The sequence below is a fragment of the Spirochaeta lutea genome, from assembly GCF_000758165.1.
Classification (GTDB): Bacteria; Spirochaetota; Spirochaetia; order DSM-27196; family Salinispiraceae; genus Spirochaeta_D; species Spirochaeta_D lutea.
Genome location: NZ_JNUP01000065.1, coordinates 138,702 through 196,215 on the forward strand (window position 1 = coordinate 138,702; position 57,514 = coordinate 196,215).

At 55.5% G+C, this 57,514-nt stretch carries 52 protein-coding genes and 1 tRNA gene (2 of these 53 only partly in view); 22 read left to right on the top strand and 31 right to left on the bottom strand.

The annotated features are described in order from the left end of the window. The 12 genes from DC28_RS09730 to DC28_RS09785 all read right to left on the bottom strand — a co-directional run. Window positions 1–256, bottom strand: the start of a protein-coding gene (locus DC28_RS09730) for a response regulator (RefSeq protein ID WP_037548045.1). It extends 365 nt beyond the left edge of the window; the window shows 256 of its 621 coding nt (coding positions 1–256); it begins with the start codon at window positions 254–256; the stop codon falls past the left edge of the window. A gap of 61 nt (window positions 257–317) precedes the next feature. Beyond that, a complete protein-coding gene (locus tag DC28_RS09735; RefSeq protein WP_162180220.1) occupies window positions 318–1,022 on the bottom strand; it encodes a regulatory protein RecX in 705 nt (234 codons plus the stop codon). Continuing rightward, the gene (gene rpsI / locus DC28_RS09740) at window positions 961–1,353 is read right to left on the bottom strand and encodes a 30S ribosomal protein S9 (protein ID WP_037548047.1); all 393 of its coding nucleotides are present in this window, start codon (window positions 1,351–1,353) and stop codon (window positions 961–963) included. Before rpsI ends, DC28_RS09735 begins: the two co-directional genes overlap by 62 nt. A 15-nt stretch (window positions 1,354–1,368) precedes the next feature. Beyond that, complete coding sequence (gene rplM / locus DC28_RS09745) at window positions 1,369–1,797, bottom strand: 50S ribosomal protein L13 (RefSeq protein ID WP_037548048.1); 429 nt, start codon at window positions 1,795–1,797, stop codon at window positions 1,369–1,371. Window positions 1,798–2,015: 218 nt separating this feature from the next. Then, on the bottom strand, window positions 2,016–2,255 hold the full coding sequence (locus tag DC28_RS09750; protein WP_037548049.1) for a hypothetical protein: 240 nt from the start codon (window positions 2,253–2,255) through the stop codon (window positions 2,016–2,018). A gap of 132 nt (window positions 2,256–2,387) precedes the next feature. Then, a complete protein-coding gene (locus tag DC28_RS09755; RefSeq protein WP_037548050.1) occupies window positions 2,388–2,678 on the bottom strand; it encodes a hypothetical protein in 291 nt (96 codons plus the stop codon). Continuing rightward, the gene (locus tag DC28_RS09760) at window positions 2,675–3,541 is read right to left on the bottom strand and encodes a hypothetical protein (RefSeq protein ID WP_037548051.1); all 867 of its coding nucleotides are present in this window, start codon (window positions 3,539–3,541) and stop codon (window positions 2,675–2,677) included. The genes DC28_RS09755 and DC28_RS09760 overlap by 4 nt, the downstream gene beginning before the upstream one ends. Further along, a complete protein-coding gene (locus tag DC28_RS09765) occupies window positions 3,538–5,706 on the bottom strand; it encodes an ATP-dependent helicase (protein WP_052078729.1) in 2,169 nt (722 codons plus the stop codon). The genes DC28_RS09760 and DC28_RS09765 overlap by 4 nt, the downstream gene beginning before the upstream one ends. Window positions 5,707–5,723: 17 nt before the next feature. Further along, window positions 5,724–6,068, bottom strand: a complete 345-nt coding sequence (locus DC28_RS09770) for a histidine triad nucleotide-binding protein (RefSeq protein WP_037548052.1) — start codon at window positions 6,066–6,068, stop codon at window positions 5,724–5,726. A gap of 9 nt (window positions 6,069–6,077) precedes the next feature. Then, window positions 6,078–7,454, bottom strand: coding sequence for a 30S ribosomal protein S12 methylthiotransferase RimO (gene rimO, locus DC28_RS09775; protein WP_037548053.1), 1,377 nt, complete (start codon window positions 7,452–7,454; stop codon window positions 6,078–6,080). Between the two features lie 7 nt (window positions 7,455–7,461). Continuing rightward, entirely contained in the window at window positions 7,462–8,616 is a 1,155-nt protein-coding gene (locus tag DC28_RS09780; protein ID WP_037548054.1) for a helix-turn-helix domain-containing protein, read from the bottom strand. Window positions 8,617–8,643: 27 nt separating this feature from the next. Continuing rightward, window positions 8,644–9,348: a LolA family protein gene (locus tag DC28_RS09785; RefSeq protein WP_156104649.1), complete on the bottom strand. Its 705-nt coding sequence runs from the start codon at window positions 9,346–9,348 to the stop codon at window positions 8,644–8,646. Window positions 9,349–9,454: 106 nt separating this feature from the next. Here DC28_RS09785 and pyrH point away from each other — a divergent pair, with 106 nt between their 5' ends. After that, window positions 9,455–10,150 (top strand): UMP kinase, encoded by a 696-nt coding sequence (pyrH, locus tag DC28_RS09790; RefSeq protein WP_037548056.1) that lies wholly within the window; start codon window positions 9,455–9,457, stop codon window positions 10,148–10,150. A gap of 29 nt (window positions 10,151–10,179) precedes the next feature. Here the strand turns inward: pyrH and DC28_RS09795 are convergent, their stop codons facing one another. Together DC28_RS09795 and DC28_RS09800 are read right to left on the bottom strand one after the other, a co-directional pair. Further along, complete coding sequence (locus DC28_RS09795; RefSeq protein WP_156104650.1) at window positions 10,180–11,838, bottom strand: hypothetical protein; 1,659 nt, start codon at window positions 11,836–11,838, stop codon at window positions 10,180–10,182. A gap of 66 nt (window positions 11,839–11,904) precedes the next feature. Further along, on the bottom strand, window positions 11,905–12,219 hold the full coding sequence (locus DC28_RS09800) for a hypothetical protein (protein WP_052078730.1): 315 nt from the start codon (window positions 12,217–12,219) through the stop codon (window positions 11,905–11,907). A gap of 138 nt (window positions 12,220–12,357) precedes the next feature. Between DC28_RS09800 and DC28_RS09805 the strand changes: the two genes are divergently transcribed. The 5 genes from DC28_RS09805 to DC28_RS09825 all read left to right on the top strand — a co-directional run bounded on the left by DC28_RS09805 (window position 12,358) and on the right by DC28_RS09825 (window position 18,852). Next, a tRNA-Leu gene (locus DC28_RS09805) sits at window positions 12,358–12,441 on the top strand. 474 nt (window positions 12,442–12,915) lie between these two features. Further along, window positions 12,916–13,569 carry a TetR/AcrR family transcriptional regulator gene (locus DC28_RS09810; RefSeq protein WP_037548058.1) on the top strand — a complete coding sequence of 218 codons (654 nt, stop codon included), beginning with the start codon at window positions 12,916–12,918 and terminating at the stop codon, window positions 13,567–13,569. Window positions 13,570–13,635: 66 nt separating this feature from the next. Next, window positions 13,636–15,186 carry an MATE family efflux transporter gene (locus DC28_RS09815; protein WP_081942117.1) on the top strand — a complete coding sequence of 517 codons (1,551 nt, stop codon included), beginning with the start codon at window positions 13,636–13,638 and terminating at the stop codon, window positions 15,184–15,186. Between the two features lie 122 nt (window positions 15,187–15,308). After that, window positions 15,309–17,390: an alpha-glucosidase gene (locus tag DC28_RS09820; RefSeq protein WP_052078731.1), complete on the top strand. Its 2,082-nt coding sequence runs from the start codon at window positions 15,309–15,311 to the stop codon at window positions 17,388–17,390. Window positions 17,391–17,565: 175 nt separating this feature from the next. After that, complete coding sequence (locus tag DC28_RS09825; protein WP_037548059.1) at window positions 17,566–18,852, top strand: arginine deiminase family protein; 1,287 nt, start codon at window positions 17,566–17,568, stop codon at window positions 18,850–18,852. 63 nt (window positions 18,853–18,915) lie between these two features. Here DC28_RS09825 and DC28_RS09830 read toward each other — a convergent pair whose 3' ends face one another. From DC28_RS09830 to eno, 6 genes are all read right to left on the bottom strand, one after another. After that, window positions 18,916–19,506, bottom strand: a complete 591-nt coding sequence (locus tag DC28_RS09830; protein ID WP_037548060.1) for a 2'-5' RNA ligase family protein — start codon at window positions 19,504–19,506, stop codon at window positions 18,916–18,918. 165 nt (window positions 19,507–19,671) lie between these two features. Further along, on the bottom strand, window positions 19,672–20,997 hold the full coding sequence (locus tag DC28_RS09835; protein WP_037548061.1) for an alpha-amylase family glycosyl hydrolase: 1,326 nt from the start codon (window positions 20,995–20,997) through the stop codon (window positions 19,672–19,674). A 25-nt stretch (window positions 20,998–21,022) separates the two neighbouring features. After that, complete coding sequence (malQ, locus tag DC28_RS09840; RefSeq protein WP_037548062.1) at window positions 21,023–22,549, bottom strand: 4-alpha-glucanotransferase; 1,527 nt, start codon at window positions 22,547–22,549, stop codon at window positions 21,023–21,025. 392 nt (window positions 22,550–22,941) lie between these two features. Beyond that, the gene (locus DC28_RS09845; protein ID WP_037548063.1) at window positions 22,942–23,559 is read right to left on the bottom strand and encodes a hypothetical protein; all 618 of its coding nucleotides are present in this window, start codon (window positions 23,557–23,559) and stop codon (window positions 22,942–22,944) included. Window positions 23,560–23,661: 102 nt separating this feature from the next. Continuing rightward, complete coding sequence (locus DC28_RS09850) at window positions 23,662–24,984, bottom strand: pyridoxal phosphate-dependent aminotransferase (protein WP_037548064.1); 1,323 nt, start codon at window positions 24,982–24,984, stop codon at window positions 23,662–23,664. A gap of 232 nt (window positions 24,985–25,216) precedes the next feature. Next, window positions 25,217–26,512 (bottom strand): phosphopyruvate hydratase, encoded by a 1,296-nt coding sequence (eno, locus tag DC28_RS09855; RefSeq protein ID WP_037548065.1) that lies wholly within the window; start codon window positions 26,510–26,512, stop codon window positions 25,217–25,219. Window positions 26,513–26,728: 216 nt separating this feature from the next. On the opposite strand from eno, the gene DC28_RS09865 reads away from it, so the two are divergent. Further along, window positions 26,729–28,489, top strand: coding sequence for an aminoacyl--tRNA ligase-related protein (locus tag DC28_RS09865; RefSeq protein WP_052078732.1), 1,761 nt, complete (start codon window positions 26,729–26,731; stop codon window positions 28,487–28,489). After that, window positions 28,458–29,417: a GNAT family N-acetyltransferase gene (locus tag DC28_RS16445; RefSeq protein WP_156104651.1), complete on the top strand. Its 960-nt coding sequence runs from the start codon at window positions 28,458–28,460 to the stop codon at window positions 29,415–29,417. Before DC28_RS09865 ends, DC28_RS16445 begins: the two co-directional genes overlap by 32 nt. 74 nt (window positions 29,418–29,491) lie before the next feature. Here DC28_RS16445 and DC28_RS09875 read toward each other — a convergent pair whose 3' ends face one another. The 3 genes from DC28_RS09875 to DC28_RS09885 form a co-directional block, all read right to left on the bottom strand. Then, window positions 29,492–30,427, bottom strand: a complete 936-nt coding sequence (locus tag DC28_RS09875; protein ID WP_037548067.1) for a lysophospholipid acyltransferase family protein — start codon at window positions 30,425–30,427, stop codon at window positions 29,492–29,494. Between the two features lie 78 nt (window positions 30,428–30,505). Beyond that, a complete protein-coding gene (locus tag DC28_RS09880) occupies window positions 30,506–31,147 on the bottom strand; it encodes a pyrimidine 5'-nucleotidase (RefSeq protein WP_037548370.1) in 642 nt (213 codons plus the stop codon). 4 nt (window positions 31,148–31,151) lie between these two features. Next, on the bottom strand, window positions 31,152–32,012 hold the full coding sequence (locus DC28_RS09885) for a hypothetical protein (RefSeq protein ID WP_037548068.1): 861 nt from the start codon (window positions 32,010–32,012) through the stop codon (window positions 31,152–31,154). A 90-nt stretch (window positions 32,013–32,102) separates the two neighbouring features. Here DC28_RS09885 and flcA point away from each other — a divergent pair, with 90 nt between their 5' ends. Then, window positions 32,103–35,984, top strand: coding sequence for a periplasmic flagellar collar protein FlcA (flcA, locus tag DC28_RS09890; RefSeq protein WP_037548069.1), 3,882 nt, complete (start codon window positions 32,103–32,105; stop codon window positions 35,982–35,984). An 88-nt stretch (window positions 35,985–36,072) separates the two neighbouring features. On the opposite strand, the gene DC28_RS09895 is transcribed toward flcA, so the two are convergent. Continuing rightward, the gene (locus DC28_RS09895; RefSeq protein ID WP_037548070.1) at window positions 36,073–37,179 is read right to left on the bottom strand and encodes an aminotransferase class IV; all 1,107 of its coding nucleotides are present in this window, start codon (window positions 37,177–37,179) and stop codon (window positions 36,073–36,075) included. A 299-nt stretch (window positions 37,180–37,478) separates the two neighbouring features. Between DC28_RS09895 and DC28_RS09900 the strand changes: the two genes are divergently transcribed. The 9 genes from DC28_RS09900 to trxA all read left to right on the top strand — a co-directional run bounded on the left by DC28_RS09900 (window position 37,479) and on the right by trxA (window position 47,306). Beyond that, entirely contained in the window at window positions 37,479–38,624 is a 1,146-nt protein-coding gene (locus DC28_RS09900; RefSeq protein ID WP_037548071.1) for a hypothetical protein, read from the top strand. Between the two features lie 108 nt (window positions 38,625–38,732). Beyond that, a complete protein-coding gene (locus DC28_RS09905) occupies window positions 38,733–39,413 on the top strand; it encodes a hypothetical protein (RefSeq protein WP_037548072.1) in 681 nt (226 codons plus the stop codon). 112 nt (window positions 39,414–39,525) lie between these two features. Then, the gene (locus DC28_RS09910) at window positions 39,526–39,978 is read left to right on the top strand and encodes a single-stranded DNA-binding protein (protein WP_037548073.1); all 453 of its coding nucleotides are present in this window, start codon (window positions 39,526–39,528) and stop codon (window positions 39,976–39,978) included. Between the two features lie 397 nt (window positions 39,979–40,375). Then, window positions 40,376–41,824 carry a chorismate-binding protein gene (locus DC28_RS09915; RefSeq protein WP_052078735.1) on the top strand — a complete coding sequence of 483 codons (1,449 nt, stop codon included), beginning with the start codon at window positions 40,376–40,378 and terminating at the stop codon, window positions 41,822–41,824. Beyond that, window positions 41,821–43,488 carry a bifunctional anthranilate synthase component II/anthranilate phosphoribosyltransferase gene (locus DC28_RS09920; protein WP_037548074.1) on the top strand — a complete coding sequence of 556 codons (1,668 nt, stop codon included), beginning with the start codon at window positions 41,821–41,823 and terminating at the stop codon, window positions 43,486–43,488. The genes DC28_RS09915 and DC28_RS09920 overlap by 4 nt, the downstream gene beginning before the upstream one ends. Further along, complete coding sequence (gene trpF, locus DC28_RS09925) at window positions 43,485–44,957, top strand: bifunctional indole-3-glycerol phosphate synthase/phosphoribosylanthranilate isomerase (protein WP_037548075.1); 1,473 nt, start codon at window positions 43,485–43,487, stop codon at window positions 44,955–44,957. The genes DC28_RS09920 and trpF overlap by 4 nt, the downstream gene beginning before the upstream one ends. After that, window positions 44,941–46,194: a tryptophan synthase subunit beta gene (trpB, locus tag DC28_RS09930; protein WP_037548076.1), complete on the top strand. Its 1,254-nt coding sequence runs from the start codon at window positions 44,941–44,943 to the stop codon at window positions 46,192–46,194. The genes trpF and trpB overlap by 17 nt, the downstream gene beginning before the upstream one ends. Beyond that, window positions 46,191–46,928 (top strand): tryptophan synthase subunit alpha, encoded by a 738-nt coding sequence (trpA, locus tag DC28_RS09935; protein ID WP_037548077.1) that lies wholly within the window; start codon window positions 46,191–46,193, stop codon window positions 46,926–46,928. The genes trpB and trpA overlap by 4 nt, the downstream gene beginning before the upstream one ends. 54 nt (window positions 46,929–46,982) lie before the next feature. Beyond that, window positions 46,983–47,306, top strand: a complete 324-nt coding sequence (trxA, locus tag DC28_RS09940; protein WP_037548374.1) for a thioredoxin — start codon at window positions 46,983–46,985, stop codon at window positions 47,304–47,306. Window positions 47,307–47,373: 67 nt separating this feature from the next. Here the strand turns inward: trxA and DC28_RS09945 are convergent, their stop codons facing one another. After that, window positions 47,374–48,465: a hypothetical protein gene (locus DC28_RS09945; RefSeq protein ID WP_037548078.1), complete on the bottom strand. Its 1,092-nt coding sequence runs from the start codon at window positions 48,463–48,465 to the stop codon at window positions 47,374–47,376. A 61-nt stretch (window positions 48,466–48,526) separates the two neighbouring features. Here DC28_RS09945 and DC28_RS09950 point away from each other — a divergent pair, with 61 nt between their 5' ends. Continuing rightward, on the top strand, window positions 48,527–49,066 hold the full coding sequence (locus DC28_RS09950; protein ID WP_156104652.1) for a hypothetical protein: 540 nt from the start codon (window positions 48,527–48,529) through the stop codon (window positions 49,064–49,066). A 102-nt stretch (window positions 49,067–49,168) separates the two neighbouring features. Then, a complete protein-coding gene (locus tag DC28_RS09955) occupies window positions 49,169–50,467 on the top strand; it encodes a vWA domain-containing protein (protein ID WP_238565803.1) in 1,299 nt (432 codons plus the stop codon). A 7-nt stretch (window positions 50,468–50,474) separates the two neighbouring features. Here DC28_RS09955 and DC28_RS09960 read toward each other — a convergent pair whose 3' ends face one another. Both DC28_RS09960 and DC28_RS09965 read right to left on the bottom strand, forming a co-directional pair. Then, window positions 50,475–50,915, bottom strand: a complete 441-nt coding sequence (locus DC28_RS09960) for an outer membrane protein assembly factor BamD (protein ID WP_156104653.1) — start codon at window positions 50,913–50,915, stop codon at window positions 50,475–50,477. Window positions 50,916–50,980: 65 nt separating this feature from the next. Then, entirely contained in the window at window positions 50,981–51,295 is a 315-nt protein-coding gene (locus DC28_RS09965) for a hypothetical protein (RefSeq protein ID WP_037548081.1), read from the bottom strand. 128 nt (window positions 51,296–51,423) lie between these two features. Between DC28_RS09965 and DC28_RS09970 the strand changes: the two genes are divergently transcribed. Further along, window positions 51,424–52,209 carry a DUF554 domain-containing protein gene (locus tag DC28_RS09970; protein WP_037548082.1) on the top strand — a complete coding sequence of 262 codons (786 nt, stop codon included), beginning with the start codon at window positions 51,424–51,426 and terminating at the stop codon, window positions 52,207–52,209. A gap of 201 nt (window positions 52,210–52,410) precedes the next feature. On the opposite strand, the gene DC28_RS09975 is transcribed toward DC28_RS09970, so the two are convergent. Then, window positions 52,411–53,754 (bottom strand): homoserine dehydrogenase, encoded by a 1,344-nt coding sequence (locus DC28_RS09975; RefSeq protein WP_037548083.1) that lies wholly within the window; start codon window positions 53,752–53,754, stop codon window positions 52,411–52,413. Between the two features lie 203 nt (window positions 53,755–53,957). Here DC28_RS09975 and DC28_RS09980 point away from each other — a divergent pair, with 203 nt between their 5' ends. Further along, window positions 53,958–55,097, top strand: coding sequence for a FecR family protein (locus DC28_RS09980; RefSeq protein ID WP_162180221.1), 1,140 nt, complete (start codon window positions 53,958–53,960; stop codon window positions 55,095–55,097). Between the two features lie 23 nt (window positions 55,098–55,120). Here the strand turns inward: DC28_RS09980 and DC28_RS09985 are convergent, their stop codons facing one another. The 3 genes in view from DC28_RS09985 to DC28_RS09995 are tightly spaced (at most 18 nt apart) and all read right to left on the bottom strand, a layout consistent with a single transcriptional unit that may run on beyond the window. After that, complete coding sequence (locus tag DC28_RS09985) at window positions 55,121–55,801, bottom strand: chemotaxis protein CheD (RefSeq protein ID WP_156104654.1); 681 nt, start codon at window positions 55,799–55,801, stop codon at window positions 55,121–55,123. A gap of 18 nt (window positions 55,802–55,819) precedes the next feature. Further along, window positions 55,820–56,683 (bottom strand): CheR family methyltransferase, encoded by an 864-nt coding sequence (locus DC28_RS09990; RefSeq protein WP_052078737.1) that lies wholly within the window; start codon window positions 56,681–56,683, stop codon window positions 55,820–55,822. Window positions 56,684–56,697: 14 nt separating this feature from the next. Then, window positions 56,698–57,514: the 3' end of a methyl-accepting chemotaxis protein gene (locus DC28_RS09995; RefSeq protein WP_037548085.1), read on the bottom strand. 971 nt of this gene lie beyond the right edge of the window; the window shows 817 of its 1,788 coding nt (coding positions 972–1,788); the start codon falls outside the window, past its right edge — the gene reads right to left on this strand; the stop codon is at window positions 56,698–56,700.

A 57,514-nucleotide genomic window follows, 5' to 3' on the forward strand; every position in this document is an offset into this window, starting at 1 on the left:
CATCAACGATCAGGACTGTATCAATGGAGAGCTTGTCCTCAAGAAATTTGTGTAACTCATCAGGCATCCTCATTCCACGTTCGGTAAGGAAGCTGATAAGGTCCTCGGAGTAGACCCGGTACTGACCACCCGGGGTCTGAAATGCCTGCAAGTAGCCATTTTTAATCCAATTAATTGCAGTTTGGTTGACCACACCGCAAATATTGGCTACTTCGAGAGCAGAGAAAATACGAATCTTTTTGTCTGTTCTTGCCATAGTCCCTATCCTTTCTTAATATCCTACCTACATACTAATAAAAAATTGTCTAATTTGTCAATCAAAATTTTAAGTGAATTGGCAATCCTGTTATTTTTTCGATCTCCCGTGCACTTCGCCGAATAACGGCCATGGAGAATCCCCGGGAAAGAAGCTTTTTCGGTAATTTTTCGCCATCTACATTTCTAGCTGATAGCTGTTTGGCGGCATCAAGGCATAAGCGGTATTCTAAATCGGGTTCTTCTTCGAACATGGCCGTTATGATGCTGCGGGCCGTGGCCTTGTCCACGCCCCGTTGCACGAGGCCCATGGTTAGGAGGGTTGTCGATTCGGGATGTTTCCGCAGGCGACCGCGTATCCAATCCTCAGAATACCGACTGTGGCTGATGATCTTTTGATCTACAGCACGATTCAGAGCATGATCCCTGGATTCTCGGGAAAAGCCCTTTTTAATAAGACGGAGCTCAAGTTCCTTTCGGGTATACTCCCTGCGGGCTAAGAGATCAAGGATCTTCTGATAGGCTAGGTGTTCTTCGCTCCGGGTTTGAAGGGATTGAACCGTCTCAGCCTCGAGCACTACCCCTGGGCGAAGGCCGTATTCCCGGGCAAGAGCGGGTGGGCATAAAAAAGAGGAACCCTCCACGACCTCCACACGGAGGGCGGGAACGGTTCCTCTTGTTTTATGAATCGAACGGATAACCAGATTATCGCTTGGAGAACTGGAACCGCCGTCTTGCACCGCGTTGTCCGTACTTTTTCCGTTCAACCATACGGGGATCCCGGGTCATGAACCCGTTAGCCCGCAGACTGCTGAGGTTTGTTTCATCATAGGCAACCAAAGCTCTTGAAAGCCCGTGCCGTACCGCTTCAGCCTGACCTGCTTTACCGCCGCCCCGTACCGTTACTACGATATCGAACTTCGTAAGGGTATCGGTAACATTCAGGGGTTGGTTTACCACGAAAAGCATCTCGGGGCTATCAAAATACTGGTCAGCGGCTTTTCCGTTAACCGTAATAGCGCCCGATCCCTGACGAAGGTAAACCCGGGCAACAGATGTTTTTCTTCTGCCAATTGCATTTGAAAGATTCTTAACCACGTTTTACTCCTGGTCCTAAATTTCGAGTGGAAGGGGCTGCTGAGCAGTATGCGGATGATTAGGTCCTGCATACACCTTAAGATTCTTGAAGAGCTTTCTTCCAAGACGATTCTTAGGCAGCATACCGCGAATAGCCCTTTCAAGGGGGAAGGTTGGTTTCTTAGCCAACATATCCTTGAGAGGCGTAGTGGTGAGACCGCCGGGATATCCACTGTGTCGGTAGTATTTCTTTGCTGAAAGCTTATCTCCGCTTACAACAACCTTTTCTGCGTTTACAATTACCACATAATCACCGCACTCCTGGTGGGGGGTGTAGTATGGCTTATTTTTGCCCCGGAGAACAAACGCCACCTCGGAAGCAATTCTTCCCAGCGTTTTTCCTTCCGCATCGACGATGTACCACTTCCGGTCAAAGTCTTTAGGCTTAACAAATATCGTTTCCATGTAATGCGCCCTTTAAATAATATTCATGTTTCATGATCAGACATCCCCAATGGGATGCTCCGAACCTCTTTTTGATACTTCGGAGGTATGAGGTGCTAACCGAGGATACACCGGGGAAAGGAGTGGGCCACTCGGAAATTCCTCATGATCCCCAACAAATCAGGAGCAGTGATTAGTCGGGGATGCCGAAATATCGGAACAGTAGGGGCTGCCGGCCTCTACTGTTCTTCAGACTGAGCAGCATCTTCCTTCGCTTCCTCAGCCTCTTCTTTTTTAGCTTCAATTCGGTCCTTAATATCCGCAATCCCGATAAACACGGCGATCAAACCGATGAAAAGTGCAAATACTGGCACACCGCCCTTCAGGAAATTGAGGATTTCATCCCACCATGCGAGGGGAGGGAAAGCAGAAAATACTGCAAATCCTATAAAGACAATTCCTACAATCAATGCGACCATTTCATCCTCCAGTTAGTGTACAGGTTGTATCATGAAAGCGGAAAACCGCTGAAAAGTCAAGGGACTCTAGGGAGTCAGCGGTAAAAGTAATCCTGCCTCATTTGCTCATGCCCCAGGGAATCCCAGCGACTTTTACCTCCGTCTCCGGGCGGCGATGAAAAAGCCGATGAAGAAGAACAGAAAGGGGAGGCTTTTTAGAACCCCCTCAGCGATGAGCCTGGGGGTTCCCTGGAGCACCACCGACTGGATGATTCCGAAGAATGAGAGCAGATCGTACACGATGCCGCCGAAAAGCAGGACCATGCCTAGAATCACCATCATCCACGCTGGATCCCTGGTCCGTGACCAAAGCAGAATGGCAGTAAAGGTTGCCGCCCCCGAAAAGACCATGCGGATGAGCAGTTCGATCAGAAAGGCAGTCATGCCGGCACCTCCTGAAACAGGGCCTTTAGTCTGTCCCATTCTCCCTTGGAGGCATGGGCCGGAAGGATACTCACCCCCCCCCAGTAGGGGTTAAAAACAAATTTTTGGGCCCTGGCCGCCTTGTACCATGCAAAGTACTGGCCTTGATCCAGCCGGGGAATCAGGTACCGTCCGGAGCGGTGAAATCCTGGAGTATGCAAAGATTCCGGCGGGGGCACCTGGGATCGATCGCGGTTCTGGCCCCGGGGGCGGTGTTTCGCCTCGGGTTTTATCTCCGGAGAGAAGAGGGCTAATCCCAGGAGCATGGCCTCAATTTGGATTGGTGAGGCCCCGGGGCTGGAGATTGCTTTCAAGAGGGGATGCTGCTTCCGAACCATGAGAATCTGACCGAAATACCCTGCGAGCTGGGGCAGGATCGGGAGGATCAGCCCGGTTCCGGGGGTCGGGGTATCGGGTCGGTGGAAGGCTATCTCCTGGTTTTCCGGTGTGGCAGTGGGCTGCCAACGGCTGAATGCATAATCGTCTAGGGTGATTCCAATGCTTTGTAGGCCGAGGACTGCGGCTTCCTGACTGGGAAATATCCGGGGCTCATATTCCGGATAGAATGCCGTTAACCCCTTCGTAAGCCGGAGGAAGAGGGAATTCGGCAGGGGACCGAAGAGCTTGGTGCTGATTCGGTTTTTAATAGCCTGGGTGAACCCGGCGGGAGAGTGGCCACGGTAGGCGAGGCCGTTGTTCTGCCATAGATCCAGATAGCGGGTGCCATCCGGAGCGTAGAAATAGAACCCCCGGGCCCGTTTTACGGCGGGAAGCCGGAAAAGCCGTTCATGGGGAACCCCCGGGGTATCGGGATCTTGTATCATTGAATTTTCTCCAACCCTGAGTATTTCGGGATAAACTGACCGCTCCGGCCCGTTTCAAATTGAACGATGACGACCTCGTTGTCACCGTTTTCCCAGGCTTTGACGACCTCGCCGGATCCGTAATCGTCATGGTACACCCGGGTTCCCTTGGGGAAGGTGAAGCTGTTCCGGGTTTGGGGTGATGACGGGCCGCGTCGGACTGTAGTATGGGCTGCCGGGTAGCCTCGAGGGACCGCGAACCGGGTTTGATCATCAATTTCCCGGAGGTGTTCGGGAATTTCAGAGAGAAACCGGGAGGGCATGGTATCGACGATCCGGCCGTGAATACGGCGGCTGCGGCAGCTGGTGAACAGTACCTGCTCCTGGGCCCGAGTAACAGCAACGTAGAAGAGTCTGCGCTCCTCTTCGATCTCCTGCTCATCCTCATCGGAACGGGGGAAGAGCCCCTCTTCCATGCCCGTTATAATCACCTTGGGAAATTCCAACCCCTTGGTATTATGCATTGTAATAAGGGTAACGCCGTTTTCTGATTCGGTGTCCCGGCTACGGGCGGCATCTAACTCCACAGCTTCGAGGAATTCCGTGAGCCCTTCCGGGGTGTTCGAATACAGGCTGGCGGCATTAACCAGTTCCTCAAGATTCTGGACCTTCTGGGTTCCGGCTACCGTATCCTGCTGGGCATGGTATTCGGCCAATCCGGATTCTCGGATCACCGTCTCGACCCAGGCTGCCAGGGTTTCGCCCTTCTCTGGGGGCTGGGATAGGGTGGTGACCATGGCGAGAAAGGATGCGATGGATTTCTTGGACCGCGGGGAAACCTCGGGTACGGTGTATTCTGTGGCCAGGAGCAGGTTGCCCCTGGCCGGCCCGAGGCGCTCCAGGATTTTTGCAAGGCTGGAAGCGCCTATACCCCTGGCGGGTTTGTTTATAATCCGCCGGAAGGCGACTTCGTCTTTCGGGTTGGCCAGAAATTTGAGGAATGCGATGCTGTCCTTGATTTCCTCCCGTTCGTAGAAGCGGAGTGTCCCTACAATGCGGTAGGGGATTCCGGCCTGGAGGAACGCGGTTTCAAACAGACGGCTTTGGGCATTGGTCCGGTAGAGGATGGCGGTGTCGGACAGGGGGGTGCCGGTTTCAATTTCGGTCTGCAACAGCTTGGTGGCAAGCTGAGCCTCGGATTCTGCATCGTCTAAAAGAAAGATGCGGGGCAGTTCTCCCTTACCCTTGGCGGTCCACAGGACCTTTCCCAAGCGGCCTTGATTGTTGGCCACTACGGCCCCGGCTAACTCAAGAATATGGCCGGTGGACCGGTAGTTTTGTTCCAGTCGAATGACATCCGTGCCGGGAAATTGCTGGGAAAATTCGAGAATATTCCGAACCTCCGCCCCCCGAAACCGGTAAATGGACTGGTCATCATCGCCTACCACACAGATATATGCCTCCGGGCCGGCCAAGGCGCTGAGCAGCTTGAATTGGGCACTATTCGAGTCCTGGTACTCGTCCACCAGGATAACCCGGAACCGGTGGTGCATTCGTTCCTGAACCTCGGGATGCTGGGTGAGCAGCTCCGTGGTGCGTAGAATGAGATCGCCGAAATCAGCGTTGCCGATTTCGCGGAGACGTTTTTCATAGGCCTGGTAGGCCTGGGGAAATTCCGGATCGTGGGATATCTGTTCCAAGGGGTCATGGGGTCCCAGGCCGAAGTCTTTCGCTCGGGAGATTTGGTTGGATAGTCCCCGGAGTTGACTGCGGTTTGTTTCGGGATACAAGCTATGCAGCAGGGTCAGCTGGTCATCGTCATCGTAGATGGTAAACTGTGAAGCCATAGAAAGCAGAGCTGCATTACGCCTGAGTAGCCAGGAGCCGAAGCTATGAAAGGTTTTTATCAGAACCTGGCCGGCTTGGGGGGTAAGAGACGCAGCCCGGAGCTGCATTTCCTGGGCCGCCTTATTAGTAAAGGTTACCGCCAGGATTGATCGGGGATCCACCCCCATGTGTTCAATAAGGTAGGCAATTTTCCCGGTTATAACCCGGGTTTTTCCCGAACCGGCACCGGCCAGAATGAGGAGGGGATTTCCTGTGTGGGTTACCGCCTGGCGTTGAACCTCATTCAGGCCCTGAATAAAGGCATCGAGACTGGTATTAGGCTGTTGAGCAGACACCATGATCCTCCCTCAGCGGATCAGCCCGGAGGCCACTGAAGTCGCCGTCCTCCGAGGATGTGGGCATGGAGGTAGGGTACCTCCTGGCCGCCGTTACTTCCCGTATTAAAAACCACCCGATATCCGTCGGTCTCCAGGCCGAGGTTTTGGGCTAGGGAGCTTACACCGGTGATGAAGTCAGAGACTACCCGGGGATCCTGGGTTTTCAGGTCCGCGAAACTCACCATCCGTGTTTTTGGAATAACAAGGATATGCACCGGGGCCTGGGGATTGATGTCCCGGAAGGCGAGAATGTGCTCATCCTCATGGACAACATCTGCCGGGATTTCTTTCCGGAGAATTTTATCAAAAATTGTATCTTCCATGGGAGTAGTTTACAGGGCTTGGGCTATCAGGTCTACGCCGTTTCTCTTTTTGATGGTCACCGGTACAACCATGCCGGGTTTGAGGTGTCCCGGGGGGGCGGGGAGAACCGTGAGACCGTCCACATCCGGAGCCTGGAAGGGAGTCCGGCCTAGGGCGGCAGCGGCTTGGCCATCCCGTTGGGGAACCAGGTCTTCGATAATCATGCTGCTGGGAGAACCGATAAACCGGTCAATCCGGGAATGCATGATGGGAATCTGACGGTCTTCCAGGAGGTGTTTTCGGCGCAGGGCTTCTTCCGGGGGGATTTGATTGCCCATGGCCGCCGCCCGGGTTCCCTCCTCCCGGGAGTAGGCAAATACGCCCAGCCATTCGATGCGCGCCCTATCCTGAAAATCCATGAGTTCCCCCAGGTCATCCTGGTCCTCACCGGGAAATCCGGTGATGATACTGGTGCGGATAACAGCCTGGGGAAGGCGCTCCCGAATCCTCTGGATTAGTTCAAGGTTAGATTCTTTTGTACCCGGCCTGCCCATGGCCTTGAGTATTTTCGAAGAAGCATGCTGCATGGGAATATCGAAGTAGGGAAGGACCCGGGGGTCCTGATTACAGATCTCCAGAATCTCAAGGGGAAAGTGTTCAGGGTAGATGTACAGAAGCCTGATCCAAAAATCTCCGGGAAGCTCCAGCAGGGACTTTACCAGGGCCGGGAATTCGCCCCGGCCTGCTGGACCGCGGTCCCGCCCGAAATCGCTGAGATCCTGGGCGATGAGGTTGAGCTCTTTTATTCCCCGGCTCAAGAGCCCCCGGGCCTCCTGGGTGACGTCTTGAATTGTCCGGCTCCGGAGGGAGCCTCTGATTAGGGGGATGGCGCAGAAGGAACAGCGGTTCCGGCAGCCCTCGGAAATCTTAAGGTAGGCAGATCCGGGATAGGATAACAGCCTCGTTCTGTGCCGGGAATCAAATTCCGGGGCGGGGAGCTCCGGATTCGGTCCATAGGATGCCCCGGGAATAAAGACCCGCTGACCCCGGGGTAGGCGGTCTTCGAGAAACTCGGCGATACGTTGTACGGAATGGTTGCCGAACACCCCCTCCACCTCGGGAATGTCTTGGGAAAGATCCTCCGGATAGCGCTGAGCGAGGCAGCCGGTTAGGATTACCTTGCTTTCGGGGTAGTCCCGGAGATACTCCATGGTTACCTCAATACTCTCCTCCTTGGCGGGTTGGATGAACCCGCAGGTATTGATGAGGATGTACTGGGCATCTCCGGCCTGGTCCGTCAGCCTCCAGCCGCGGTCTTCCAGGCGGGATATCATGATCTCAGCGTCAACCTGGTTTTTAGCGCATCCGAGGTTTTCGAGGAAAAAGGTTGGATGTAGTTCTTCCATAGTAGGCTTAGTACATAGGGATGAGTTCAAGCCGGTTGGCTTGGGATCCCGGGGTTTGGTTCCAGGCGATCATGGCGGCGGTGGGTTCCCCACTGGTGCCAAGCCGGACAGCCTGACCGTTTACGTCGATGCCTGAGGCCCCTGCGTTGCTGGTCCATATCCGGATCCACTGAGCGGCCGAGGATTCCAGGATGTCTCCGTCTTCAAGGTACCGCTCCTGGGTGCGTCCCTGGTCGTCCATGGTTCTGATCAGCACCGGGGCGGAAGGCCTGGCGATGAGCCTGATTGCCGAGGGGGACGGCTGTTCCAGAATGGTCCGGCTGGATTGCACCCGGCCCGGCAGGGTTGTGCGGCCGAGGTTCGGGGCGTCCTCCGGCGGATTACTGCCCGGAAGAAACTCAGTTCCGGTCTGCTGCTCTGCCAGGAGATCCGAGGGGGCATCCGAGGGCAGCTGGATAAAGCGGTCGATGCGGATCACCGACTGGGGGGAATCCCCTTCCTGGGCGGTATTGCCCTTGGTTTGAATTCTGATGTCATCCTCGCCGTCTCTGTTCAGGTCGATTAACGCGGCATCCATCGTAGATAGGCGGAAATCACCCCCGGGGGATGAAAAAAAAATCTCCTGGTCGGTGATGGTTTCCAGGAGGATGGTCTGTTCCAGGTTTTCCAGACTAACCCGGATTTGATCGCCCTCGGAGAACAGCTGTTCAAGAATTTCTCCCGTGAAGGCGATAGTCCTGCCCTGGTCCCCGGTAGCGGGGGCTTGTACACCCTGGATGGGTTGGGGTTCGGGGGCATCGGAATCATTTAGAAGCAGAACCGCGGCAATACCGCCGGCGACTATCAGGATGAAGGCTAGAATAAAGATGATCTTTCCCCAGGGTCTCGATTTCGGGTAGAGCAGCTCCTCCACCGGGGAGGGGTTTTCCTGAAGTTGCATATTCTTGTAGAGGGTTACCATTTCTCCCTCGTTAAGGCCGAGGTAGTTGGAATAGTTCCTGAGGAAACCGAGAAGGTAGGATTCTCCGGGAAAGATGGTGAAATTCTCCTCTTCCAGGGCCTCGAGATAGCGCTTGGTAATATGGGTGTCTCTGGCTACCTGTTCAATACTGTAACCGCGCTCTTCCCGGTTGGTGCGGAGTTTATCACCGATTGATTCCATTCCTGCTGTTCCTCCCTCTGGTTCTGCTTAGTTCGTACCGAATAAAAAGTTGTTGAAATTATTGGACGAGGACGGAGATTCGTATCTGAATCGGGCGTCCGGGATGTTTTGGTTTGTCCGTATGTTGGTAAAGGTAAGAATTACCCGGCGCCGGTCCCCGGTGAGACCTGATATGCGGCGGATCATTTGATCAGAATCGATGGAGAGCTCAATCTCCCGGAATCCCTCGTTGGTATTTTTCCACTGCAGCAGAAGTTTGACCACCGGTTCGCTGGAGCCCCGGGGGTTTTCTTCCAGATTATCCAGGGGTACGGGGTTCGGGCTGTCCAGGAAGGCGATAGTGTAGTTCCGGCGTAGGAGATCCAATCCCTGGGCGGTGGCTATACCGCCGGGTGAGGTCGTGCTCAGAGGATCCAGCGCCTGGTTCAGGGTTACATCGTAGCGCGGCACGTAGATTTGCAGAACCGATCCGTCGCTTACCAGGACTTGTTCCTCTGGATCTGTAAAGTCTATCCGTAGGAGGTTGGGTTCTTTGTAGTAGATCTGGCCTTCCATGCGCTCGGATTCTACCTGGAGCACTAAATCAGCAACATAGTCGTTGAGATCGCGGTAATTTGCAGCTACCTGGTCAAAGTACATGGGTGCCGTAATAATGGACTGGGCAGCCAGGGGTGAAAGCAGGACCAGGAGGAGTGCGCTGAGAAATAGTCGGGCCGGGAGGGTTCGTTTCATATTCATGACGTAGGTCTCACTATTCCGAAAAGCGCTAGGCTTGTCAATATATTGCCTCTTTGGTGTATTTACCCTAGGATTGCCGAGAATTAACGAGGAGTAGAACATGGTAAAGATTGTATCACTTGGCGGGTCTATTGTCGCGCCTGACGGGGTGGATGCCGAGTTTGTCCGGTCGTTTGTGGATGAGGTCCGCAGCTACCTGGGGGAGGATGATCGGCGTAGATTGATATTAATCGTCGGCGGGGGGGCTCCTGCACGGAGGTACCAAGAGGCGTACCGTGTGCTGACCGGCGGGGAATGTTCGGAGGACCAGGACTGGGTGGGTATAATGGCAACCCGGTTGAATGCGGAACTTGTGCGCGCCGTGTTTCACCATGAGGGGTTGTGTGATGATCCGGTGGTGACTGATCCCACGGCTCCGGAGGTGAGGTTCAGCGGCAGGGTGTTGGTGGGGGCCGGTTGGAAGCCTGGTTTTTCTACGGATTTTGATGCGGTGAAACTTGCCGAACGCTACAGCGCTGATACGGTTATTAATTTGAGCAATATCGAGCAGGTTTATACTGCCGACCCCCGGATCGATGCTGATGCGGTTCCCCTCAGTTCTATTTCCTGGAAGGATTTTACGGCCTTAGTGGGCGAGGACTGGAAGCCGGGGAGCAATCTGCCCTTTGATCCAGTAGCAACCAAGCAAGCCCGTCAGCTGGGACTGAAGGTGGTCGCTGCAGGGGGGCGAGATCTGGCAAACATTGGGAAGATTCTCCGGGATCAGGAATTTTTCGGTACCAAGATCGGCGGTTAGTATAGAAGAAACCGAGATGGGGTTGGGGGTTAGGACGGTTGACGGTCCCATTCAGCTAAGAGGTTCCGCAGCCGATCTGTCTGAGGTTGCAAAGTTCCCGGGGGAATAATTGAAAAGAGGTTACTGGCTGCCAGGCTTAGGGTGTAGGGGTCCTGAATGGTTCCGAGAAGCTCCAGGGCAGCGTCTGTTTGGCCGGTCCGGGCCAGGGCCAAGGAGGCGTTGAGCAGGCTCTGATCCCGCTGGTTCTCCAGGGTGTTGAGGGTGGCCACCAGCCGGTCCGAGAGCATCTGGCGCTGTTGGGTGGCGGCCTGATCCTGAGAACCGCTTTCCTGGGCGAGGGCTTCTAAGGCCCGGGAGAGGGCGCTCGCTCGAACCGCCCCGGACTGGATACGGGCCAGCAGGGCGGTGGCGGCGTCCGTAATCCCCAGCCGAGAAGCCAGAACAAACAGATCTGCCTTTCCGAAATCGTCCAGAAGCGCTGGGTTCTGCTGCAGCTCTTGGATCAACTGCTCTACATAGTATTGGGCGATCAGCGGGTCGTTGTTTTCCAGGTATAGCCCGGCAATACGCAGGGTGGTGAGGGCTTGGGTCTGCAGGGCCTGAGGCCCGGGGATTTGCCGGGAACGCTGCAGGACCTGCTGGAGAAAAATTTCCGCTGCAAAGGGTTCACCCTGTTCAAAATAGTATTCCGCCAGATAGAGAGAAAGCTCCTGCTGTTCCGTGGTTTGGGTAAAATACTGGATGTATTCTCCCGTCTGCCCGGCATACCCCATGGGAATGAGATCCTGAATGCCCTGACGGACGGTTTCTTGCTGAGCAGGTGTGAGGGTGTCTATAGCAAGCTCCTCCAGGATTGAGTAGGCTTTTTCGGCGTAGCGCAGGGCTTCCTGACTATCCTGCTGCTCCTGGAACCTCAGGGCGATCTGGGCGTATGCCTGGAAGCGATCCGCAGGGTGGGGAATGGCTGATGCCCCTGCTAATGCTTGTTGAAGAAGAACTCCGGCGCGTTGCCCGGACCCGAGCTGCTGGTATTCCCGGGCTGTCCGGGTTAAAAGGCGCACCCTGAGGGTATAGTCCTGAATGAGATATATCCGCTGCACAGCCTGACGCAACAGGGGATATCCAGCTGTGCCGGTGTTAAACAGAGCGTAGATTAGGTCTTCCAGGATCTGTACTTCCCGCCCCTGGGCCTCATCAGGATTGAATAGGGGGAAGACTAGATCTGCAGCCTGTTTCAGCAGGCTGAGGGCTTGCTCCGCTGCCTGATATCCGAGAAAATCACCGCTCAGGGCTGAAAATAGTTCAGCTCGGCGTAGGGCTGAATCGATCTCCTGGGCCATCCCAATACTCTGCTGGAGAGAATCAAATCCGATTTCACGTCCTTGCGAGAGCTGGGTGGTATTTTGCTGTAACTGGTCATCCCCGGGAGCCCACCGGTCCTGGGCCACTAAGGCTTCCTGGGCGATTCGGCTCAGGGCGAAGACCCGGGAGTAGGTGTCGGGAATGGTATCCGCTGCAATGCGGGCAAGGACCAGGAGGCTGGGTTCGTAATTCTGCCAGGGAAACGAGGGGATAGGTGCAGCTCGGCGGCTGACCGGAGTGGAGGCGCATCCCGAGAGTACGAGGATAGTGAGGAGAACCAAGAATCTACGCCGATGGTTCAGCGGTGGTGAGGGCCCGGGCTGCATGGGATCACTCTATCAGGTTTGCCGGACAATTTGAATCTATTCATACCCCGGGCCTAGAAGAATAATCTATCCGGGAACGATACTCATTCTGCCTTGGTGGTAGAGGAGCCGGACCTGGGCCTTTTTAAGTCCTAGGTCGGCCACGGTTTTGCTATTCAAGATGACCGTATTATGTGCGACCTCGTTTTTCAGATAAATGATGCCGGAGAGGGCCGGGATGCTTCCCGTTCCGAGGGACTCTTCGGTGGCGCCCAGTTCCAACATAATGGGATACTGGGTTGTCATGAGGCCGAGGTCAAAGCCGTCGTTGGGATTTATATGGATATCGGCAACGTCCTGATGCCGGTCTGAAATAACCCGTAGGGGGGCACTTCGCTTCATTTTCAGACTCCTGGGTATGGTGTTATCCTAAGGGTAGGCGGGATTTTGGGTAAGCGCAAGAAAAACCTGGTGCATGTTTCCCGGCGGGATTGTCAGACCCCGGGTTTTCGTCTACACTTCCAACCTGCAGAGAAACAGGCCGGCGTGGCGAAATTGGTAGACGCGCTAGACTCAAAATCTGGTGGGGGCAACTCCGTGTCGGTTCGAGTCCGACCGCCGGTATTCTGTTTTCATACCCTGCAATTACATCGAGGCGATTGCCTAGAGCGTTTCGCAGGATCCTTGAAGGTATGATTCTTCGGGTTTCAAGGCCACATCCCGCCGCCCCTCCCTAACACAAGACTGTACCTCATGGAACATCAATCCCGAGGCAAATTCCGGGGTTCCCAGGTCTTCAGCGCCTTTTATAGGGTGTAAAAAGGTTGTTCCTTTGCACCCCGGCGAAACCACCCCCGGGTGGACTTATAGGTTGCTTCGCTATATCCGGTGTGGTTACCAACCTTTTGCGCACTAGGAGTGCCATCCTCACCTATATCACTATCTCGTGATTCAGGATCCATTCCCGGGTACCGGAGGGTGCCATCCCATCGCTGCCGGTACCTTGGCGCATGGTTGGGTGTAGTTATTACGTTCTTGACAGACCATTCTTCTTCGGTATAAAACATACCAACCAGTATGTATGTTTGAGGGGAAGATATGGGACGCGGAGAAGAAAGCAGGGAACGAATCTTAGCCATTTCTCTGAAGCTGTTTATGAAGATGGGTTATCGGGGTACCAGCCTGGCGGATATATGTAAGGCCACAGGTCTTACCAAGGGAGCCTTGTATCATCATTTTTCCGGAAAAGATGACCTGTATGTGCATGCCCTGGATAGTTTTTTCCAGTATTCCCGAGTTCCACGGTGGATGACCGACCAGACCCTGAGCCTGCGGGATCGCATTCACCAAGGGTTTAAGGAGCTGGATTCCAGTAAGGCCTGGATTATGGATACGGTGGGAAGCAGCCAGGACGATGCCATTCTGCAGTTCTATTCGTTCCTCTATGAGGCTACTCGGCGCTGCCCGGAGTATCAGCAGCGCTTGGACGAATATGATCGCATGAAACACCAGGCCCTAGCCGATGTATTTCGGAAGGCTCAGGAAACCGGGCAGCTCCGGAAGGATATTGATCCTGAGGCCACGGCTATTGAGCTTGATGCGCTTTTACAACAGCTGCTGTACCTGCGGTTTGTAAACCACCGGGTGCGGATGGATGATTTTTTATTGGAACAGATGGTGGAAAATTACTGGCGGCGTCTTGTTCCGCTGGAACATGACATCTCCAAGGATTCCCGGGGGCTGCCGGGTTAAGCGGGGACGTCTTTGAGGCGTGGGGCGTTGGAATCACCCTTTACATTGGAATGGAAGGAAACGAGGATGCAAGGATTCGCACATAAACAATTGTATAAGCAGACCCTGCGCACCAGGCGGAAGTGGATTTTCTCCATCGCCCTGCCCATCATCATTCAGAACATGGTGCAGCATTTTCAGGTGCTCATTGATCGGGCTTTTTTGGGGAACCTGGATAGCCGCTACCTGGCGGCCATCGGGAATGTGATCATCCCCTACAATGCCGTTTCGATATTTTTGATGTTCGCTGCCATGGGCATAACCATTCTGGTGGCCCAGCATGTGGGGGCCGGACGCCTGGATGCGGCCCGGGAGGTGAGCGAGTCAAGTTTTGTGTATTCGTCAATCTTCTCGGCTCTGACCTGGCTGCTCTGGTTTACTTCAGCGGATGCGATTTTCGGGTTGTTGGGTACGTCGGGGCCGATTAAGCAGGATGCGGTAACCTATGTCCGTATCCTGTCCGTGTCTCTTATCTTTTTCGGGGCGGAGATTACCGCGGCGAGTACCCTTCAGGGGGTGGGACATACCCGGCCGATCATGTTTGTCGGCATGCTCAAGAATGTGCTGAATATCCTTTTCGATTGGCTGTTGATCTTCGGGAATCTGGGGTTTCCCGAGATGGGGTTGGAAGGGGCCGCCCTGGCTACCCTGATTGCCAATGCTGCCGGTTCGGTGACCCTGACGATCTTTGTGCTTAGGACGAAACGCCTGCCCTTCCGGTACCGTTTGGAGGAGATTCTCCGGCCCAGCTGGATCCGGTATAAGCGGGGGCTTGCTCTGGGTCTGCCCTCCGGGGTGGAGAGTTTGCTCTGGTTTGTGGGACAGCTGGTTCTCCTTCGGATGCTCAACGGGGTGAATCCCATGGCGGTGGGGGTGCTGAGTCTGGTCCAGAGTGTGCAGCTCCTGGGACATTTTATTTACCAGGGGTTTGCCCGGGCGACTACCACGGTGGTGGGACAGTTGTGGGGGCGGGAGGATTGGGATGAGGCTCTTCGGGGGGGATTCCAATGCCTGCGGCTCAGCATCCTGGTGAGTATCATCTGGGCGGGCATTATGGCTAGTTTTCCCGGGCCGTTGGCGCGGATTTTTACCGACGACCCCTATGTGTTAGAGCAGGCTCGGACCATCATTCGGATGGCGGCCTTGTTCATCAACTTCCAGGCGGTGAATGTGGTGGTGGGCAACGCGGTCCGGGGGACGGGAGATACCCGGTGGATGCTATTCAGCCAGATTTTCGGGACGGTGTTTGTTCTGCTGGTTAGTTATGTCCTGATAGTACAGCAGGGATTCGGTCTGGTGGGAATGTATGTGACCATGATTCTGGATGAGTTTATCCGGGGAATGGTGAATCTGCTGCGGTTTATTCTGGGGCGGAATCCCTTTACCCAGGGGGTCAGCGGATTTATTGGGAGATTGAAGATTGCCCTGGGTAGTCCGGAGCCCCGGGGGCCGGGAAGCGGGGCTGCCGTTTCTGCGGCTACCGGAACTGTTTCAGACCGGGACGGGTCGGGGACCGTTCTAGGGGTTGGAGAGGACATGTCGCCGGAGGCTGCTGATGGGGCAGAGAGCGAAGAGTAGCCCGAGGCTGGCGGAGCAGCAGGGGATGGCTAGGGTTCGGATGGACCGCAGAGTAGCGGCGGGTGAGGTATTTCATAGTATTTGCGGGTTTACAAATGCAGAAGCATCTTAAGGAGAAGCAGATGAGTGATTGGTTTAAAGATTCGGTGGTGTACCAGATTTATACCCGGAGTTTTAAGGATTCCAACAGGGACGGGATCGGGGATTTCGGAGGCGTTATTGAAAAGCTTGATTACCTGAAGGATCTCGGTGTTGATGTACTCTGGCTGAGTCCGTTTTGCGATTCCCCCAACGATGATAACGGGTACGATATAAGCGATTACCTGACCATCATGCCAGAGTTCGGTACCATGGATGACTTTGATGCCCTGGTGAGGGGGGCTCACTCTCGGGGGATGAAGATTATGATGGATTTGGTGATGAACCATACCAGCGACGAGCATCCCTGGTTTCTGGAGAGCCGGTCCTCCCGGAATAACCCAAAACGGGATTGGTATATCTGGGCACAACCCTCCCAGGGGCCCGGTGAGGGATTTGAGGAGATCGATTTTGATCAAGCCGGCCGCGGGTATGCCGGCCGGGCCAGGGGACCCCGGCTATCCGGGGTAGACACAGGGTTTCTTCCCAACAATTGGGACAGCTACTTCGGGGGCAAGGCCTGGGAGTTTGATCCCCAGACTGGGGAGTACTACTGCCATATCTTCTCAAAAAAACAACCGGACCTCAATTGGGCTAATCCTGAGGTGCGTGAGGAGATGTTCCGGATTGCCCATTGGTGGATTGACCGTGGGGTCGATGCCTTTCGGCTGGATGCTGTTCACCATATCGGGAAGCCGGAAGACTGGCCCGATGCCCCGGTCCCCAAGGAACCCTGGGGATTTTGCCTCTATAAAAACACCCCGGAGACCCATGCGTACCTCCAGGAGATGAACCGTCGGGTATTCCAGCCCAGGGCTGTGCTGACGGTGGGTGAAACCGGGGGAACTACCCCGGAGTCCGCCAGATTGTATGTTGATTCGGACCGGAATGAGCTGGATATGATTTTCCATTTTGCCCATGTCCACATGGAAAATCCTAATGACGCTTCAGCTCTCACCGGATTGATGAGTCAATGGTATGCAGCCCTAAAACCCGGGGCCTGGGATGCCCAGTTTTTCTCGAATCATGATCTGCCCCGCCAGGTTTCTTCCTTCGGGGATGACCGGTGGTTGCGGGGAAAAAGCGCTAAGGCAATAGCGGCCCTGCTGTTAACCTCCTGGGGAACACCCTTCATGTACCAAGGAGAAGAAATCGGACTACCCAATGCCTATTTCCCGGACATCGGGGATTACCGGGATATCCATGCCCTCCGGGGATATCGGGAGGGGTTGGTATCGGGGGAGGATCCCGAGTTGGTAATGGCCGTGTTTCAGACCCGCAATCGAGACAATAGCCGGACGCCTATGCAATGGTCAGGAGAGGCTAATGCAGGTTTTTGTGAAGCCGATGTTCAGCCCTGGATTCCTGTGCCCCAACAGAACCGCCATATTAACGTGGGAGCCGAGTTAGCAGGCCGTGTCGAATATGCACCCGGAGGAAGTATTGGTGGTGCAGGGATTCTGTCGTGGTACCGGGATCTTATTGCGTTGCGAAAACGGTATAGCGTGCTGCGTCGCGGCGCCTATGCACCCGTGAATCCCAACCACTCCAGGGTTATCTGTTACCTCCGGTACCTGGAAGACCCGGCCTTTACCGAGGATCCGGCAAGATCGAAGGAACTGGGGCATTCCTCCCCGGTCCAATCCGAGGATCAGCCCCGGGCCGGGGAGAAGACATTGGCTCTTGTCATCATCAACTGGACGGGAACCCAGGCGGATTACCACCTATCCCCCCGGCTGCTTTCCCAGGCTGAATACCTGGATACACCGCCTGAGGCTGTAAAAGATGGTTCCCTATCGGGCTTCTCCCTGGAGGCGGGAAACTATGCAGTACCCGGGACCCCCGGGCCCGGTGAGGAATCCCTGGGGGGACTGTGTCCCGATGAATCCGGGGCCATTCAGGGCGGTACCACCGGTGTTGCGGATTTCGCAGCCGCCTTGGGCGGGGACAGCGGAGAATTTGATTCTGATGATGATCTTCCAGAAACGGGACGCCCTGTACTGGGGTCGGCTCCTGCCAAAAAAATGAGGCTCCGGCCTTGGGAGTGCCGGGTGTATCTAGGATAGGGACCAAACGACCCTAGGCAACCCCGGATATGGCAGGACTGCCTGAGGTGCGGCTCCCGGGGTAGCGCCGCCGAGGGGCAATGTAATAACCCTTGCGCCCTCGGTTCGCCTTGGCTCGGGTGATTCATCCGAAATTTAGTTCCATTATTCGGGAAATACCCGGTACACTAGTACCATGAACCTGAGTATACCCAATGAGGTTGGTCGTCTCCAGTCGGTACTGCTTCATAACCCGGGCCGGGAGGTAGCCGCAATGACCCCGGATCGCGCCTCGGAGAACCTGTTCTACGATGTGGTACCCTTCGAACCCATGGTGGAGGAATACCGTCGGTTTCGAAAGGTCATGGAGGTCTTTTCCGAGCCGGTTTTTATCCGGGATCGGTTGGCTGTTGAGCTCCGGGACGAGGGCGGGTTGGCCCGGCGATGGCTGGTGCATCATGGCCTGTTAGCCGGGCTGCACCGGTCCAAGGCAGCCCGGCTTCATACCTGGCTCATGAAGGCATCGGTGGAGGAGTTGATTCAGGGGCTCGTGGGCGGTAGGGAGAAGCGGAGTGATACCCTTGAGGATTACCTGTCCGGTGAAACCCACGATCTCCCACCCCTGCCGAATCTATTCTTTACCCGGGATCCCGGGTTTGTCATTGGGTCGGATTTGTTTATTTCTGCCATGGCACATCCGGTGCGGAGGAGGGAGGGGTTGCTGACCGCCCTCGCCCTGGGTGCCTGGCGGCTGGATGACCAATCCATCACCCCGGATACCGGCTCGATTCCCAGGATGCACATGCTCTCCGGCTCCATTGAAGGTGGCGATGTACTGGTGCTGGATGGATCCACCATCGTGGTTGGACTCAGTCAGCGTACAAATCCCCGGGGTGTTGATAGTCTGATTTCTTCCCTGTGGAGCCGGCGGAATGGGAAATCGAATCCTCCCGTACCCCATCGGATTATTTTGGTTCATCTCCCCCATCAGCGGTCCATGATTCATCTTGATATGGTGTTCACCTTGGTTTCTTCCACCCAGGCCCTGATGTACCGGCCCCTCTTTGAGGGAGTCCGGGGTGTCCGGGTAACCGGTGTATCCTGGGAGAACAGAGAACCCCCGCGGTTTTATGAGTATGATTCGGTGTTTCAAGCCCTGGAAGCGGCCGGACATCCCCTGGAGCCCCTGTGGGGAGGTGGTGGGGATGCCACAGTCCAGCAGAGAGAGCAGTGGATGGCCGGGATCAATGTGTGTTCCCTCGATGAGGGCCTCGTGATTGCCTATAAGAACAATCCCGCCACAATTCAGACCCTGGCTCATGCGGGGTTTTCAATAATGAGCGATCAGAAGGTCCTCTCCTCCAGGGATTTGATGGAGAAACGCCCCCTTTGCATCACCCTGCCGGGACTTGAGCTGGCACGGGCGGGGGGCGGGCTGCGGTGTATGACCATGCCGCTTACCCGGGCGGCCGTCACAAGGTAGGCTCGGGGTTTGAGGTCGGCCTTCACCATCGCGATGGCATCCCAGACCGGACACCCGGTACGCTCAGGGGTCGAGGACTACCCGGCCGATTTCAACCAGGTGTGATCGGCCCGGGGCTACCGATGCCTCGCCCAGGGGATCGTCGGCATCGGGATCTTGAACCTTTACGATCCGCAGGGTTTCCCCTCGGGCAGTCATGGGGGGCAGGTCGCGGTGTAACTGGGCCGCCAGGACCTCTGCTCGGTGGCGGGCATCATCGGCATCACCCTGAAACCTGGCGACACAGAGATGGGGTTCGAAGGAAATATGCTCCGGCCATTGACCGGCCAATTTATCGGAGTAATACCGGGTATGCAGTCTGGTGCAGGCCTCGTAGCCGGTGTTCGGCACCAAATACACGTGCCAGGCGGGGGAGTTTTGGCAGTTTGTGGTAATTACCCGGGAAAACTCCAGGGGAAATTGGCGCTCTCCCTGACTGAGGATGGAGATTTCCAGAAGAAATAGTTCAGGGGGAAGGTAGGCTGTAGGATAGACAAGGGTGATGTGCGGCGGGATCCATCCGAACCGATCGCCGTCGTATTTCTCTCGGATACCTTCAATGAATGCCAGGTCCGGGGCCTTGAATGTGGGTTCTATTATCGCTGCGCAACGCATAGTTCCACTATAGTACAGTGTGAACGGAATTTTGCGGATAGCTGTCAAAACTCGCGAAGAAACCGAGGGCAGGGCATAATCAGAGCAGTCGTTTCGGAGGTGATTCCCAGAATCCCGGCAGCCGGTAAGGCGGGCGGCCGCCGGGTAGGGTTTTAAGGGGCCCGATTACAAGAGGTCTAGAATTACCGGTTCCCGGGGGATGGAGGTTTTCCCCTGGGTGAGTCTGACCGGTTCACCGTCCAGGAGGTTTTTTGCTTCAAGATTGAGCAGCCCCTGGGGCAGTACCTCGGTGAGATCGAGGGTTCCTCGTTTGTCCTCTAGGGTGAAGATACCGAGGCGCAGCCTGGAGACGGAAAGGTCCTCGGCGGTATTGCGGTAGGTGGCAACCACTACTCCCCGGGTGGAGGTCCGGTGAATCTGGTAGAACCCCTGGCAATGGATTGGATCTCGGCGGACCTTGGTAAGCTTCTGGATGAATCCGGCAAACCCGGGCTCGGTTTCCCAGCGGACAGGATCCTTGTCAAACAGGTCCGGACGGTGGGGGTCTGCAACCTCCTGCCCGCCGTAGACCAGAAAGGTCCCCTGTTCGAAGGCAGTGAAGGCCGTCCAGTTTCTATGGGCCCGAGGATCGGGAATCCAGTGTCGGCTGCGTTCCTGGTCGTGATTCTCGGTGAACCGCAGCTTGAGGTAATTCCCGGGTAGGATGTACTGCTGCCTGCGTTTGACATCGATAAAGTCCTCAAAATCCGCCCGGCCCTCCAGGTAGAGTTTGAAAACATCGAAGCTGTCATAATCGTAGGCTACATCGAAGGCCCGGTAAATCTCGCCATCGGACAGGCAGCCGTAGCCCCTGTTCCGCATCTCCAGGAGAAACCGGGGTTCCACCGACTCGGATAACCAGATGACTCCGGGTTTCCGTGCCTCGCAGCGCTCCCGGGCAAGCATCCAGAACTCCAGGGGCAACAGGGGCGCTACATCGCAGCGGAAGCCGTCGACACCCAGGGACAGCCAGTATTCCAGGGTATCAATGAGATAATCCTGGAGGTCTTGGTTGGAAAAATCCAGATCGATTATGTCGTACCATTCCCCGACCCGGTTTCCGGGACCACCCCCGGGTTTCTGGTAGAACCATTCGGGGTGCTGCTCAAAGAGCAGCGAATCGGGGCTTGTATGGTTATACACCACGTCGATCATCACCTTCATGCCGAGGCGGTGGGCTTCCTCCACGAATCCGGTGAAATCCTCCAGGGTTCCGTACTCCGGGTTTATGCCCCGGTAGTCCCGGATCGCGTAGGGGCTGCCGGCGGATCCTTTGCGGTTTTTTTCTCCGATGGGATGGATGGGTAACAGCCAAAGGATGTCCGTGCCCAGATTCCGGATCCTCGCTAGATCTCCCTGAGCAGCCCGAAGGGTTCCCTCCGGGCTGTGGTTTCGCAAATACAGGGAATAGATTGTGCTATTCCGCAGAGATAAATCGGTGTTTAATGCCATGTAATACTCTCCAGAGAGGCTTGGGTTAATACCGGCCGTAGAGCTGGGTCAGATCTGCCAGGCGATCCACCAACCGGCGGTTGAGTGAGCCTGGTTTCATACGCCAGGTCCAGTTATTACCCAGGGTACCGGGGAAGTTGAACCGGGCTTCAGTGCCGAGACCCAGAACATCCTGGAGGGGAAATACCGCCAGGGACGAGACCGAGGCCATGGCCGCCTGGATAAAATCCCAGTGAATATCCTTACCGCTGGAGCTTCCGGACTTCAGGTACCGCCGGGCATAGTCCTGATCCCGCTGGGGCGCGTTGGTGTACCAACCCGTCACCGTGTCATTATCATGGGTACCGGTGTACATGAGGGAGTTCGGATCAGCGGTATGGGGCAGGTGGTCATTTTCCTCCCCGGAATCAAAGGCGAATTGAAGCACCTTCATTCCCGGAAATCCGCAGAATTCGATGAGCTCCTTCACATCCTGGGTAATAACCCCAAGATCTTCCGCGATTACCGGGGCATCGCCGATCTCCTGTTTAACCGCCGTAAACAGCTCTTTTCCCGGCGCGGGAATCCAGGAACCGTTAATGGCGGTCTTCTCACCGTAGGGAACCGCCCAGTAGGCGGAAAATCCCCTGAAGTGGTCGATCCGAATCAGATCGTACATGGAGAGCTTATCCTTCAGTACATCAATCCACCAACGGAAGTTGGTTTTCCGCAGATAGTCCCAGTCGTAGAGGGGATTGCCCCAGAGCTGGCCGGTGGCAGAAAAATAGTCAGGCGGTACCCCTGCTACGTGGGTGGGCCGTCCCTCCTCGTCGAAAAGGAAAATTTCCGGGTTGCTCCAGGAATCTGCGCTGTCATAGGCGATAAAGATGGGCATATCGCCGATGATCTTGATCCCGTTATTATTCGCATAGGATCGTATCGCCCTCCACTGGGTGAAAAACTCGAACTGCATGAACTTGTGGAACTGAATCTCGTCACCACGCTCGGAGCGTACCGCGTCCAGGGCAGCCCAATCCCGTTTCCGGAACTCCTCGGGCCACTGATCCCAGCTGACGCCTCCGAATTTATCCTTAATCACCATGAAGAGGCTGAAATCCTCCAGCCAATCCTTCTCTTCGTGGCAGAACCGATTAAACCGTTCGGCTGCCAACCGACTCGAGGCATCGGATCGCTGGATTTTTTCAACGAAACGCTGGTACGCCTTTCTCAGGGCATCCAGCTTTAAGGGAATAAGCGCGCCGAAATCCACAGTATCCTGAGGCAGGTGGCTCAACTTCTCCAGCTCACTGCGTTGGAGAAGTTTCTGGGAAACCAGATCCTCCAAATCGATGAGGTAGGGATTTCCGGCATAGGCTGAAAAACACTGGTACGGGCTGTCACCGTATCCTGTAGGTCCCAGGGGGCAGATCTGCCAAATGGATTGTTTGGCCAACACCAAGGTGTCAATAAATTGATATGCTTCTCTTCCAAGACTTCCGATCCCGTAGTTTCCGGGTAAACTCGTGGGGTGCAGCAGAATACCGCTGGCCCGTTTGAACGCTTGCGTAGACATACGCCTCCTCCTTAGCGGGGGTTTATCTTATTAGGTAGTAGTGTCAGTGTAGGGGTGTAAACCGGTTTAGTCAAGAAAAAATTCATGGGAATATGGGAGGCAATTGCAAAACAGAGTGTAGGGAGCCTCGTTGGTAAAGGGATTCGAATGCCTCTGGTTCCCCGGAATGCCGGGTAAACAACTGATCAGGGCTGATTCACCCCCGGGGCATAAAAAAGCTGCAGTCCCGGGGGGAACTGCAGCCCTTCGTCCCCATACCCGGGGTGCGGGGGTGATTTGCCAGGCTCTGATGCACATACGAGGCGTTTCGTCCCCATACCCGGGGCGCAGGGGCCGAGGACCCGGTTCCGACGGTTTGCAGGCCATAGATACCCTGCCAAACCGGGCCGCCCTTAATCCTCGGGATTTTCCTCCAAGCACAGCACCGCGTAGAGGTAGCCCTGGGCCGAAATCGAAAAGGAAACGGTGAAGAGCATTACAAAAAATCCTACAATTCCTGCAACGGCCTCGCCGAGAATGGCGCCGGCGATATATCCCAAAATACCGGTGATAGCTCCGGAGATAATGGCGATAACCAGATACGTCAGAAAGATTGTTTTTTTCTGGCCATAGGTCCGGTTATTGCTCATTTGTATGGCCGCCAGGGGAGACATTCCCTGATCCACGGTCAATAGGGGTGCGAAGAGCCATGCGAAGGACAGGATAATTCCAGGAACCAGGAGGAAGCTTGTCCCAATGAGGGTTCCAAGACATACGAAGGCGGTAACCAGGAAATAATCGCCCATGTACTTTCGGTACCGGGGATTAAAGATCTCGGTATACGAAATCGGTTCGTTTCTCGCCGCCTTGGCGGGCAACCCCACTACAAGCCCGATAGTCGTTCCAACATTGATGTATGGGATCCAGATGGTGAGTACCCATAACACGGCGTTTGACAGAATGGGTACGAGGTTCTGAATTCCCCGGGTTAGGGCGTTACTAATTACATCGCCTACGCGTAAATCCTTCATACTTCCAACTCCTTTATGTTGTGATATTTTGTGGATATTCCTGGATTTTAAGAATACCCACCCCCATGGCAATGATAATACAGGGAGGATAGGATTTCACGCTTATTTATTAGCATCTCCCAGGGTTCTCAGATAGGACACCAGACTCTCTATGGCTGGTTTAAACACCGCCGGGTCTTTTAACAGGGTAATGACCAGGGCGGGGTAGTCGTCTATGCCGTACAGGTATCCGGGGTGCACGAGAATTCCGAGGGTACTGAGGATATCCAGGGCAAGGCCCTCATCGTCTCCCTGGCAGGCCGGTACTGCAAGGATGCAGTGGATGCCTCCTTGAGGCTGGTGGGGAAGCAGAGAATCGATACCGGGGGTCGTGAGCAGGGTTTCCCGGTTTTGCTGCAATAGCCGTACAATCCGATGGGTTATACCCCCGTCCTGATGGACCTGTGCCAACAAGCCGGGCAGAAGGGCCTGGGAGAGGCTTGAGCAGTTTAGGTAGACATCATTCGCCGTTTCAAGCCGCTGGAGGATTTGATCGAGGGGTAAAAAGTCATCCTGTCGGAGGGGCGTGTCCTCAGGATAGCCCTGTGTAGGCTTCGGTGTCGGCGTCCCAGGGGGCTGGGGGGGCTCTGCCGGCGCGGTCCCGCCGGTATGCACCACTAGCCAGCTGAGCTTCAGATCCGGGGAGGCACAGAGCTTCGAGATGCCGTTGATGGTGAAGCTGGGAACCGGGGTATCCAGGGATAGGGGACGGGGAAGCGACGGAAGGGTAGGGTCAGGGAGGGGTTCACCCGGGGATGGGGGATCACAGGCATTCGAATCACCGTAGAGAAAGGAGCTGAACACCTCATCAAAGATGATCATGATTCCGTATTCTTTTCCCAATTCTAAAATGTCTTCCAGATCCCGGCGGCCCAGGACGGCGCCGGTGGGGTTGTTGGGGCTGATGAGGAGGATGAACCGGGTTGTGGGCTGGATGAGGCTCTCCAGGACTGAGAGGTTCGGGCGGAATCCCCTGTCGGGTTCCAAGGGGTAGTAGTCGGGTTCCAGGCCGGCGAAACTTGCGAGCTCCTCGAAGAGCGGGTAGCCCGGAAGGGGGAGGAGCAGACGGTCTCCGGGGTCGGCCAACTGGGTGAACAGCAGGGTGTAGCTTTCGCTGGACGAGGCGGTGATGAGGATGCGGTCCGGGTGAAGGGTGATTCCTTCCCGGGCGTAGAAGCGTGCGATGGCCCGGCGGGCTTCTATGCTTCCCCGGGGATCGGGGTTGTACCGGCGATGGGTAAAGTAGGACGCAGCTTCCCGGGCGAGCAGATCCGGGTCGGGGACTAACCCGTTGTCGTGGAAGTTGCTGTCCACCAGATTAATGATATGGGTACCCTGGGCGGTTAGCTGGTCCAGGAGCTGGTGTAGGGGGTTTTTACCGTTCATATGCCGGGAGTATACCGGGTTTGACCCCGGGGTGTGGAGGGCCGCTTCCTGGGTGGAATACCGCAGGGGCTGAGGGGTGCTTCCCGGGGCAACGCAAGCACCGGGGGCAACGCGAGTACCTGGGGCAAAAAAAAACCGTCCAGCCCGGGGGCTGAACGGTTAGGTTCTGCAGGTTACAGGTTGTTCCGTCGGTGCATTGATTGGTCTGAAGCTTGCACCGTGATCCTATCAGTTAGCGGATGCTCCGGAATGCCTTCTTACCAGGATATTCTGCAGTGGTTTCAAGCATGTCTTCAATTCTCATGAGCTGGTTGTACTTAGCGACCCGATCGGTCCGGCTCATAGAACCGGTTTTGATCTGCCCAGTACCCCGGGCTACGGCCAAGTCTGCAATGAAGGTATCCTCGGTTTCGCCTGAGCGGTGGCTGATGACTGAGGTATAACCGGCACGGTGGGCCATTTCAATGGCTTCGATGGTCTCGGTTACGGTTCCGATCTGGTTCACCTTGATCAGGATGGAGTTACATGCACCCATTTCAATGCCCTTGGCCAGACGCGTGGGATTGGTTACGAAGAAGTCATCGCCAACGATTTGAACCCGGTTCCCCAGGGCCTTGGTCATCTTTGCATAGCCTTCCCAGTCATTCTGATCCAGGGGATCTTCAATGGAGACGATGGGGTAGGTGTCCAGCCACTTGGTGTAGATTTCGATCATTTCATCGGCGGTAAAGAGCTTATCGGGGTTGGATTTCCAGAACTTGTAGCCCTTCTTGCCACCTTCGTCGAAGAGCTCGGAGCTGGCGCAGTCCAGGGCGATACCGAAGTCGTCTCCGGGCTTGTAACCAGCCTTTTCGATGGCCTTTACGATGTATTCCAGGGCCTGGTCATTGTCGATGTCGGGAGCGAATCCCCCTTCATCGCCCACAGCGGTGTTGTGGCCGTCCTTCTTCAGAATACTCTTCAGGTTGTGGAAAACCTCAGCTGTCATCCTCATGGCTTCCCGGAAGGTTTCAGCGCCGTAGGGTACCACCATGAATTCCTGGAAATCTACCTTGTTGTCGGCATGTTTTCCGCCGTTGATGATGTTCGCCATGGGTACCGGAAGGGTGGTGGTGTATGCACCGCCAAGGTATCGGTAGAGGGGTTGTCCGGTATACTCGGCTGCAGCTACGGCCACGGCCATGGAGACACCCAGAATGGCATTCGCGCCGAGTTTTCCCTTGTTGTCAGTTCCGTCCAGTTCTATCATGGTACGGTCAATTTCCACCTGATCCAGGGCATCCAGGCCTTCAATTTCCGCGGCAATAACGTTATTCACGTTTTCCACAGCCTTCTGAACGCCCTTGCCGAGGTAACGGCCCTTATCGCCGTCACGAAGCTCTACGGCTTCAAACTCGCCGGTGGATGCTCCTGAGGGAACTGCGGCCCGGCCGAAGGATCCGTCTTCCAGGACAACGTCCACCTCGATGGTGGGGTTTCCTCGGGAGTCTAGAATTTCACGCGCTTCAACGTATTCAATTAAGCTCATTATTTTCTCCTATATATATCGGGTTTGAGGGTCTTTTTACTATGGCTGTTCGGGGGGCTAATGTCAATACGGAGGCATTCTCCTTGGGGTGGGGGAACTAGGCTTCCGGCGGGGGCTGGGATGGGGGTTCGGTTTTTCCGTAATTGAACCCCATTCTCTTCCTGGGGGACCGCCCAGAATTGACCCGGGTTCAATCCCAGCCTACAATACAGGTACATGAAGTACACCCGTATCCTAATCCAAGACACCGAAGCTCCCTACGACAGCGGGTTTTCCCGGGGCATGATGGGCCTGCTCCATGGCGGCTACGTTCGGGACATCGGCCGGGGTCTCTTCGCGTTTATGCCCATGGGATTGCGGGTGGTAAAGCATATTGAGGAGATAATCCGGGACGAATTTCAGGGTTTGGACGGGGAAGAGATTTTACTTCCCCTGGTGACCCCCGCGGGGCTCTGGTCTGAAACCGGGCGTGATGTTGTGGCTTCGGAGGAACTGACCTACCTCCTGGACCGGAGTGATAATTCCCTGGTGCTTGCTCCCAGCCATGAGGAAGCCCTGTTGGCATTGATCCGCCAGGTGATAACCGATCCGGAGCAGCTGCCTCGGTTTCTCTATCAAATCCAGCTCAAGTTCAGGGATGAAGACGGAAGTCATCCCGGATCAGGACTGGTTCGGGGGCGTGAGTTTATCATGGGCGACGGATTTAGTATTCATCCCTCCTATGCGGGACTGAATAATTTCTTCCCCCGGGTTTTTGCAGCCTTTCACCGGATATTCCGGCGTTGCGGCATCGCGGTATTCGTTGCTGAGGGAGCTGCGAACTTTCTTGGCGGAGCCGGTTCGTACGAATTTCTGATGCCCTTTCGAGGGGGGGAACATCGGGTGGTGATCTGTCAGTCCTGTCATTATGCGGCCAATCAGGATGTGGCAGTGGGCTTGTTTAAGAATCGGACCGGAAAGCTGCTTGCTCTGGAGCCGGTGCAGCATACCGGCGATGCCTGTCTCGATGAGTTACATAGGAGTCTCGGGGTACCACGGTACCGGTTAACCCGGTGCCAGGTTTTTTTGACCATGGGGGGATTTGCCATGGCGGTGCTCCGGGGGGACCAAATGGTCAGCCTGGATAAACTCAGCCGGGTATTGGATGAGCCGGTTATCCGGGAGGCGACCCAGGATGAGCTGTTTGAGTTAGGGCTCAAGCCGGGGTACCTTTCCCCCCTGGGATTATCCGAGGAGATCAAGACAGCCGCCGGTCTACGGACAGTGGCCGATTCCGTTATGGCTGATTCCACAAATCTGGTAATCGGGGGTAACGAAGACGGCAAACTGTGGGTGAACAGCAACTTCGGCCGGGACTACAGCACCGATTTGGTTGGGGATATCGCCAGGGTGGATGAGAGCTGCCGGTGTTATCACTGCGGCGGTGAGCTGCGGATCGAAAAGGTCACCAAGCTGGCCCATCTCATCCGCCTGGGCTCACGCTTCAGCCGCCGGATGGAATTCTCCCTGCCAAACCCCCGGGGCGGCCTCATCTACCCCCATCTCGGCTCCTACGGCATCGGTATCGGCCGCCTCATGGCATCCATTGCCGAGGCTAACACCGACACCCGGGGACTGCTCTGGCCATTGGGTATCGCCCCATTTAAGGCCTACTTTGTTGTGGTGGGCCGGGGACACACCATCCAGCAGATCGCGGGGCACGTTTACACCCGGGTGCAGGACGTGGTGCTGTACGATGACCGCAAAATTCCCGTTCTGAAGAAATTTAAGGACGCCCAACGCCTGGGCATACCCATCCTCCTTGTACTCAGCGCGGCCAGCCTTCAAGACGGATGTGTGATGTTGGGCCACCGTCGGCTCTGTCCGGCAACCCGGGTGCCCTTCCATCAGATCCCGAAGAAAATCGAAGAATTAATGGAACTCGAAGAAGAAATGAGGCAGCAGCATGCAGGTGAGATTAACCAGAGAACTACTTGATCAAGTGGTGTTCGGTATGGAAAACCAGGAACTGAACTTTTTCCTGGATATGGAGACCGGGGAAATTCTGAGCTTCGATGAGGGCCAGACGGACACCATCCTTGAAGACCCTGAATCAAAACGGTATGTTCCCATCCCGGAATGGACCAGCACCGACGGCTACAATCTCATGGAGAAATTCGTAGCGGGCCTTCGCAACCCCCTTGCCCGGGAGCGGCTCCGTGCCATCCTGCAGGCCGGACGGAGGGTTTTTCGACAATTCAAGGACACCCTACGGGAGCACCGCGAGGTCGAGCGTCTCTGGTTCCGATTTAAAGAGCAGGAGATGCGGGATGTCGTGCTGGATTGGTACGCCAATCTCATGGAAACCTGGGGGATAGAGTATGAGGAACCGGATTTTGAGGATACCCAGGTTCTGGTTTTTGACGACTTTGATTTCAGGCCGGCCATTCTTTCCGGGGAGGATTCCAATGCTGTGTGGAAGGAGATTACCTCCTGGGACCGCCAAGCCTTCTTTGATGCCTATCCCACTTCCGTGGAGGCTGAGTTCTGGTACAACCGCTTCCGGGGGCCCCAGCCCGTCGGCCATTATGCACAAGCCAATGCCGAAGGCCAAGCCCCGCAGGGCCCCCAGGACGACTTCCTGCTGCGCCTGATGACCCCCGGGAACGAACTGGCCGCCTTCGCCTGGGGCCAGTATGAAGAGATTCAGCCCGGCCGGCGGTGGCTTTTTATCAAGCAACTCTATGTACTAGTAGAATATCGCGGATTAGGCATTGCCAAGGCCCTGATCGGACAGATCTTTGAATGCCGGGATCCGGTGGAGAAGATCATCCTCGAGCTTCCTGGTAATGCCGATATCCTGGGAAACTTTCTGGAGGATCAGGGATTCCGCACCTCCGCGGCCGTTTGGATCTGCGGGGAATAGGCCCTAGGCCTGTTGCAGCAGCCGGCGGATGGTGCAGTCCTTGGCGAGCTCAGGATGATTCCGGTACGGGCGGGTCAGTTATCCTGTGTATATCCGTCCTCATCCGGGGGATGGTTGGCGGGCAGGTGGACTGACCGGAGGCTTCGGGCTTGGAAATGCAGGGATTTGAGCTCTGCCATGACCAGGTCGGCGGTGGCCTGCTTTACCTCTGCTGCCGGAGCCTCCGGGGAGGCAGCCTCCCGGGCGCGTTTTCGGTAATCCTCGGCAGATGATATCGTTCCGGCGGAGAAAACTACCACATCCTCGGTGATAAAGTCATCGGCCATGGTTCCTTCCTGGTTCACCCGGAGGATGTTTCCGGAGATTCCCACGGGCAGAACGTAATCGAAGGCCCTGAGGTATGAATCCACCTCGGGAAGACCCCGCCGGGTAGCCTCATTGCCCGGACGGTACCGGGTGCCCGAGGGAAACAGGAGGATGATGTATCCGTCGTGTTTTCTCCGGACCATTTCATGCAGAGCCGCCATGTTTATCTGTCTGCTCTTCTTTTTTTCCTCGGCCCATTGGTCTGTGCCCTCGTAGGGCTGAAGACTCCGGGAGGGATAGATGACCAGACGGGTGTATGCCTCGGTGAAGGCCCGCACGAAGTCGCTTTCGGCGTTGAGTTTTAGACCGGCCATGGGAATGATGCTGTTGCTCACCTTCGGACCGGCCTGGGTAGACTGGCTAATCAGGTAATGAAAGGTTGGAATATCAAAGTTGCTGTAATGCTCCATGAGCAGCAAGCAGGATTTCCCCTCTTGGGCGAGCTCGAAGAGGCGGTGTAGTTCATGAATTCCCTCGATGCGGCTACCGGGAAGCAGGAGCTCCTCCACTACCTCATCGATGAGTTTACGGTTTTTTTGGTTTGCTTCTTGAAAAACCCGGTCACTGGTTACTGATGATGAATGTTTTGAATTAGCGATGAGCTGTTTTGCAACGTGCCCGTACCGCTGTTTTACTGTTTGCATGTCCTGCAGTATACCCGAAGGGTGCTGTTATTAAAAGTCGGGATTTCAAGGGAGTCCTCCGGAGGCGGGAGTCGGCGGTCAGGGTAATCCGGTCAGCAGGTTGGGAAGCTCCCATAGGCTGGGGATGCGCGGGGCATTCAAATCACCATAGCGTCCGAATTCATCAATAAGAACCCCTATGCCCCCCACATCGATGAAGCCCTGAACATAGCTGGGCGCATCATCAATGAAGACTGTTTTTTCGGCCGGGACGTTTAGGGCCGATAGAACCCGCCGATAGGAGGCTGGGTGGGGTTTTCCCTCCAAATCGTTGAAGGTAATGTCGAAAACGTGGGTAAAACATGACCGGATTCCCAGGCGCTCCAATACCCGCTGGGCATGGAAATGGGGTGAATTGGTGAAGACGGCCTTGGGATAGGGCAGGCTGTCGAGGAAGCTGGTCAGAGCTGGGTTTTCCGGAATAAAGGGCTCAACATCTTCTGGATGAACTTGCTCAAGGAACTCAACAGTGGTACGCAAGCCGTGCTCCAATTGCAGCCATCGGAGGGTCGTTCCGTGGTTTAAAAATCCTGATCGGCGGGCTTCAGCAGCCTTCTCCTCGGAGATACCCAGGTACCGGGCTACATAGGCGGTCATTCTGCGGTGTATTTCCTGCTGCATACCACTGGATTCAGGGTACAGGGTGTTGTCCAGGTCAAATAGTAGGTAGTCAATGGTCATGGGGCTATTGTGGTATATGTAGCTTGGAAAGGGCAATGCCCTCCTCGTCGGCGCCCATGGAGGGGTTCAGTGGATCTATTATCCGTCTGCCCCCGGTTACATAATAATAGAAGTATGTGCCCGGACGAAGGTTCAGGGTGATTCTGAATACCCCGGGTTGGATCTCCTTGAGGCGGTGGAGGTAGGGATCCCATTGGTTGAATGTTCCTGAGAGGTAAACCAGGCTGCCCGAGGGTGCCTCGAAGAGAAAGGTGACCTCCCGGAGGCTCATGGGGCCTGTTTGCGAGACCACCGGGGTTTCCTTGGGAATTAACGGTGCCTGGGGCAGGGGAACCTGGGATATTTGGATGCCGCTGAGTAGGCGGCGCTGGTGCGGATTGTTTTTATCATTGATCCATACTCCGTCCACCACAAAACGGTACTCCAGGGTACGGATCTCTGAAAGCAGGCTGTCTTCGTAATCAAAAAAGAAAAAGAATACGCCCTCGGGGCTGCGATCCATGGCGTGGAGGACCCGGTACTGTTCATGCCCGAAGGCTACTGCTACCTGGCGCGGCCCCCGGGACCGGTACTGGATCTGATTCCGGTATCCCACAGTTTCGGACTGCCGGGCGGGCTCATAGGTGAGGATGATCTGCTGCTGCTCCGGGCGGAGGACCGGCGCCTGGGCGCGGGACAGTCCGAGAATAAATAAATGATCCTCAACGGACATTTGCCGGGGCAGGGCGGAGTAGTCTCCGGGTTGTACCGGTTCTGCTTGAGAAAACAGTGGTAGGGTGCCGGTTATCAGCACGAGCATTGCCGCAATTAGGGTCGGTGTTCGGCGCCGATGGTAGATACAGACCGGTAGGAACAGGTGTTTCATACGAAATCTATTGTCGACAGATATGCAAGAATCCTTGAGAATACTGTAGAATAGCCGACAATTGAGCAAGAGGAGACGGAGCATCCGGGCATGCCTAGTATTGAAGACCTGAAACAGTTCAATCAGCAACTCATTCAGACCGGTGAAGAAGACCGGATCAAGGCTGAACGCGGGGAGGAGGTGGAAATCCTTGATCCCCCCAGCCCTGAGCAGGCCCAAGCCCTGGCCTCCCGCAACCGCCTGCGGGTACGGAAGAATCCCAACGCTCCGGAGACCGGAGCTGCTGATTCCTCCGGGAAGGCCGAGTCCTCCGAAGACCGAGAGCCCTCGGCAACCCCCGAGGGGGAAGAAAACCCCAGCATGGACGATTTTCTCTCTTCAACCCTCGGCGGAGGGGAGGATCAGGCATCAGAGGATGGCGGCCAGAGTCCGGATTTTGATTTTGGCGACTTATTCGCCTCGGATGATGGCGGTTCAGAATCCGATGAATTGGATCTTGATGCCCTGGGACTAACCGATGCTCCCGAGCAAGCTGATTCCCCAGGGGAGGATGAACAGAGCCTCCTAGATGACTTTCTGAACGATTTTGCCCCCCAGGAGGATGAGGATCTCGAGGAGGCGCCGTCCCAAGACGAGAACTTTTTCGATCAGGGTGATGAGATTCCCGGGGGCCGTGTCGAGCCGGGCGGTCAATCAACGGAGCCGGGCGAACAGTTTTCAGAGCCGGGCGAAGCAACAGAGCCGCCAGACCAACAAACAGAGCCCGACCAACCATCAGCAGAGACCGGGTTCCCGGATTTCACGGATCTGGAAACCGGCCCCGAACCGGACACCGACATAGATTTCGGAGCCGGAACTGAGGGAGAGGCTGGAACTGAAATCCCGGATTTTGCCGACCTGGAAGAGGGATCGGCACCGGATTCCGATGACGGTTTTGATATCCCGGATTTCGCCGACCTTGATATGGATACCGAAGGGGCTGCGACCCCGCCTGATTTTTCGGACCAGGAAGCCCTGGAGGACCTTGGGACCGGCGAGAGCTCCGAGGAATCGGAGTTCTCCATCCCCGAGGATCTGGCATCCCAGGAAGATCTTGATTCCGGCTTGGATGTCGGAGGTCCTGATGACGGATTCGATTTCGGATCCGATGCAGACCTGGATTTTTCCGGGGCGGATTTCGAAGCCGACCTGGATTCCCTTGAAGCAGATATGCCGACAGAGGATGACGCCGAGCAGGGGGCCCCACCTCAAGAGATCGGGGAGCCCGCCCCGTCCGAGGATGACCTTGACAGCTTCGGTGACCTGGATGAACCCTCTGAACTACCCGATGACCTGGCGGATCTGGACGATTTTGCCGAATCCCCCGATGACCTGGAGGACCTGTCTGATCTGGCGGACCTTGAAGAATCCCCTGAACCCCCGGACGACCTGGCAGACCTTTCTGATCTCGACCAGGATGACCAAACTCCTGAAACAGCCGGTGACCTGGACGATCTATCGGATCTGGCGGATCTTGATCAGGCCGGGTTCGGAACCGATGACTTTACCGCTGACGATTTCGGCAGCGATGACTTCGGCAATGGCGATTTTGGTGCTGCGGATTTCGGAGAATCAGAGGGGCCCGGTGAGCTGGGAGAGCCGGGTGAGGCCTCCCTGGATGACAGCTTTGCCCAAGAATCCCCCCAAGAACCCCCCGATTTTGATGATGCCTTCGGAGCTGAGGGCTTCGGGGGTGACGAGGAATTCTCCGATGAGTTCAGTATGGGGGACTTCGGAGCGGAGTTCGGAATCCTGGACGATGAACAGAGCCTGCTGGGAGACGAAGAGGTTTCTGTTCCCGGCGAGCAGCCCCTGCCCGATGAAGAGCTCGGGATGGCCACCAGCAGCGATGAGGCCCAGGGGTTTGGCATCAGCGATGATGAGTTCGGGGCATTAAAATCCACCCTGGCCGTCCTGCCCCTTAACCTGAAATTAGCAACCGCGGAAGCCCTGACAAAGCAGGACCTGCCCTTCGAGGGACAGAAGGCCCTCATCCAAGCCCTGGTTGCCGGCGAATCGGCTAAAAAAATTGCAGCCCATGTAAACAAACTGACCGGCCGAAGAATCCAGGTTCCCCGGGGCTATGAAAAGAAAACCGGGGAGGAGTTCGCCCGGGAACAGCAGACCTTCGCCTATCAGTTCCGGGAGAAGATATGGCCGGTCATTCGAATCTCCGCCCTCATAACCCTGGCTGTGGGATTCCTGGGCTTTGTAGGCTACCGGTATGTCTACGAGCCCCTCTATGCCGCCAGCCTGTACGACCAGGGTATTCAGAACATTCAGGCGGATCAGTATCCCCGGGCAAACCTGCTGTTCGGCCGGGCATTTACCATCTGGCCCGATGAAGGACGGTTCCTTCAATACGCCCAGGAATTCTCGGGAAAACGGCAGTACAGCCTCGCCCAGGAAAAGTACCGCCAGGCCATCGAATATAATCCGGAGAACCGCACCGCCATCCTTGAATATGCCGACTTCGCCGCCTACACCCTCCGGGACTACCAGGAATCCATTGATACCCTGTCCATCCTGCTCAATAAATCGAAGAACGACTTCGACCCCCTCCTGGCCTACGGAGATGTGTACATGGAATGGGCCCGGTACACCCGGGAACCCCAGCCCAAGGAAGAACGGTACGACGAGGCACGGTTCGCCTACGTCCGGCTGACCAACGTGTACGGCCAAACCGACCAGCTCCTCTATCGCCTCATGCTCTATTTTATCCGTACCGACAACCTTCCCGGGGCCTTTGAGCTGCACAAGGTCTTCGCCTTGGATCCCCGGGCCTCGGTAAACCCGCGCATCTATGCGGAGCTCGGGGGATTCTACGTCGATCGCCACCTCTCCGGGGAACGCAATCCCTTTGAGGGCCGGGAAATCTCCACCGAAGAGCGCCTGCTCCTGACCCTCCCTGACCTACTGGAGGAGGCCCAGGAGGTTCTCCAAGCCGCCATCGAACAGGATCCGCGGATTCCCGAGGCCCACTATAATCTATCCCGGGTGTTCGCAGAGCAGGGAAAATACGACCTGGAGCTCCAAGCCCTGAACAGCGCAGAGACACTGTTTTCCCAAACCCGGGAGAACCGCCCCCTGAACCAGTTCGAGGCGGCCCAGGAAATAGACACCCACACCCGCCTGGGAGTCAGTTACCAGCGAACCGGAAACAACCTCTCCGCCGAGCAATACTACCGCCAGGCAGCCGCCCTCTACGAGCGCGCACGGGATAACGCCTGGGTTCAACCGGCCCACGATTACGGAAAGATCTACGCCAACCTGGGCGATCTCTATTATTATCAGGGCAACGACTACCCAGCGGCCCTGCAGTTTTTCCTCCAGGCCCGGCAGAACGGCTTCGGCCAGTCCGAGCTTCCGGAAATGACCCTGCTGCGCCGGGATCTATCGTATAAAATAGGATACATCTACTACCTGCAAGAAGAGTTCACCGATGCCCTGGATTATTTCAACCAGGCCGAAGGCTCGACCCTAACCCGGAATAACAATCTGCTCTACGCCAAGGCGAACACCTACTACCAACAGGGAAATTACCCCGCCGCGGTGGCCCATTACCGGATCCTCGCCAACCGCCTCGTCCAGGAACGGGACCGTATCTCTACCTTCCTCGTACAGGAGGACTCTACCCACCGGGGGCTCATCGACTTTACCATCCGGACCTACAACAATCTTGGAGCAGCCCTCCATCACCTGGCTCTTATGGCCGGCCCCCAGCGTGGGCAGCACCAGGTGGAGGCCCAGTACTACTTCTCCAAGGCCACCGAGCTCTCGGAGAATCTGAACCGCGACCTGGATACGGCGGTGCGGGCCGATACCCGGAGTGTTGCCTACCTGAACCTGCGTTCCGTCTTGGTGCCCGGCTTCGAGGATCAGGTGCTCCTGGATCCCGACCTGCGCAAGGATCTTCAGGCAGAGGTATTCTAGGCCGGCGGGTTGCCGGTTGTTCTGGGGGTTGGTTTTTTTGTTCTAGGGTGATTCGAATGCCGGGGGGCAGCTCCCGGCATTTCCGTACCTATTCACGCTCCAGGGGTACATCCACCATCCAGGAATGAACATCCTCCACCGCCCCGTATTGGATCCCCTTGAGGGTCTTAAGCAGATCGAGGGTTAGGTCGCCCATTTTACCCTGGTTGAATACCGAGGTTCTCCCCTGATGGGTCAGGGATTCGATGTAGCTGACCCCTGCGGCGGTCCCGGTTACAAAACACTCCTGCCCATCTTCCATGGCCTCGTCTATGCTGATGGGGCGCTCTTCCACCGCTACTCCCTTGTCCAGAGCCAGCTGAATAACCGATCGACGGTTAATACCATTGAGAATCCGGTCTTCTACTGCAGGGGTTACCAGGGTGCCGTCCTTCAGTCGGAAGAAAATATTACAGCTAGATCCCTCTTCGATAAACCGGCCCTCCCGGGAATCGAGGAACACCGCCTCCATGTAGCCCTGGGCAATGGCCTGTTTCTTGGCCAGAGTGGGGATCACGTAATTGGCATTGCATTTTATCCAACCGGTGCCGTTGGGTGTTGCCCGGACCATGTCGGTGGTAATCGCTTTAGAATTGGCATCGGGATCAAAGTAGCTGCCCACCGGGGTGGCTGCGATAACAACCCAGGGAAAGGAGCTCAGGTTCAAACCGATGCCGCCCTCGCTCAGGGAGAAGGGACGCAGATACACCGAATCGGCGGTAACGAAGTGGTTGGCTTCCCATTCTTTCCAGTACTCGGGGCGGAACCCCAGGGCTGCATTTCGGGCCACGATCTGGATGACGGCCTTCTCGAAGAGGTCCCCGGGGTAGCCGGGCATTTTCAGCCCCTTCATGGAGGCCTCGAAGCGGGATGCATTCATGTCGGGGCGGAACACCTTCAATCCGCCCCCGGGCTGGGGGTAGGCCTTGAGGCCCTCAAAGCAGCCCATGCCGTATTGGCTGGTGTAATTTATTAGAGGAAGATCGGGAAAGCTGTTGCGCAGTGAAAGCAGGCTGGCCCGGTCGCTGTCTCCCATCCGTGCTTCTTCTTCGGGGGTGCGGTGTGGCTTTTCCTGGAATTCCTCCACCCAGCCCTGTCCGTCATACTTCGCCTTGTACACCCAGGGGTACACACTTAGGGTAAAACCTGCAGCCATCTCAATCCTCCTTAGGACCTCCATATTACGGCGTACCCCGAAGACAGGTCAATCCTCGCTCCCCGCCCTCGGCCGGTATGATGCCGTATTGCCATCCTGCTGTATCTAAAAGTAGACAACTTGTGAAAATTGAAACAGCGGCTATAACTGAATACTAATCAATTACCCCGGGGCGCCCCTAGCTAAAAAACTTGACAGTAAATTCAGCTGGTTGCTATACTGATTCAGAAATCCTAAGAATAAGGGGAAACCCTGACGGCCGTAGGCCTCAGCCCCGCAACCTTCAAGGAGGAACTTAAATGAAGAAGTTAACTCTCGTACTTGCTGCTCTTCTTCTGGTAAGCGCTGGCGCATTCGCTGTTGATGTGGTGCCCACTGCTGCTATCGAAGGAAACGCGTCTGTTACCTTTGGTATCGACCTGAACGATACCTCAACTGGTCTTGCAAATGCCAATGAGGCAAAGCTGACCATCACCCTGGTACCCGAGGATACCACCGAGTCTAAGGGCGAAGGTGCTCCCACCGGGTTCATCACCCTGAAGTTTGATGCTATGGGTAATTCCGATGACGGTAACTTTACCCTCCGGGCTTCTGTAGACGCTGCTAAGTTGAACCTGACCGACATGATCAGCCTGAACATCCTCGGTCTCGACAAGACCGTGAACAAGGCTTCTACCGGTATGGGAATCAATCCCGGACTCAAGATCGAATCTGCTGTTGTAGCTGATGTTTCTGAAGCTGTTGCAGAAGAGCACAAGGGTCTTGGAATCGGTTTCGACTTCGGCGCCGCTACCCTTGATCTGGGCGTAAGCTCTGCATATGACTGGATTGCTGCTGACAAGAATACTGATAACGACTACAGCTTCTACGCTGGTGTTGCCCTTACCGCTGTTGAAAACCTGACCGCTGAAGTTGCCTTCAATTTCGAGTTGGAAAATAATACTTGGGGCTTGGGTATTAAGGCCGGTTACGACCTGGGCATCGTTCCCATCCTTGTTGGATTTGATTTCAACTCCTCCAATGCATGGCAGCTTGGTGCCGGTCTTGCTCTGAAGCTTGGCGACGGCGAAAAAGAAGCCTTCGGTGCTGATGATCCTAAGTTCAAAGAAGGACTTACTGTAGGATTCGGTATGGATAGTGCCGATCCCATGGGCATTGACCTTACTGCATCTTTCTTCGACGGAGCCCTGATTCCTGTTGTAGACCTCCTGGTAGTATTCGAAATGGCTAATCTTGAAAATCTCGGTCTCGGTGTACGTGCCGACTTCGACCTGGGCGACATCGATCCCTATGCTGAGTTCAAGCACACTGCTGCTGCAAACGCTCTTGAAGTTGGTGTAAGCATGGCTGTTATCGACCTGACCACCTTCACCCTGAAGTATGTGAGCACCGATCTCGGAGACGACAGCGGTGTTATCACCTTCGAAACCAAGGTTTCTTTCTAAGTTAGACCTTAGTTAGGTTCTTGTGAGGCTGTCCTGCCTGGTGCGGGGCAGCCTTTTTTGTTACCCTGGCGTATAGTCAATTGTTACCCAGCCGTTGGAGGATGATGAATGAGAAAGATTGTAACTGTAATACTGCTTCTGAGCTCAGCAGCCCTGGTTATCGGACAGACTGCCATCCAGGGAGAGGGTTGGCGACTGAACGCCTACCCCTATGCCGAGGATATTCAGGAACTGGTGAACCGGGAGATCCAGGACGGGTATGTACCTGCGGGGCTACATGTGGTCCCCGGAGAATCCATCATGGTGCTCTTCCATGAATCGGATCAGGAGATAGATCAGTGGGCCTTGGTGGCTATCGATTCCCTGGACCGGGTTAATGCCGAGGTGTCCGGGTTCCTGCAGGAGGGCTGGCTTCCTGTGGATTTCTCCATGACCGGGGAGGATATGCATGTGCTGTTTCTGAAAACCGATTACGAGTTTACAAGCTGGCGGATTGTTACGGCCACCTCGGACAGCGATGAAGCCCTGCTTTCGATCATCGGGGATGTAACCAAAACCCAATTCGACGAAGACCGAATTCTATTCGGGGTAAACGCTCTGGGTAATCAGGTACACCTGCTTTTTGTTGATTCCGATACCCTGTTAGCCAATAGTCAGATGGCTGTTCAGGTCTATCCAAACGACGGGGAGGCATTTTACAACGCCCTGAACGAACATCTGGCAGCCGGAGCAGTTCCGGGTGGATTTGCCCTGAGCCAGGACCGGGTGGTCATTCCTTTCTTCCGCTAGGTCAGCAAAAAAAACTGCTTTTTTCTCATCGGTTTGAAGCAAAACCACTGTTTCTCACGGATATAAGGTATGACGCGTCGGAAGCAACCTAATGATTCAAGGAGAAGCAGAAATGAGCAATTTTAATCAGGTACTGATAGAGGGTAATCTAACCCGGGATCCGGAGCAGCGCCTTACCCCCAAGGGTACAAAGGTGACGGTTTTCTCCATAGCCTCCAACCGGTATTTTGGAAGCGGCGAAAACCGAACCGAAGAGGTGAGTTTTTTCGAGATCGAGGCCTGGAACCGGCTTGCTGAGGTGTGTGGTGAGTATCTGACCAAGGGACGCGGTGTGCGGGTTATCGGCAGGTTGAAACAGGACCGCTGGGAAACCCCCGAGGGAGAGCACCGGAGTAAGGTTAAGGTTATAGCCCGGGAGGTTGAATTCAAACCCCAGGCAAGCCGTCAGGAAACCGAGGCCCTTAAGTCTGCAGTAGATGGAACCGAGGATGGGAATAGCCTCCCCGATGACGGTACCCAAACCGATAAGGCAGCGGCCGAACGCCCCGAGGCGATGGTTATCTAGCTAAATCCGGGTTACAACCCTTCTGGTAAGCTCGAAACCCGCGGATGGGAGTTGATGAGTTCCTCTTTGGTCTGAGTAGTCTTGGACAGATGGTAGTATGCTCCTGATTGCCGGAATGCCGCGAGGTGTTTCGGCTTTTTTGTGGTCTCTGGAAAAAAAAAGCCTTGACCCCGGAGGAATTTCCTTTTAAGCTGAACCCCATGAAGCGTTACTGTATAGAGAAACACTGCAAGCGAAATCTCAGTAACATTTGGAACTGGCGCCCCATGTAGGATTGTTCCCGGGTGCTGCTGTGTCCTAAAGGTCCATCCGCTCTCGGGATGGACCTTTTTTTTAGGTCAGGGATTAACGGGGATGCTAAACCTTGTATTGAGATACGATGAGGAGCGGAGGATTCATGGATGCGAAGAATCAGGTTGTAAAAATAGTTGCCGGGGAGAGGTTCACACCACTGACCTTGGCCAAAAAGCTCGGAGCCCGGATCATTCTGGAGAGCTCCAGTTTTCAGAAGGGAAGAGAGCGCTACAGCGTGCTCATGGTACAGGAGGCCTTTCAGGTTGAGCAGAGAGACGGTCAGGTGTTTTTTAGTCCTGCGGATCGGCCGTTAGAGCGCTACCGCCTGAAGAGCAGCGCCAGAGACATTTTGGATGTACTCCTATACTTTGCAAACCAGCATAAACCCCCTCACCAGGACTTTCCCTTTCCGGCGGGAGGCGTCGGATTTTTAAGTTTCGAATTCGCCAGGTACTGCGACACCATACCCTTCCGGGATAAACCGAATAGTCTCGGACTCCCCGAGGCCCGGTTTCTCTTTGGACACGTATTCATCATCTTCGATCATTATACGGATCTCCTGTACATCATCGGGTTGAATTACAAAGAACACAGCATTGACCTGCATGCCGCCCTAGAGGAAACCGAGGCCCGCATTAACGATCTGAACTTCAATTATCTGCAGGATGATGAGACTGCCTATCCCTGTGTCAGGCTGACCGGCCACGAAGCAGATGAGGAATACAAGAAAAATGTTGAGGCCATCCGTAGGGAGGTGGTAGCGGGAAACCTGCTCCAAGGGGTTCCCAGCCGGCGGCTGCAGTTTAAGACGGAGATTCCGGCGTTAGAGGCCTACCGGAGGCTGCGGAGGACCAATCCGAGTCCCTACCTGTTTTACCTAAACTTTGGGGAATACGAGTTGTTCGGTGCAAGCCCTGAGGTCCATTGCAAGGTTAAGGAGGGACGGGCTGTGGTCCGCCCCATTGCCGGTACCCGGCGGCGGGGGGCTACCCGGGCTGAGGATCTGGATCTGGAGCGGGAACTTCTAGGGGATCCCAAGGAGCGGGCCGAACACCTCATGCTGGTGGATCTTGGCAGGAACGACCTTGGCCGGGTCTGTGAACCGGGAACGGTGCAGGTTAAGGATTATATGATAATCGAGCGATATAGCCATGTCATGCATATTGTGAGTCAGGTGGAAGGCGATTTACTTGAGGGTAAGACCGGCGCCGACGCCCTGCGGGCTACCTTTCCTGCGGGAACGGTTTCCGGCGCTCCGAAGATACAGGCAATAAAGACCATTGACGCCCTGGAAACAGAACGGCGGGGGTTTTATGCCGGGGTCGTGGGGTATATGGAGCCCGGGGGTAATCTGGATACCTGTATAGCCATCCGCAGCGCATTGAAACAGGGCGAGGTTCTGACCTTGCAGGCCGGCGGGGGAATTGTGTTTGATTCCAAGGCTGATCGGGAACTGGAGGAGACCAACGAAAAACTTGGGGCGTTGCTTCGGGCCATCGGCGCTGAGCAGCAGCCGTTGAATCACCCTGAAAAAAGCGAGGAAACCCGATGATTGTATTAATCGATAATTATGATTCGTTTACCCATAATCTGTACCAGTATCTGACTGAGATAACCTCTTTGGAGGTGCGGGTTGTTCGAAATGACCGGATTGATGTCCAGGGGATTCGGCGTTGGAAGCCGAGCCATATCATTATCAGCCCCGGACCGGGACGGCCCGAGGATGCCGGGATCAGCCTGGAGGTGGTGAAGGCCTTTGCCGGGGAGCTGCCTATTCTTGGTGTTTGTCTTGGGCACCAGGCTATAGCCCAGGCCTTCGGTGCGCGGATCGTGAGCGCCCAGGAGATTGTTCACGGTAAGGCTGAACCCATAACCCTGGATGGTAAGGGGTTGTTCCGTGCGATTCCCAGCCCGGGGGTGTTCACCCGGTACCATAGTTTGGCGGTGGAGGAGAGTACCCTGGGGGAGGAGTTCGAGATTACCGCCCGGGCGGATGATGGAGAAATCATGGGAATTCGCCATCGGGAGTTTGTGCTCGAGGGTGTCCAGTTTCATCCGGAGTCCATCGCCAGTGAGTACGGGAAAACACTGCTTCGGAACTTTTTGAACTACCGGCGTCAGCCCTTCGTAGGCGCCCAGCTTCTGAGTGCCATCAGCCGGGGAGAGGATCTTACAGCCGAGCAGGCGGAGAGCTTTATGGAGGAGCTTACCGAGGGAAACCTGTCGGATATCCAGATAGCCGGGTTTTTGACTGCCCTTAATACCAAGGGAATCGCCGCCGACGAGATTGCCGGTTGTGCCCGGGTGCTCCAGCGCAAGCGGGTGAAAATCACCAGTTCCAAACCGTGCTTGGATACCTGCGGTACCGGTGGGGATGGTCTGGGGACCTTCAATATTTCCAGTTTATCGGCCTTGGTAGCATCGGCCTGCGGCGCCCGGGTGGCCAAACACGGGAATCGGGCGGTGAGCAGCCGGAGCGGTAGCGCAGAGTTCTATAAGGCCCTGGGGTTTGTTATAGAGCTCAGTCCGGGGGATACCTCCGCCCTGCTGGAGCGGAACGATTTCGCCTTCCTTTTTGCACCCACGTACCACGGCGCCATGCGGTTCGCTGCTCCTGCCCGGCGGGAACTCAAGGTAAAGACAATAATGAACCTTCTGGGCCCCTTGGCGAATCCTGCGGCGGCGGATTATCAGCTCATCGGCGTGTACAGTGAGGACCTTTGCCCGGTTATCGCCCGGGCCGCCCATATGCTGGGAATCAAGCGGGGGATGGTAGTCCATGGCCGGGACGGCGAGGATGAACTTTCGGTGGTCACGACCAGCCGGGTGGTGGAGTTCGATGAACAGGGCAGGCTGACATCCTACGATTTTGACCCTGCCTCCATTGGTATTTCCGGGTTTACCATTGATGATTTAATCGGTGGCGATGCAGACCTGAATGCGGAGCTTGCCCGGCAGGTGGTACGGGGCCAGGGGGTTGCCGCCATCCGAGAATCCGTCTGCCTGAACGCGGGGGCGGCATTAAAACTCTACGGTCTTGCCGGTTCTATAAAAGAAGGGTACCAGATAGCGAAAGCCGCCCTGCAATCCGGGAAGGTAGCCAGGAAAATTGAGGATACGATCTTCCTGAGCCGGCGTCTTCGGGAAGAGGCAGAGGCGGCGGAGGCTGGCGAATCGGACAAATCCCTCCAGAGCACCGGAGGTCGCGTTTCATGAATATCCGGGATGAGATCGTAGAAAAACGCCGTCAACGAATTGCCAGCCACGGGCATACCATGGGTTGTTCTGTTCCTGAGGAGCGTAGGGTACCAGTGCTTCACTTCGGATCCGATCCTCTGGTTATTTGCGAGGTAAAACGCAGGAGCCCGAGTAAGGGAGTCATTGCTGAAGAATTAGATCCGGTGAAGCAGGTCGGTTTGTATGCCCAAAGCGGCATCACCTCGGTGTCCGTTTTAACCGAAGAAGACTATTTTTCTGGCAGCCTGGCTGATTTGATGGCAGTGAAGGAAGCCTTCCCTGGAGTAGCGGTCCTGCGCAAGGATTTTTTGGTGGATGTATCGGATGTGGATGTCAGCTACCGTGCCGGAGCCGATGCTGTTTTATTGATTGCCTCCATGCTGACTCCGCCGCTTCTCGGTGCCATGCTTGAACGGGCCCGGGGGCTGGGCATGCAGGCCCTTGTAGAGGTCCATTCCCTGGAGGATGTGGAGAAGGTTCGTCCCCTCCGGCCTCAGCTTATGGGAATCAATTCCAGGAACCTGGAGACCTTCCAGGTTGATCTCCTAGACCCCCTGGTGTTGTTGCCTGCCATTGATTGGCCGGCCAGGGTGGTTTTCGAGTCAGGAATCTTCCAAGCCCACCAGGCATTCTGGGCAGGCCAGGCGGGATTTTCCGGGGTTCTGGTGGGAGAGGCGGCGGTTCGGAACTCCCGGCTGCCCGGTCTATTAGGGCCTGCCCTGGAACAGGGGATTGCGGCTGGACGGAAGGGCCCGGAGTCCTTTTGGCCCGTGCTTGCCAGAAGGTTGTTTAGTCTGCGACTCGGTGTCGGTGGAGGCCGTAAGGGCTATGGCGGTCCACTGGTAAAGATCTGCGGAATAACGAACCGGGAGGATGCAGAGCTAGGGGTTTCCCTTGGAGCGGATGTTCTGGGATTAGTCTTTGTTCCCAGCCCCCGGCAGGTCGGCATGGAAACTGCAGCTGCTCTGGCGGATCTGCCGGTGTTAAAAGCCGCTGTGGTGTACGCCGGGGGGCCGGAGTTTGAGACCGCCCTGGAGGCTGTCCGGAATGGATTTATTGATGTGCTCCAGCTCCATGGGGATGAGGAGCCTGAGGAATGTTGGCAGATTCCCGTGCCCTGGTATAAGGCGCTTCGGGTGAAGGATCGGAAGGTTGTAGACATGGCCTCGGCGTATTTGAGCCCCCGGATCTTATTCGATGCCTACCACCCGGATCTCCGGGGAGGTTCGGGCAGAACCATGGATGAAGGCTCATTGGAGGCGGCGGGTAGACAGCCGGGCCCCTGGTTGGCCGGTGGATTGAACGACCGAAACATCCGGGGCTTTCTGGAGGGCTACGAGCCGGAACTTGTGGATGTTTCCAGCGGTCTGGAGGCTGAGCCGGGGAGGAAAGATCCGGAGAAGATGAAACGGTTTTTTGAGGAGATTCATAATGTCAGATCCCGATAGGATAGTGCAGAGTTTTTTTGGTGATTTTGGGGGACGGTACGTAGCGGAGGTGCTGAGGGCACCCCTGGATGAGCTGGAAGTCGAGTTTATTACGGCTATGCAGGATCAGGAGTTTCTCCGCCTGTACCGCAATCTCTTACGGGACTTCGTTGGAAGACCCACCCCGCTGTTGTATGCAGAGAATACCAGCCGTGAGATCGGCGGCGCAGATATCTATATAAAACTTGAAGGCCTCGCGGCAACTGGGGCCCATAAGATCAATAACGCCCTGGGTCAGGGATTGTTGGCGAAGCGGATGGGCAAAGGCCGGGTTATAGCGGAAACCGGGGCGGGACAGCACGGGGTCGCAACTGCGGCGGTCTGTGCGAAGCTGGGAATACCCTGCCGGGTGTACATGGGAGAGGTGGATGTCCGACGTCAGCGGCCTAACGTGTTTTCCATGGAGCTTTACGGGGCGGAGGTTGTTCCGGTAAAGACAGGATCCAAAACCCTGAAAGATGCGGTTAACGAGGCTCTGCGGGACTGGGCTTCCAGTTTCCAGGACACCCACTACCTGCTCGGCTCTGCCCTGGGACCGAGCCCCTTTCCTGATATGGTTCGGGAGTTTCAATCAGTCATCGGGCGAGAGCTGATTGAGCAGACCCAGGAGCGGGGGATTGTCCCGGATGCCATGGTTGCCTGTGTGGGCGGTGGATCTAATGCCATCGGTTTTTTTGCCCCCCTTCTTGAGCGCCGGGAGATACGGATGATCGGGGTTGAGGCCGGAGGCCGCGGATCTGCTACGGGAGATCATGCTGTTCGAATGGAGGGCGGCGGCCGTCTCGGTATCGTTCAGGGGTACAAGAGCATGTTTTTATTGGATTCGGACGGCCAGGTACAGGATACCCATTCTGTGAGTGCAGGATTGGATTATCCGGGCATCGGGCCGCAGTTAGCCTACCTGGGAGCCAGCGGGAGAGTAGAGTTCACCCGGGCATCGGACCAGGAGGCCCTGGACGCCCTTCGGGTATTCGCCCGAAATGAAGGGGTAATTTTCGCCCTTGAATCTGCCCATGCCGGAGCCCAGGTCCTGAAAACCGCCAAGGAACTCGGGCCGGGGAAGACGGTAATCGTGAATATGTCCGGCAGGGGAGACAAGGATATTTTCATTACCGCTAAGGAGCTTACACCCCAGACCTGGAAGGATTTTATGCAGCGCGAGGTGCAGGAGATAGAAGCAAAGGAGAAACAATCATGACCCACCTGATGGCCCATATGATACCCTACTTCCCGGATTATCCCACCAGCTTGGAGGCCGCCCGAGCCTTGATAGATGCCGGTGTGTCTTTCTTGGAGATTCAGTTTCCCTTTTCCGACCCGACGGCTGACGGTCCTACCATCGAGGCTGCCTGTACAACAGCCCTTGCTCAGGGGTTCTCGGTGGACCGGGGGTTTGAATTTGTTAAGGCCCTGGCGGGAAGGGGGCCGGAGATAGTTATAATGACCTACGCGAGTCTGGTAATATCCCGGGGGGTGGACCGGTTCTGTAGAGATGCAGCCGCCGCCGGTGCTTCCGGCGTAATAGTCCCCGACCTGCCTGTGGACAGTGATGAGGGTCTTTGGAACGCTGCGGAGAAAGCGGGCCTTACCGTCATCCCGGTGATTGTTCCCACGACCTCGGAGGAACGCTTACAAAAAATTGCCGGCGTTAATCCCCGGTACATTTATTGTGCTCTTCGTACGGGCATTACCGGAACGCGAACCGAGCTTGGGGCAGAGAACCTGGCCTTTCTGGATAGGGCGGGAAGGACCGGAGCTAAGATTCTGGCCGGCTTCGGCATCCAGAGCCCGGAGCAGGTGCGTACCCTAAAGGGGCATGTGCACGGAGCTATTGTCGGTTCCGCTCTGGTTCGGGTGATCAGCCAAGCAGCGAGTCCTGAGGCCTGTTATGAATCCCTGTTGGGTGTGGCCCAGGAGCTTGTACGGGCTTGAAATGCTGGGGTTGAGGGGCTAATGTGTATCTATGAAAGTACCACGGAGGAAGTAATGGCACAGGAAGTAACCCTAACGGTGGATAATTTTGAGGAAGAGGTTTTGAAGTCACCTGTTCCTGTCTTAGTTGATTTTTGGGCAGAGTGGTGTATGCCCTGCAAGATGATTGCTCCTGCCCTGGCCGAGATGGCTCAGGAGCTTGACGGAAAACTGAGGATCGGAAAGGTAAACGTAGACGACCATGGGGAACTTGCCCAACAGTACAGCGTAGTCAGTATTCCAACCCTGTTAGTATTCAAGGACGGATCCATGGTTAAGCAGCATGTCGGAGCAGCACCGAAGCCGACCCTCCAAAAGATTGTGGAGCCCTTTATTTAGTTCCATTATTGCGCACTATATAACAGGTTGAAATACTGTATGCCGGGCATGGGAGCTGTCTGTTATGTTATCGATTTGAATTGTACCGGTCGGTGGTATTTTCTCCACCCAGGGTTGCCCCGCCTGTGGGAGCTATGAACCATTCCTGGGGAGCAAAACCCCGGTTGAGGGTACGGGTAGAGGTGCTGCCGGTGTTAGATATGAAATGACTCGGGGTAAGGTTTGTATCTCCTGCTATACTCCAGACATTCATGGCTACCAACTCTTCCGCTGTTTCCAGACTGGCGGCACTTCCGAATCCCCCGTAGGATTCCGCAGGTTCAGCAGCACGCTTGGTGTACATCATGGCATCAACAACCGATTCCGGCGAGGTATACATGGGGCTGACGGTGAGGGTAATGGCCTGGCTCGTATCCGATAGCCCCCCTGGTAATAAAAACACCGGTATATCTGGATTTACCAGGCTCAACCGCAAACCATCAATTGTACCGGACATACCATCAGAAGCCTGTAGGAAGCCCCAGTAGGTATCCTGGAACCGTTCGAGGCGACAGGGCTCCAATATGTGTTCTTCCGTCCGCAAGAAAACCACCGCATAATCTCCCTGGGACATTTCCAGGTCCGGAAATACCAACCGGGATGTGAACCTGTTCGGTGTGCCGATCCAGAGGGTCTGGCCGCCCAAGGAACCGCCCTGGAGACACATCAGCTCGATGGCTTCAGGTCGAGTTTTCGAATGGACAGACCGAATTTCATTGAGCTGAAGCACCGCAGGCTGGGTATTGAAGCCGAATCCAGGGAGGTCGAAATACAGGGCGTTGTCTGAAAGATCATGTACCCTGCCCTGGATACTGAAGGGTTGCCCTAGGCCGGAAGCCGGATCGGTATCCCAAAGTAGGATCAGACGGCGGTCCTCGGTACTGGCAGCCGTCGGCGGCCTCTGGGTGCTGACCAACCACTCCTGGCCGCCCTGGGGCAGCTGTACCGGCTCATTGAACCAGATGGTGAACTCCCCGGGTCCGGTCTGCTGGAAGGTTTCAATCCATGGAGGAGTGTTGTCCCGTTGTCCCGTGAGCAGGGGGAAGAAGGGGGTGCAGGACGATAGAATCACCCAAACAAACATGCTCAGGGCGGCTGGTATGGCGCTTCGTTGTTTCATGCTATAAATACCGTGGAGGGAGGCGATTTTACTTCAAAATGTACGTACTACCATCTGTTTTATGATGATTCTCGGGATCTGGGCGGTTCCCGGGGCCGGGGCTCAGGTGCCGGAGATTGTTAATCCCCTGGGACATTTACTCGGGGTAGAACTGGACCTGGTAGGGTTCCCCTATCTGCCCTCCAATGGGTTGGTCTACGATGCCGCCCGATACCAATTAATTTCCGAATCGGGTGAGGGAACCACCCTAGAGGTCTACCGCCTTGAAGCAGGGGAAGAGCGTGAAGGCCGGCGGGACGGTTCGGCTGCTCTGGATGGGGTGAACTCGGGCGAGCAGGAGGATCCCGTGGCTGAGTTTCTTTCCTCCGGGGGGGTGGAAGCCGGCTTATGTGCCGAAGGAGGCTATCGGTACGGCTTTGAAGACCGCTATGTTCTAGCGTTTCCTGGAGAGCAGAGCTGGTTCTTCTTCGTATTCCCCGATCGTTCCTTGGGGGTATGTGAGTTTGTGGATGCCTTTTTTGAGATGTACCGCTTCTTTCAGGAGCGGTTGGGGCAGGGGGAGCCCAGATTTCCCGGTATTGTGGGTGGGCTGCCGGATTAAGGCCCCTATGGTTCCGGCCGAGCAATGGTGCTCCCAAGCCTGTATACCACCCCGGGTTGGGTAGAGCGATCCGGGAGCAAAGCCGGAGGTAGTGGTACTATCGTGACGGCAGCATGGTTTACCCCCGGAGCGTGGGATAAAAATCTAAGCAGGAAGGCGAAATTTGACGATAAGCCGGGTATGGCTTTGGATACCTATTTCTGGAGAATCTTTGATCATTCCGCGAATCGGCTGAATGGGCGGCGGGCAAGCGGCCCAGGGCAATCCTTGGTTCGTGCTGTAGTATTCCCCCTCTATCTGTTTCTTATCGTTCTGGTTGCTCCCGGATTTGGTCAGTCCAGCCCCGATTCCCCGTCCCTCAGAATAGGTCCGGAGGATGTCCGGATAGAACAGAGCATTGAGGGCGGCTACTACCTCTACATTCAGAAAACGCCTGGGATATCATCGGTACTGATTACCGAGTCCACCGAGGACCCGAACAAAGAGGTCGCCAGTTATGCATACCGGAATCCGGAATACCATCCCGAGAATGGAGACGAACGACGAATACTGGATGGCGAGTTTCTTACCACCCCGGGGCTGTACTCTCTCATTGATTCTACCCCGGTGGAGGATGAGCAGTTCGGCCAGGCCTTCCGGATCTTTATTCCCTATATAATCGTATACGGCTATCCCTGGACCAGAAATGGTGAGGAACAGGTCCTGGACGGCACCTACCTGAGTATCAGAGCCTTTGAAAAACCCTATGCCGATTATTCCGGAGCCTTCAGGGATAATCCCTTCCGTATCAGGGTGGCGGAGCAACGACCCTCCGAGGGACCCCCAGAGGGTAATTACATGGACGATACCGTTGACCGTTTCACTGAGGTGAGCCAGGATACTGCGGGTGTTACCCGGTACTCCCTGGGTGAAGAAGACCTGGTGGATACCATCCGGGAAATTCTGGAGGATCAACCCTCAGGGCCCCTGGAGCTTGTGTTCGCCATTGATACCACCCAGAGCATGGAAGATGATATGCAGGCCGTCCGGGCTACCCTGGTTTCCATCCTCGCTGAGCAGGTTGAACGCTTTGATCCCCTCCGGATCGGATTTGTCCTCTACCGTGACTACCTGGAGGAATACATGGTCCGGCTGGTACGCTTCCGTGATGGTGTAGACCACGTGCAAGCCACCCTCGATCGAATCCGAACCGCCGGCGGACGGGATATCCCCGAGGCTGTGTACGAGGCGCTTCACACCGCTGTAACGGAGTTTGACTGGCGAACGGATAACCGCCGGATCGTACTGATCGGCGATGCACCTCCCCATCCCCGACCCCGGGGAAGGGTGACCAAGGAACTGGTGGTTTCCGAGGCGGAGAGCCGCGGGGTAGTGGTGGATGTCATTATCCTGCCCCACTAACCCCAGTCTACTCGTCGGTCTGTTGCAGTTCCTGAAATTTTGCCTGGGCGAGAACCAATATCCAGGACGGCAGGGCTCCTTGTTCGCCGGATTGATCGGCGTCAGCCTCATTCTGTCCGGGTTGATCTTCATACTCATCAATAATGGCTTGGAATTCCTGGAGGGCAAGATCGGTTTTTCCCTCTTTCGCATGGTAATGGGCTCGGTGGTATTCCGCGGTGAGACGCTGTTCGGGATCCTCTGAGAATCGGGTAAACACCGCATCAACATAGACGTGGGCTGCCTTATAGTTGCCCTGGTCCGCATATTCCTGGGCTGCTTGGAAGAGCTCCGGGGCGGTGAGGTTCTCAGGAACCTCATCGGGAACCGAAGCACAGCCGCTGAGGGCCACCAGAATTCCCAGTGCCAGGAGAAAAAGGATTGGTGTAATGGGTAGGGTAGTTTTCATACCGGTAGTATAGCGGACTTTTACCACGGAACCAAGAGATTCCGGCTGCAGACCTAGGGTTCCTGCTATTGATCCTCAGGGAGGGTCTGCAGGGTAAGCGGGTCGTAGATCTCATCCTTGAGGGGGAGGGAATCTTTCAGGTTTCTCAGGAATTCGCTGACCTCACCCATGGCTTCATAATGGGGGCATGATTCAATGCTCCGACGGGTGACGGTGAAATACTTGTAGATTTTTTCCTCACCCAGACGTTTCTTCCACATACCCCGGGCACAGCGTACCCGGAGGACGCAGCCCTCACCCTCTTCGGCAGGAGTCGGAATGATTTTGCAATGCAGGCAGTTTGCGCAATAGATTTTGTCCTGCTCAGATTTACTAATCATTATAGAGAAAGTTTATCATAGCCGTTCTATTTGGGTCAATGTAGAGGGTCTTTCAAAAGGGTGTTTTATTAGAATCATCTTGACCCGATCATTGCCTGATCCGGGGCAATTGGGCTACTATCCAAGCAATGATTGCAACCGTTATAAACGCTATCGCTGTAATTCTCGGAGGTCTTGTCGGATTAGCCGGTGGAAAGAAACTGGAGCGCAATACCCCATTGCAGAACACTGTGTTCTATGGAATCGGCGTCATTACCCTGATCATCGGGCTGATGATGGCCCTGCGTACCCAGCGTATACTCTATCTCACCCTATCGCTGGTATTCGGGGGCATAATCGGGCATCTGATAGGGATCGAAGGGGCCATACTTCGCCTGGGGCGCAGTATCGAAGGACTCACCCGGCGGAGGGGATCCAATCCACGGAAACCTGGCCCAGTACCCGGGGCCCCGGTCCAGGCTGAGCAAACCATGGAGGACTCCGAAGCCAGGGCTGCGCGGTTCGCTCTGGGCTTTCTGGAAGCCTCGGTGTTGTTCTGTGTGGGGTCCATGACCATTCTGGGATCCATTCAGGCGGGAATCGAAGGGCATTACAGCATTCTGTTAACCAAATCGGTTATGGACGGCTTTATGGCGGTACTATTGGCGGCGGGGCTCGGAGCCGGTGTGCTGTACTCCTCTATTACGATTTTGGTGTATCAGGGGATTCTAACGGCTATAGCATCCTGGGCGGGAACCGGGGTACCCGATCTGGTTCTTTCAGAGATAAGCGGTATCGGAGGAGCCATGATCATCATGATCGGTATTAACCTGCTGCAGCTTAAAAAGGTGCCCACAGCCAATTATTTACCCGGGCTGGTGCTCATAGTCATTCTGAGTCTATTGGACCCCTATCTGCCAGGGGTGTTCAAGTAGGATAGGCCGGCAGCCGGCAGCCAGCAGCCTGGAAAAAAGGCTAATCTGGATTCTCGAGAATAGGAAATAGCCGCCGGCAGCCCGCAGCCCGCAAAAAGGGGTTCCACAGCCTTCACTCATTCCCCAGCCGCCCAGGAGCGTACCTCGGAAGCCTGCAGCTCCGAGGTACAGAGTACCGGGGACTGTCCAGGAAATCCAGCCCTAGAATTCCCGGAACTCGGGATGTTCGTCAATTATGGGAATTACCGCCGAACCGGGTTGAACCGCCGCCAAGTTCTCAATCTCCCGGATTGCGGAGTGCAGATCTGCCTCTTTGACCCGGTGGGTGGTTATAACAATGGGAACAGATCCCGGCTCGTTAGAATCCCCCTGAATCGATTCAGGAATTTCATGCTGCATGATGGAGGAAAGGCTTATGCCCTTGCTGCCCAGGACCGTGGTTATTCGGCCCAGGTTTCCGGGCTTGTCCTGTACCATGAGTCTGAGGTAGTACCGTTGATGGATTTCCGCGGGATCCAGCTGGGTTGCCGGTTTGGTTTTGCCCTGCCAAATATTGATCTGTTTGAACTGGATGGGGTAGGCGCCCCCGGCGATGGCGATGCAGTCTCCCGCAACCGCGCTGGCAGTGGGCGATCCCCCCGCCCCCCGGCCGTAGTACATGGTATGCCCCACGGCATGTCCGTAGATGGAGACGGCGTTAAAGCTGCCCCCGACCCACGCCAGGGGATGATCCATGGAAATGAAGGCCGGCTCGACCCGGACAAAACAACCCCGGTTGGTTTGAACTGCCGAGGCTATCAGCTTGATGACGTATCCCATTTCATTACCGTAGGCAACGTCCTCCGCCTGGAGGCGGTTGATTCCTGCCACAGGAATCCGGTCCAGATCTACCGTTGCGCCGAAGGCCAGGCTTGCCATGATGCAGATCTTGTGAGCGGAGTCGATTCCGGCTACATCCAGGGTAGGATCCGCTTCAGCAAGACCGTCAGCCTGGGCCTGGGCCAGGGCGTCATCGTAGCTTTGACCCTTCTCAATCATTTCCGTGAGGATGTAGTTACAGGTGCCGTTTACAATGCCGTATATGGCATCGATGGTATTGGCCATGAGACCGTCATACAGGGTCCTAACCAGGGGGATTCCGCCGCCGCAGCTGGCTTCGAACCCAATGCTGCAACCGTTCTGCTCCGCGAGGGGAAAGAGTTCCGCCCCGTGATGGGCCAACAGGGCTTTGTTGGCGGTTACCAGGTGTTTTCCCGCCTTCAAGACGCGCCGGCTGAGTTCCAGGGCAAAACCGGTTCCACCTACCAACTCAATGACAATCTGTACCTCCGGATCGCTTAGTGCCGTGTCCAGATCCTCGGTAAACAGGGTTTCGGGTAGTTCCAGACTCCTGGCAACATCAAAATTCTTATCGACGATGTACCGTAATTCCAGATGCACGCCGCTTCTCTGGTGAATCTTTTCTTCCTGGTCGAGCAGTAGGGCTGCTGTCGAACCGCCTACGGTGCCACAGCCTACCAATGCTACACCTACCCGTTGACTCATGATTTCCTCCCTGTCTTGGTTGTCCGGTTATCCTATGCAGGCCTAAGAGCCCTGTCAAGCTCAGTATGGGGCCCCTCGCCTGGGGAGCTTGGAGTATCACACCCTACAACCTGGAAAAAAAGTTAAAAACGCCCTATAGTAATGACGAGGAGGCGGGTATCTGCGGGTATGCAGCGCCGCCCCGACTAAAAGACGAGGTTTACATGAACAATCCAACACGCTATTTTTTCCGAATCGCCGTTGCGGCCCTGCTGCTATGCAGTACCGGACCGCTTTTTGCTCTCCAGGATGTCATCGGAGAAATTGTGTATTTCGACGGAGACGTGAAGGTTATCCGGGATACCGATACCCTGACCGGCCAGGTTGACTTTGGATTTCCGGTGGAAAACTTCGATCAGATCCAAGTTGGTCCCGGGGGGATTGCCGAGGTTGCCCTTTATCCTGAGACCGGCCTGAGTTCCTCCATAACAATTCAGTCCGATTCCACCCTGTATTTTGATATTACCAGTCTGCGCCAGGATCAGCAGGGCACGGTGGAACTGCTCACCGGAGCGGTAAACCTGAAGGTTAATAAAATGGCAGCCAACAGCCGACTCCAGGTACGTACAAGCTCCGCGGTTATGGGGGTTCGGGGTACGACCTTTGATGTAGTAACCGCGGTGAACGGCGATATCCTCCTAGCCACCCAAGAAGGCCTGGTTGCCTGCGAAACCCGGGGCGGGGAGATCTTTTTCTCCGAACCGGGTCGGGTCGTTCAAGCCGAGCAGGGTGTATGGTCCGAGGTTCCGGTGGCGGTTTCGAGCCTTGAGCAGTTTCAAAGGGATTGGAATGCCCAGCGCATCCAGGCACTGGAGGCAAATGCAGGGCGCGCCATCCAAAACTTCGCCGGGATCTACCTTGATCTCCGGGAAGATTTTATCAACGCCTACGTCTCAATTATGCAAAACCGCAGTATTATCCAGAAATGGATTCAAGAGGACCGGGCTGGAACCCTAGGGTCCACCATGGATCAGATGCGGGAGAAACGCCAGGTAGTAGGATCATTGTTGGCCATGCGGCGGGTATTGGCACAGTGGGAGCGGGTCTATTACCGGGTGGTGGAGCTCAGGGATTACCTTCAGGGCAATGGCGGGGTAGTAATCCGCCGGGGAATGTCCGCAACCCAATTTTACCGGCAAGTGCAGGAAGAACAGGAGCTACTGGCGGGACGGATGCAGGAGGTTCGGTACATTTTGAAGCTCTATGCAAAACGTAACGAGGGCCGGTCTCCTGTGGATGTCTTCGAGAACGACGGCGTCAGCAGTGAAGATGATTTTTTCGACGATCCGGAGTCCTTCTTTTAAGAAGAGCACCCGTTGGTGAGGGGTTATTCCTTGGTGAACAGGGTAATAGAACCCTGATCGGGAGTCGTAAGCTTTTTGCTGATGGTTTTAAGGTACTGCCCTTCTTCGATGGCAACGTTCTGAATCAGACTGGAACCGGTCAACCGCTTCTGCAGTACCGTACCGTTCTGACTGAACAGAAACAGCTTTCTGCCGGTGGACCCGCCAAGATCGTGGGCCTGGAGGGGTATTTTTTCGGTCGCGATGTACTCCAGGGCAAATTGAATATTGGACTCCGCGACGGACTTTCCACTTTTTTCAAAATCGAAACTATCCAGATCGGTATACCGGTTCTCCCCGTCCCGGCTGGAATAGAGCCTGGCTGACCCCTTCTCCAGGCTTGACAGCACCCGTCCTCCGCCGAACACCTTTGCAACCAGGTTCTGTTTCTTGGCACCCAATTTGAGCATGTCATTTATTAGCAGGTCCATAGCATAGGTCCCGTAGCGTCCGGCTTCTTCCTGGTAAAAATGCCGGGTGTCGCGGATGGCGGGAAGCATGAAATGGTTCATGCCGCTGATAGCACGTACCGAATCGTAGAGTACCAGGGCAACACAGCTGCCCAAAACGGTTGAGATGAGCTCGTTCTTATCGGTGGCATAGTAATCTCCGGGGTGAAGAATTATCCATGGCAGATTGAACCGCTCATTCATGGCTCTATGCACGGTTGGGTATTCCTTTCGCTAGTCTACCCGCTGGTAGATGGTATTACCGAGGTTCTTGAAACCCCGGGTATCAGCTAGGAGGGACTCGGAGTGGCCGAGGAACAGAATCCCCCCGGGACGCAGATGCTCCCTCATCCGGGCCACAATCTGTTTCCGATCATCCTGTTGAAAATAGATTAAAACATTACGACAAAAAATGCCGTTGAATCCCTTCTTAAAGGGAAAGGGCGCAATGAGGTTCAGGCGGCGTACGGTGAGAATCTGGCGGAGCCTGGCGTTAACGGCGTATGAACCCTCCGGTGTCTTGGCAAAGAATTTTTTACGGAGATCCTGACTGATGGGGCCGAGCTTCGATTCTTGATAGACCCCCCCCAGGGTATGGCGGAGTACGTTGGTGTCCAGGTCCGTGGCTAAAATCTTGAGATCGACCCGGGAGGAGGCTTTCAGCTCTTCCAGGACCTGGCTCAGGGTGATGGCCAGGGTGTAGGGTTCCTCACCGGTGGAGCAGCCCGCACTCCAGAATCGGATGTTCGTAACCCCCCGGGAAACCAGGTCGGGAATCATGGTGCTCCGGATGAATTCAAAATGGTGTGCCTCACGGAAAAAATCGGTTTTATTGGTGGTGATTTGATTGATGAACTCCGGAATCTCTGCGAGCTGTCCGGTTTCCGAGGTTAACAGATCGTAGTACTGGGAAAAGCTGGACATACCGTAGAACTTCAGGCGTTTACCCAGGCGGGATACCACCAGCTGGCGCTTTTTCTCCGTCATGTGAATCCCCGTCAGCTGGTAAATGAGACGGGTGAACTGCTCAAATTCCTTGTCGGTGATTTCAACGCTCTGAAAACTCTTATGAATCTGGCTGTTCAGGTCATGTGTCATAGGCTGGTAGCCCCCTAGAAGAGGGTGACATCTCCGCTGGCTGTGGCCTCTCCGACCTCAAATCCCCCCAGATCACCCGCAGCCTTCTTGTGGGAGAAGATGGTAAACCGCTGAATAATACGCTTGAGTTTTTCGTTGTGTAAACCCCATTCATGGATCTCCTGCTCCTCCATGAGCTGCCGGCGGGCCGTGAGTGCCTCTTGTTCGATGCTCTCCAGGTTTGAAGAGATGGAGGAGATTTCATCCAGGAGGGTATCGAGTTGATCAATGGATGCCTCGGTTCGGGAGAAGAGGGAATGAAAATTGTCAGTGAATACTGAGAAGGTTTTTAGGGACTCGGTGAGACTGGCTTTTTGGGTCTCTACCTGAGTGAGCTGGAGGGACAGAAGCTGCTCTTTCCTGCGTACCTCGTCTCCTTCCTGTTGGAACTGATCACGAAAGGTGTGGATGGTGTCCTCGGAGCTGAGTAAAAACTCGTTGGTGGCGCTGTATGACTCGTCAACGTCCGTGCCGATCCTGCGGGTAAGGTCTGTCATCTCCTGGACCGTCGAGGTCATCTGGGATAACACCTCGTTTTTTGCGACCTCAATCCGGGAGGCAATGTCGATGGTCTGAAAGCGGGTGATAAGACTGGTAAAGTACTTAAAACTGGCATTCAGGGCCTGAATCTCCCGGAGAAGTTCTAAGCTGAAGTCTCCAAGTTTAAGCTTCTTCTTCAGGACCTCATGGAGATTCGACATCATTTCGGCAATTCCCGAGCGAAGTGCCTCAAAATTCCGTTCTAACCCGGGAAGATCCCTGCCGTTTCCATACAAACCCTCCTCCAGGACT

Excerpts from the sequence above, each read along its gene's own strand:
- DC28_RS09990 (WP_052078737.1), bottom strand. The coding sequence starts at position 56,683 with ATGACACATGACCTGAACAGCCAGATTCATAAGAGTTTTCAGAGCGTT.
- DC28_RS09765 (WP_052078729.1), bottom strand. The coding sequence starts at position 5,706 with ATGGTGTCTGCTCAACAGCCTAATACCAGTCTCGATGCCTTTATTCAG.
- DC28_RS09980 (WP_162180221.1), top strand. The coding sequence starts at position 53,958 with ATGAACAATCCAACACGCTATTTTTTCCGAATCGCCGTTGCGGCCCTG.
- DC28_RS09830 (WP_037548060.1), bottom strand. The coding sequence starts at position 19,506 with ATGCGTTGCGCAGCGATAATAGAACCCACATTCAAGGCCCCGGACCTG.
- pyrH (WP_037548056.1), top strand. The coding sequence starts at position 9,455 with ATGGTAAAGATTGTATCACTTGGCGGGTCTATTGTCGCGCCTGACGGG.
- malQ (WP_037548062.1), bottom strand. The coding sequence starts at position 22,549 with ATGTCTACGCAAGCGTTCAAACGGGCCAGCGGTATTCTGCTGCACCCC.
- DC28_RS09820 (WP_052078731.1), top strand. The coding sequence starts at position 15,309 with ATGAGTGATTGGTTTAAAGATTCGGTGGTGTACCAGATTTATACCCGG.
- DC28_RS09850 (WP_037548064.1), bottom strand. The coding sequence starts at position 24,984 with ATGAACGGTAAAAACCCCCTACACCAGCTCCTGGACCAGCTAACCGCC.
- DC28_RS09945 (WP_037548078.1), bottom strand. The coding sequence starts at position 48,465 with ATGAAACAACGAAGCGCCATACCAGCCGCCCTGAGCATGTTTGTTTGG.
- DC28_RS09810 (WP_037548058.1), top strand. The coding sequence starts at position 12,916 with ATGGGACGCGGAGAAGAAAGCAGGGAACGAATCTTAGCCATTTCTCTG.
- DC28_RS09760 (WP_037548051.1), bottom strand. The coding sequence starts at position 3,541 with ATGATACAAGATCCCGATACCCCGGGGGTTCCCCATGAACGGCTTTTC.
- DC28_RS09965 (WP_037548081.1), bottom strand. The coding sequence starts at position 51,295 with ATGATTAGTAAATCTGAGCAGGACAAAATCTATTGCGCAAACTGCCTG.
- rplM (WP_037548048.1), bottom strand. The coding sequence starts at position 1,797 with ATGGAAACGATATTTGTTAAGCCTAAAGACTTTGACCGGAAGTGGTAC.
- trpA (WP_037548077.1), top strand. The coding sequence starts at position 46,191 with ATGACCCACCTGATGGCCCATATGATACCCTACTTCCCGGATTATCCC.
- DC28_RS09895 (WP_037548070.1), bottom strand. The coding sequence starts at position 37,179 with ATGGCTGCAGGTTTTACCCTAAGTGTGTACCCCTGGGTGTACAAGGCG.
- rimO (WP_037548053.1), bottom strand. The coding sequence starts at position 7,454 with ATGGAAGAACTACATCCAACCTTTTTCCTCGAAAACCTCGGATGCGCT.
- DC28_RS09915 (WP_052078735.1), top strand. The coding sequence starts at position 40,376 with ATGGATGCGAAGAATCAGGTTGTAAAAATAGTTGCCGGGGAGAGGTTC.
- DC28_RS09770 (WP_037548052.1), bottom strand. The coding sequence starts at position 6,068 with ATGGAAGATACAATTTTTGATAAAATTCTCCGGAAAGAAATCCCGGCA.
- flcA (WP_037548069.1), top strand. The coding sequence starts at position 32,103 with ATGCCTAGTATTGAAGACCTGAAACAGTTCAATCAGCAACTCATTCAG.
- DC28_RS09845 (WP_037548063.1), bottom strand. The coding sequence starts at position 23,559 with ATGAAGGATTTACGCGTAGGCGATGTAATTAGTAACGCCCTAACCCGG.
- DC28_RS09885 (WP_037548068.1), bottom strand. The coding sequence starts at position 32,012 with ATGAAACACCTGTTCCTACCGGTCTGTATCTACCATCGGCGCCGAACA.
- DC28_RS09785 (WP_156104649.1), bottom strand. The coding sequence starts at position 9,348 with ATGAAACGAACCCTCCCGGCCCGACTATTTCTCAGCGCACTCCTCCTG.
- DC28_RS16445 (WP_156104651.1), top strand. The coding sequence starts at position 28,458 with ATGCAGGTGAGATTAACCAGAGAACTACTTGATCAAGTGGTGTTCGGT.
- DC28_RS09960 (WP_156104653.1), bottom strand. The coding sequence starts at position 50,915 with ATGAAAACTACCCTACCCATTACACCAATCCTTTTTCTCCTGGCACTG.
- DC28_RS09905 (WP_037548072.1), top strand. The coding sequence starts at position 38,733 with ATGAGAAAGATTGTAACTGTAATACTGCTTCTGAGCTCAGCAGCCCTG.
- DC28_RS09750 (WP_037548049.1), bottom strand. The coding sequence starts at position 2,255 with ATGGTCGCATTGATTGTAGGAATTGTCTTTATAGGATTTGCAGTATTT.
- trxA (WP_037548374.1), top strand. The coding sequence starts at position 46,983 with ATGGCACAGGAAGTAACCCTAACGGTGGATAATTTTGAGGAAGAGGTT.
- DC28_RS09880 (WP_037548370.1), bottom strand. The coding sequence starts at position 31,147 with ATGACCATTGACTACCTACTATTTGACCTGGACAACACCCTGTACCCT.
- DC28_RS09755 (WP_037548050.1), bottom strand. The coding sequence starts at position 2,678 with ATGACTGCCTTTCTGATCGAACTGCTCATCCGCATGGTCTTTTCGGGG.
- DC28_RS09800 (WP_052078730.1), bottom strand. The coding sequence starts at position 12,219 with ATGAAGCGAAGTGCCCCCCTACGGGTTATTTCAGACCGGCATCAGGAC.
- DC28_RS09835 (WP_037548061.1), bottom strand. The coding sequence starts at position 20,997 with ATGGCATTAAACACCGATTTATCTCTGCGGAATAGCACAATCTATTCC.
- DC28_RS09900 (WP_037548071.1), top strand. The coding sequence starts at position 37,479 with ATGAAGAAGTTAACTCTCGTACTTGCTGCTCTTCTTCTGGTAAGCGCT.
- DC28_RS09975 (WP_037548083.1), bottom strand. The coding sequence starts at position 53,754 with ATGAGTCAACGGGTAGGTGTAGCATTGGTAGGCTGTGGCACCGTAGGC.
- DC28_RS09825 (WP_037548059.1), top strand. The coding sequence starts at position 17,566 with ATGAACCTGAGTATACCCAATGAGGTTGGTCGTCTCCAGTCGGTACTG.
- DC28_RS09875 (WP_037548067.1), bottom strand. The coding sequence starts at position 30,427 with ATGCAAACAGTAAAACAGCGGTACGGGCACGTTGCAAAACAGCTCATC.
- DC28_RS09815 (WP_081942117.1), top strand. The coding sequence starts at position 13,636 with ATGCAAGGATTCGCACATAAACAATTGTATAAGCAGACCCTGCGCACC.
- DC28_RS09910 (WP_037548073.1), top strand. The coding sequence starts at position 39,526 with ATGAGCAATTTTAATCAGGTACTGATAGAGGGTAATCTAACCCGGGAT.
- DC28_RS09780 (WP_037548054.1), bottom strand. The coding sequence starts at position 8,616 with ATGGAATCAATCGGTGATAAACTCCGCACCAACCGGGAAGAGCGCGGT.
- DC28_RS09920 (WP_037548074.1), top strand. The coding sequence starts at position 41,821 with ATGATTGTATTAATCGATAATTATGATTCGTTTACCCATAATCTGTAC.
- DC28_RS09795 (WP_156104650.1), bottom strand. The coding sequence starts at position 11,838 with ATGCAGCCCGGGCCCTCACCACCGCTGAACCATCGGCGTAGATTCTTG.
- eno (WP_037548065.1), bottom strand. The coding sequence starts at position 26,512 with ATGAGCTTAATTGAATACGTTGAAGCGCGTGAAATTCTAGACTCCCGA.
- trpF (WP_037548075.1), top strand. The coding sequence starts at position 43,485 with ATGAATATCCGGGATGAGATCGTAGAAAAACGCCGTCAACGAATTGCC.
- DC28_RS09970 (WP_037548082.1), top strand. The coding sequence starts at position 51,424 with ATGATTGCAACCGTTATAAACGCTATCGCTGTAATTCTCGGAGGTCTT.
- DC28_RS09950 (WP_156104652.1), top strand. The coding sequence starts at position 48,527 with ATGATGATTCTCGGGATCTGGGCGGTTCCCGGGGCCGGGGCTCAGGTG.
- trpB (WP_037548076.1), top strand. The coding sequence starts at position 44,941 with ATGTCAGATCCCGATAGGATAGTGCAGAGTTTTTTTGGTGATTTTGGG.
- DC28_RS09865 (WP_052078732.1), top strand. The coding sequence starts at position 26,729 with ATGAAGTACACCCGTATCCTAATCCAAGACACCGAAGCTCCCTACGAC.